Raw genomic sequence first — 54,365 nt, forward strand, 5'->3', positions numbered from 1 at the left:
TCCGGCTGCGGCGCAAGCCACGCGTCCGGCGCCGCAGCCGTTCGGCCGGCCGCGTCCTGCCGGTTTCGGCAAGCGCGGGCTCTGAGCAGGACAGCATTGCGCAAAAGCTGCTGGCGTTTGCCACTTCAAGACCATGATCGTTCAGGATAGAAGCGCCGTTGGCCAAATCATGGGTCAGCTTCTTCCTGTGGTCGGATGACAATGAACGATCGATCAAGCCAGCGCCCGATCTTGATGTTCGATTCCGGCGTCGGCGGACTGACGGTGCTGCGCGAGGCGCGCGTGCTGATGCCGGACCGCCGCTTCGTCTATGTCGCCGACGATGCAGCATTTCCTTACGGCGCATGGGAAGAGCCGGCGCTCAAGCAACACATACTGGCACTGTTCGGCAAATTGCTCGACCGGCTGCAGCCGGCGATTTCCGTCATCGCCTGCAACACCGCCTCGACCCTGGTGATCGATGCGCTGCGCGAAAAATTCCCTGGCCATCCCTTTGTCGGCACCGTGCCGGCGATCAAGCCGGCGGCGGAGCGCACGCGTTCCGGCCTGGTGTCGGTGCTGGCGACGCCGGGCACGGTGAAGCGCCAATACACGCGCGACCTGATCAGCAAATGGGCGCAGAAATGCCATGTCCGCCTGGTCGGCAGCGACAGGCTTGCCGGACTTGCCGAGATCTATATGCGCGAGGGCTTTGTCGACGAGGAGGCCGTGCGCGCCGAGATCACGCCGTGCTTCATCGAGCGCGACGGCCAGCGCACCGACATCGTCGTGCTCGCCTGCACGCATTATCCGTTCCTGGCCAACCGCATGCGCAAGACGGCGCCCTGGCCTGTCGACTGGATCGATCCGGCGGAAGCGATCGCCAGGCGCGCCATGTCGCTGCTCGAACCGGTCGGCGAACCGTCCGGCGATAGCGAGCCGGATATCGCCGTCTTCACCTCCGGCAAGGTGGATTTCGCCACGAAACGGCTCATCCAGGGCTTTGGCTTGACCGCGCGCTAGCGCTGGAACTGCGGCCGCGGGCCAGCGTTTCTCCTTACAGCAAAGGAGGAGCTAATCATGCCCGCCACATCACAAGCTCAGCAGAAGGCCGCCGGCGCCGCGCTCGCGGCCAAGCGCGGCGAGATCAAGAAGAGCGAGCTCAAAGGCGCTTCGCGTGACATGTATGAATCGATGAGCGAGAAGCAGCTCGAGGAATTCGCCGAAACCAAGCGCAAAGGCCTGCCCAACAAGAAGTCATGAATTCCTGTCGGGCTGCCAGGGTCGGACACCCCGATAGAAAAAGCCCGCGGGATGAACCGCGGGCTTCGTCTGGATTGGATCGAGGCCGGCAATTACCGGCGCCACCAGCAGTGCCGCACCTTGTAGCGAACGACGTGACGGTGGCCGTGCCGCCAGACGACTCGTTTCTTCACCACGACGCGGCAGACCTGCTTATGGCCATGCCAGTGCCTTGCCATGGCAGGCTCCGGCGCCATGACCGCCATCGATCCCGCCAACACCGCGGCTCCGGTCAACGTAAGGAAGAACGTCTTCATGGGAATTCGGACTCCTCTGCTCCAGTCCCTTCATCAAAGTGTCAGGGCAAGCTTACGTCCAAAATAGTTGTACCCCGCCCCGATGCCGTCGGCGTCCGCCACATCTGGCACCGCATGCAACGCAGGATGGTATAGAGTCGCCCGCTGCGTCGCCAGTCACAAGCTTGACACCGGTTAAATCTCTGTTTAACAGGCCTTCCAACACCGGGTGGCGACGCCCGGTGGTTTCTTTTGCATGGGCGAGACCTCACCGGAAGCCAGTCTGTCGGCGGTCTTGTTCGAACTGACGTGTCCCGTGGGTTTTCCGTCGCGTTGCGTGGAAAACCCTGTCAGGTCTCGAAAACGGAGGCCAGAGGAGGGCGCGTTTCCTTCACCCGGAGCCATGGGGTTCCGGGTATATCGTTTTGAAAGGGAATGCGATGAGCAAGCGCGAATCCGCGAAATACAAGATCGACCGCCGTCTCGGCGAAAACATCTGGGGCCGCCCGAAGTCCCCGGTCAACAAGCGTGAATACGGCCCCGGCCAGCACGGCCAGCGCCGCAAGGGCAAGCTTTCCGACTTCGGCCTGCAGCTGCGCGCCAAGCAGAAGCTGAAGGGCCACTATGGCGACGTTTCGGAAAAGCAGTTCCGCAAGGTCTATGAAGAGGCCAACCGCCGCAAGGGCGACACTTCCGAGAACCTGATCGGCCTGCTGGAGTCGCGTCTCGACGCGATCGTCTATCGCGCCAAGTTCGCGCCGACCATCTTCGCCGCCCGTCAGTTCGTCAACCACGGCCACGTCAACGTCAACGGCAAGCGCACCAATATCGGTTCGTACCGCTGCAAGCCGGGCGACGTCATCGAGGTGCGCGAGAAGTCGAAGCAACTCGTCATCGTCTTGGAATCGGTCGGTCTTGCCGAGCGCGACGTGCCGGACTACATCGAGGCCGACCACAACAAGATGACCGCGACCTACAGCCGCGTTCCCGGCCTGGCGGACGTGCCGTTCGCTGTCCAGATGGAACCGAACCTGGTCGTCGAATTCTATTCGCGCTGATCTAAGTCAATCAGCGAGATCATCGAAGGCCGCCCTCGAGGCGGCCTTTTCTTTGTCGGTCATGTCCGTTAAGTCCAGCGGCAGCAAAGATCGCGGGGCCTACGCGCCATGAACATGCTGCCAGACGTCAAATCGCTTGAGCCGATCGCCGACGAGGGAGAGGGCGGGTTTCATCCGCTGTTTCGCGACGTGCCGTCCTCGGTCGAGTTCAACAAGCTGCGCAAGCGGCTCTTGAGGCTCACCCGCCAGGCGATCGAGGACTTCGCCATGTTGAAGCCCGGCCAGCGCTGGCTGGTGGCGCTCTCCGGCGGCAAGGATTCCTATGGCCTGCTCGCCTTGCTGCTCGACCTCAAATGGCGTGGCCTGCTGCCGGTCGAGCTGCTCGCCTGCAATCTCGACCAGGGCCAGCCGAATTTTCCGAAACACATCCTGCCGGACTATCTCACAGCCAACGGCATCCCGCATCGCATCGAGTACCAGGACACCTATTCGGTGGTCACCGACAAGCTGCCCGAGGGCAGCACCTATTGCTCGCTCTGCTCGCGGCTGAGGCGCGGCCATCTCTACCGCATCGCGCGCGAAGAGGGGTGCTCGGCGCTGGTGCTTGGCCACCACCGCGAGGACATCCTCGAAACCTTCTTCATGAACCTCTTTCATGGCGGGCGTCTCGCCGCCATGCCGCCCAAGCTTATCAACGACGAGGGCGACGTCATGGTTCTTCGCCCGCTCGCCTATTGCGCCGAGGTGGATCTAGAGAAGTTCGCCGGCGCCATGAAGTTCCCGATCATCCCGTGCGACCTCTGCGGCAGCCAGGAAGGGCTGCAGCGCAACGCCATGAAGGCGATGCTCGACGACATCGAGAAACGCATGCCTGGCCGCAAGGACACGATGATCCGTGCCATGACCAATGTGCGGCCCTCACACCTGCTTGACCGAAAACTGTTCGACTTCGCCGCGCTCGATGCGCGCCTCACCACAGGGCAAGACATTTCCGATGACATTTGACGACCGCGCGATCGACTGGCTGGCCGACCTTCTCGCCGATGCAGCCAGGGCTGAAATCATGCCGCGCTTCCGCCGGCTGGGCGAGGGCGACGTCCGCCAGAAGACCTCGGCGGCCGATCTGGTGACCGAGGCGGACGTCAATGCCGAAAGGCTGATCGCCGCCAGGCTGCGCGAGCGTTATCCCTCGGCGATGATCGTCGGCGAGGAGGCCTGCTCCGACAATCCAGCTTTGCTTAAGGGCCTTGGCGATGCCGAACTCGCCTTCGTCATAGATCCGGTCGACGGCACCTTCAACTTCGCCTCCGGCGTGCCGCTCTTCGGCGTCATGCTGGGCGTCGTCGTCAAAGGCGAGACGGTTGCCGGCATCATCCACGATCCGGTGGGCAAAGACTGGCTGATCGGCGCCAAAGGGGCCGGCAGCCATATCCGCCACGCGCATGGCGCGCTGGAGAAGGTCAAGGTTGCCGAGCCTGTGCCGATCTCTCAGATGACCGGCGCGGTCTCGTGGCAGTATCTGAAGGAACCGGAGCGCTCGCGGCTCGCGCGCAACCAGACCAAGGCGCTGTCGCAGTTCGGCTATCGTTGCGCGGCGCACGAATACCGGCTGCTGGCCAGCGGGCACGCACATTTCGTCGTCTACAACAAGCTGATGCCGTGGGATCACCTTGCGGGTGTGCTGATCCATCAGGAAGCGGGCGGCCACGCCGCGCGGATCGACGGCGATCCTTATCTGCCGTCGCATGTCGATGGCGGCCTGCTGGTGGCCCCCGACAAACAAAGCTGGGATCAACTGCGCCGCGAGCTCTGGGCGGAGTAGGGTGCGCCGACATTCAGGTGATGCCGGTCTGCAAATGGCGGCTTCCTGCGCTTCCGGTACTCACGGACCTAAATGTCCGCTCCGTTCCGGTTCTCGGAATCCACGATTTTCGACTCGGCCTGACCTGAATCTCGGCACACCCTAGATTGGCTCAAACCGGCGGATTGTGGGGCTGGAACAGCCGCCCGCGCTCGGCAATCAAGATCATCAGCAAGGCTGCGACGGACACGCTGCAGAAGCCGGCGGCCAATGGCGTGACCGTGCCGTTATAGGCCTGGCCTATCAACGTGCCGAGGAGGCCGCCGAGAAAGGTCTGCATGAAGCCGAGGATGGAGGACGCCGTGCCGGCAAGCTCGCCGAGCGGCTCCATCGCAAGCGCGTTGAAATTCGCGCCGAGGCAACCGAACGGCACCATAGCACCGGCAAAGAAGGTGATGAACAGCCAGAGCGGCATCTGCATTTCGAGTGAGACGACGAGCCAGATCAGGCTGATGGCGAGGAACAAGAGCAACGCGCTTTGCGACAGGCGGCGCATGCCGACCTTGCCTACGAGCCGCGCGTTGAGGAAGTTCGAGAAGGCGAGCACGCCGGCAACGCCGGCGAAAATCAAGGGGAACAGCTCGCCGACATGGAAGACATCTAGATAGATCTGCTGCGCCGAATTGATGAAGCCGAACATCGCGCCGAAGATAAAGGTGCTGGCAAAGGCGTAGGAAAGCGCAATGCGGTTGGTGAGCACGATGCGGAAGCCGCCGACGACCGCGTTGACCGTCAGCGGGCGGCGGTATTCCGGATGCAGCGTTTCCGGCAGTCGCAGCAGCGACCATGCCGACACGATCAGCGCGCCGACGGCCATGGTGACGAAGATCCAGTGCCAGGTGGCGAACAGCATGATGAACTGGCCGATGCCGGGCGCGACGACCGGGATCGCCATGAACACCATGAAGATCAATGACATCACCTCGGCCATGCGACGGCCCTCGAAGGTGTCGCGCACGATCGAAACGGCGATGACGCGCGTCGCCGCCGCGCCGATGCCTTGCACGATACGGCAGGCGAGCAGGACGCCGAAGGTTGGAGCCACAGCAGCGGCAGCCACCGCCGCGACATAGATGATCAGGCCGGCGACCAGCGGCGCACGGCGGCCGAAACGATCGGAGATCGGCCCGAAGAAGAGCTGTCCGGTGCCGAAGCCGAGGATGTAGGCGGTGATGACGTACTGGCGATGGTTCTCATTCTCGACGCCGAGCGAGGCGCCGATCTGCTGCAGCGCCGGCAGCATGATATCGATGGCGAGCGAATTGAGCGCCATCAGCGCCGCGCAGAGCGCAATGAATTCCCAGCGCGGAATGGGCAAGCTGCTTGCCCGTTGCGTCGCTTCAACCTGCTTGTCCACGGCAAAGTCCGATCTTTCAAACGAACATGCGCCGGTGGACCGGCGCATAGATTCGTCTCGTTCCCCAATCGGGGAACCACAATGCCGAGGTGGGGTGGCCCCGGAGTCTTGGCGTGCCGGCCGAGCCGCCAGCCTACGCGCTCAAATCAGGCAGCGCCTTTGACGCTGACGCCCTTCTCGACGAGGAATGTCTGCAACTCGCCGGCCTGGAACATCTCGCGTACGATGTCGCAACCGCCGACGAACTCGCCCTTGACGTAGAGCTGCGGGATGGTCGGCCAATTGGAATAATCCTTGATGCCCTGGCGCAGTTCCGCCGAGTCGAGCACGTTAACGCCTTTGTAGTCGGCCCCGATATAGTCGAGGATTTGCACCACCTGGCCGGAGAAGCCGCACTGCGGGAAGCCAGGCGTGCCCTTCATGAAAAGCACCACGTCGTTGCTCTTCACTTCGCTGTCGATGTAGTCGTTGATGCCACTCATGGACGATCCTTTCATGCCTGTGGGAGTCAGGCTCGAAGCATGTCCATCAAATAAACCCATAGGTTGGCTGAAACAAGACGTTAGCCACGACGCCATCGTGATGGCGCAAGGGATGGTGCGTTTTGGGCTAAGCCTGAGTGGACAGGGTTCAGTCCGGAACGCTGGTCTGCAGGGCAAGTGCATGCAGCAAGCCGCCCATATTGCCCTTCAGCGCATCATAGACCATCTGGTGCTGCTGCACTCGGCTTTTGCCGCGGAAGCTTTCGGCCACCACTTCGGCTGCGTAGTGGTCGCCGTCGCCGGCAAGGTCGCGAATCGTGACCTTGGCGTCCGGAATGCCTTCCTTGATCAGCCGTTCGATGTCGTGCGCGTCCATTGCCATGACAAAAATCCTGTTTTCGAGCGGGGAGCGGTGCAGCCCGTACGAGGAGAGTCGGGGCTAAGCGTAGAACCTTTCCGGTCCGGATTGAAGCCGTTCCGTCCATGACCGGGAGTTCACGGGACATTCCGGTCCGGCTGAGCCGCATCGCCGGCGGACACGTCCTCAGGCGTCGAGTAGGTGCGACCGAGACTGAAGGTCAGCACATAGATCGGAACGTTGATCACTATACCGACCAAGGGCAAGTAACTCGTCCACTGCCAGAGCGGCGAGAAAAACGGCCGGCCGTAGCCATCGCACATAAGCGAGGAGCCATACGCCCAAAGCGCCCCGATAACGACCGTAGCGGCAAAGAGCTTGACGCAAGTGACGATATGCCTTGCCCGCGCCGGCTCCGGCAAAAGGCGTTCCCACAGAACCAGGCAAAGAATCGGAACCGCGTAGACGAGGTTCTGAACGGCAATCATCGGGATTGTGCCGTTGGCCGCGGCGAGGAACTCCGCCCGCGTTTCGAGCCGCGGACAGATCTCGCTCGAGGTTGTCGACAGCAGGAGAAAGACGAACGGGCCGAGAAACCAGAAGAAGAACAGGGACGGCCAGAAGACGACTGCAAGCAGTGCCCGGACCGCCAGCCTGGTCAAATGGCCAGATCCATGAAACGCGGGAACCAGCCCTCATGGGCTGCCGTCAATTCACTGACCGCTATGGCCCTCGTCTCGCCGAGTTTCAATTCACGACCGCCGGTCGTGCCGATCCACGGCGCGAAGATGCCGAGCTTGCCCTGCTCCTCGCGGATCTTGTCCCATTCGCCGCTTTGCGGGTCGACCGACAGCGTCACGAGATAACGGCCCTGGTCCTCGCCGAACCAGACCGGGATCGGATCTGTGCCGGTAAGACCCGGAATGGTGGCGCCGATGCCGGAGGCCATCGCCATTTCGGCCAGCGCCACGGCAAGGCCGCCGTCCGAGACGTCATGCGCGGCAGTCACGATGCCGGAAGCGATCAGCGCGCGCACATGGTCGCCGACGCGCTTTTCATGTTCGAGGTCGACAGGCGGCGGCGGGCCGTCGGCGCGGCCGTGGATATCGCGCATATAGACGGACTGGCCGAGATGGCTGCCCCAGCTTGGCGGTGCGCCGACCAGCACGATCATCTGGCCCTCGGCGGCAAAGCCGATACGGGCCATCTTCGACCAGTCGGCGATCAGCCCGACGCCGCCGATGGTCGGCGTCGGCAGGATGCCGCGGCCGTTGGTTTCGTTGTAGAGCGAGACGTTGCCGGAGACGATCGGGAAGCCGAGCGCGCGGCAGGCATCGCCGATGCCCTTAATCGCCCCGACAAACTGGCCCATGATCTCCGCCCGTTCCGGATTGCCGAAATTGAGGTTGTCCGTGGCCGCAAGCGGCAAGGCACCGGTCGCGGTGAGATTGCGCCAGCATTCGGCCACCGCCTGCTTGCCGCCCTCATAAGGATCGGCCTCGCAATAGCGCGGCGTGACGTCGGAGGAGAAAGCGAGCGCCTTGGTCGGATGGCCGTCGACCCGTACCACGCCGGCGTCGCCGCCAGGAAGCTGCAGCGAATTACCCTGGATCAGCGTGTCGTACTGTTCCCAGACCCAGCGGCGCGAGGAGAGGTCCGGCCCGCCAAGCATCTTGAGCAGCGCGTCGGCGACATCGGCCTTAGGCGCGTCATTTGCGGCCAGCGGCGCCGGCTTCTTCGCTTCGACCCACGGGCGGTCATATTCCGGCGCCTGGTCTCCCAGTTCCTTGATCGGCAGGTTGGCGACCTCGTCGCCCTGGTGCAGCACGCGGAAGCGCAGGTCGTCAGTGGTCTTGCCGACGATGGCGAAGTCGAGGCCCCATTTGCGGAAGATCGCCTCGGCTTCCTCCTCCTTTTCGGGGCGCAGCACCATCAGCATGCGTTCCTGGCTCTCCGACAGCATCATCTCGTAGGCGCTCATGCGCTCCTCGCGCACCGGTACCTTGTCGAGATCAAGCTCGATGCCGAGATCGCCCTTTGCGCCCATCTCGACCGCCGAGCAGGTGAGGCCGGCGGCACCCATGTCCTGGATGGCGATGACCGCGCCCGAGGCCATCAGCTCGAGGCAGGCCTCCAGCAGGCATTTTTCGGTGAAGGGGTCGCCGACCTGGACGGTCGGACGCTTCTCCTCGATCTTGTCGTCGAATTCGGCCGAGGCCATGGTGGCGCCGCCGACGCCGTCGCGTCCGGTCTTGGCGCCGAGATAGACGACCGGCAGGCCGACGCCCTTGGCCTCTGACAGGAAGATAGCGTTGGTCTTGGCGAGACCGGCCGCGAACGCGTTGACAAGGATGTTGCCGTTGTAACGCGGGTCGAAATTGACCTCGCCGCCAACGGTCGGCACGCCGAAGGAATTGCCGTAGCCGCCGATGCCTGAAACCACGCCGGCGACCAGATGCCGGGTCTTGGGATGGTCCGGCGCGCCGAAGCGCAGCGCGTTCATCGCCGCGACCGGCCGCGCGCCCATGGTGAAGACGTCGCGCAGGATGCCGCCGACGCCGGTCGCGGCTCCCTGATAGGGTTCGATGTAGGACGGGTGGTTGTGGCTCTCCATCTTAAAGACGACGCAGTCGCCGTCGCCGATGTCGACCACGCCGGCATTCTCGCCCGGTCCCTGGATGACCTGCGGGCCGCTGGTGGGCAGCGTGCGCAGCCATTTTTTTGAAGACTTGTAGGAGCAGTGCTCGTTCCACATCGCCGAGAAGATGCCGAGTTCGGTGAAGCTCGGCTCGCGGCCGACCAGGTCGAGGATGCGCTGGTATTCGTCGGGCTTCAGCCCATGCGCGGCGACGAGTTCGGGGGTGATCGGCACGGAATTGGAAATGGTCATGAGCGGCGATTTGTATCCGTGGGAGAGGGTGATTTTCGAGTCTCCTCTTATCGCAAGCTTTCGCGCGATACACCCCACCGGATGACGAAAAACGCCGGAAAACTGCCGTGCCGGCGCCTGCTCAGCCGGCAGCGCGCCGGGCGGTCAGGAAAAACTGTCGTAGCCGGCGCGGCCTTCGTCGAGCAGGCGGCGGATGACCGCGACGCCACCGGCGACATCCTTGCTCTGCCGGGGTTGCGAGACACCGAAGCGGACGCTGTGGAAGACCTGCTCGGAACGACCGGCCTTGAACTCGTCCTCGTCGTCGATGAGCACGCCTTGCGCCAGGCAGGCATTCTTGAACGTGCCCGACAGCCAGGGATCCGGCAAGGTGAGCCAGACGAAGGGCACATTGTCACATGCCTTGAAGTCGAAGCCCGCCAACGTCTCGCGCACGGCATGGAGACGCGTCTGGATCTCGGCAATGCAGCGCTTGCGGATCTCGCCGGCCTGGCCCGACATCACCAGCCTCGTTCCGACCTCCGCCAGCAGGAAGGGCAGGCCGCCTGTCATCATCTTGTGCGCGACGCGGATGCGGTGGCGGTAGGCAGGCGGGCAGGACAGCCAGCCGCCGCGCACACCGGCCGCGACCGATTTCGACAGGCCGCCGGCGACGATCGTGCGTTCGGGGGCATATTCGGCAAGCAGCGGCGTCGGATCGTCGGTCAACTCGCCATAGAGGTCGTCCTCGATCAGCGTGACATTGTATTCACGCGCGATGCGCGCGATCGCCTGGCGCCGCTCCGCCGAGAGCGTCACCAAGGTCGGGTTTTTCGCTGTCGGCATCACGAACATCATCTTCGGGTGTTTCTGCGCGCAGACGCGCTCGAAATCGTCGGGGTCGAGACCTTCATCGTCCGCCGAGACGAGCGCCGTGCGGCGTCCGATCAGGCCGGCGCTGCGCGAGATCTGCGAATAGGTGAGATGCTCGAAGACGATCGTGTCGCCTGGCGTGGTGAGCGCGGCGATCGCCGCCATCACGGCGGCATGGGTGCCAAGCGTCGGCACGATTGAATCGGGCGAGGGCCGGAAGGAATTGCGCGACAGCCAGCGGCTGCCGGCCTCGTACCAGCGTTCGGGAAAATCGCGCGTGTAACTTGAAATGTCGTGCGGATGCTCCTGCGCCGTCCGCGCCAGCAGCTCGGCGATGGTTGCGCCCTGGCCGACATCGGGCGCGGCGGTGCTGTCGAAGCGCAGCTTGCCCGCCGGGGCATCGATGAGGCGGGTGCCTAGCGCGGCGGGCTCCAGCTCGGGCTTTGGGTTCTCGGCATGCTGCGCGAGCACATAGGTGCCGCGCCCGACCTCGCCGCTCACCAACCCGCGCTCGCGCAGCAGCTGATACGCCCTACCGACCGTGCCGACAGTCGTGCCGATGTCATAGGCGAGGTCGCGCTGCGGCGGCAGTTTTGCACCGGCATCGATGACGCCCTTGTCGATATCTGACTCAATGCTGTCAGCAAGACGCTGATACAGGGGGCCAGAGCCAGAGGAGAGATCGGGGAGCCAATTTGTCATGGTGACAATTTTCTATATTGCACCGCGCGATGAGTCAATCGATATGAGATCACGGGTGGCACGGGTACAATTCATCAGTCTGGCAGAACGAGATATGAATACAATTGATGCATTCCATCGCAATGGCGCTGAATTGTATGGCCATTCATCGGTTTGGCGCGGCTTCGTCGGCCGGCTGGCGCTTGTGCTTCGTTCCATCGCAAGGCAGATCGGGCGGATGCTGGAGCGCCGTCGCGGGCGCCTTGCTCTGCTGGAGATGACCGACGAGCAACTCAAGGATATCGGCATCTCGCGCTGCGACGCCCATCGCGAAGGCATCAGGCCGTTCTGGGACTAATCGCTCCCGGACGCGGGCTGCGGATCAATTCCGCAGACGGGCGACGCCGTGATCGGCAAACACGGCGAGCACGCATAGGCCGAGAAACAGCGCAGTCGTGGCCAGCGCCGAAATGGCGACGCTGGCCGCGCCGTTCTTCCCCACGTCGAGGAACGGGTAGGGCACCTCGCCGGCGAATGGGGAGCGTATCAGCGCACAGGCGAGATAGGCGATCGGATAGATCATCCACCAGGAGATGTCGCGCCAGCGCGTTTTCCCATCGGTGCCTGCGATCAGCCACCACAGCACGAAGATCAGCGGCGTCACATAGTGGAGCAGGATATCGCACAGCAGGAACAGGCCTTCTGGCGCCCAAAGGCGCGCCAGCACGGTCGAATAGACGATGAAGACCAGAGTTATGGCGACCGCGACGCCGGCGCGCATGCGCCGCCCGGCGAAGGCCGGGAACCAGGCATAGCCGGTTGGTGACAGCAGCGAAGCATGCACCAGCACTGCCGCGATGTTGGTCAGGATGGTGAAGAAGCTAAAATAGAAGACGATCGAGCCGAGCAGGCTACGGCCTGCCGCCATCGACGCCGGAACGGTGATCGCAAACTGCAGGACGAGCGCGATGAGCCCGATAACCAGTCCTGCGATCTGCAGGAACCGGCTCATGGCAGGCTCACGCGGCAGCGGCGCAGGACGGGTTGCCGGCCTGCCAGCGGGCGATGTCGGAGCCGATGCGCGCGCCGAGCGGCTCGGCCATCAGCGGCCCGAACACGTCCACCTTGCTGGAATTGCCCTGCGCCTGCACGACAAGCAGCGGCTTGCCGCCATAGTGCTTGGCCGGAACCAGCAGGAAACGCGGCGTGCCGCTGTAGGAGTTGAGCTCGTTGGCCATCTGGTAGGCCTTGAAGGCCGGGTCCTTGCTGGCGATCCAGCATTTATGCGCCGCGATCGCGACCTGCTCCATGGCGAGCAGCGAGGCGCTCTTGCCCGACGGCGCCGGTGTGGTCTTCGAGCCGGACTGGCAGGATGTTAGAGCAACCCCGGCGGCAGCCACGAGAGCAAGGCGAGTAATCGTCATTCTCATACAGTCCGCCCCGCGCTTTGAAAGGAAATGTCTAAAAAGGGATCAAGCGGCGATGCCAAGCGCGCCTTCGAACAGCGCCCGGCCGTCGCTGCCGCCGTGTGCTGCCTCGATCAGGTTCTCCGGATGCGGCATCAGGCCGAGCACATTGCCCTTCTCGCTGACGATGCCAGCGATGTCGTTGATCGAGCCGTTGGGATTGGTGCCTTCGGCATAGCGGAACACCACCTGGCCTTCGCCTTCGAGGCGGGCAAGGGTTTCGGCGTCGGCGAAATAATTGCCGTCATGGTGCGCGACCGGCGAGCGGATGATCTGTCCAGGCTGGTAGCGGCGGGTGAACATGGTGTTGGCGTTGGCGATCTCGAGCTTCACCTGCCGGCAGACGAACTTCAGCGAGGCGTTGCGCATCAGGGCACCCGGCAGCAGCCCCGCCTCGACCAGGATCTGGAAGCCGTTGCAGACGCCGATGACCATGACGCCCTTGGCGGCCTTTTCCGCCACCGCCCGCATCACCGGCATGCGTGCGGCGATCGCGCCGCAGCGCAGATAGTCGCCGAAGGAGAAGCCACCGGGAATGGCGATCAGGTCGACGTCGGGGATTTCAGTGTCCGTCTGCCAGACGGTCGCCGGCGCCTGACCGGAGATCTTGGTCAGCGCCGCGATCATGTCACGGTCGCGGTTGAGGCCAGGCAGGAGGACGACGGCTGATTTCATTTCGGTTCGAAAGGCCTCTGGTTTTCGGCGAGCTCTCGCAGGTCTGGCCGGCGCTCGATACGTTCGAGGCGATCGTCTTGACGGGCGAGAATTCCGTAGATGTTGTGAATATCACTTTGAGTTGCCGCCATGTGGCCCCGAAGCACGTTCATCTCTCGCTTCTGCTCAGAAAAGTCCTGGCGAAGTTCCGCAGGCTCGTGGTGTACACGCTTCAGACGCTCGTACATCAAGTCGCTTGTGGCTTCAGGCACAATGCCTCCGGCGCAACCTCAGGTTATGGCCACACTATAGTTCTCAATCACCGTGTTCGCCAGAAGCTTGTCGCACATGGCCTTGAGGTCGGCTTCAGCCCTGGCCTTGTCGGTGCCGGTGAGCTCGATGTCAAACACCTTGCCCTGGCGCACCTGGCCGACGCCGTCGAAGCCCAGCCCCGAGAGCGCATGCTCGATCGCCTTGCCCTGCGGGTCGAGAACGCCGTTCTTGAGGGTCACGGTGATGCGGGCTTTCATCGGTACTCCTGAATGATCGGTCTTGCGGCGGACCTGCCGTTGAAGGCAAGCCGCTGGCAGTCAGTGCTTCATGCCCTTGGGCGGCTCGGAAGAGGCGACGAGCACCGGGCCTGTCGGGCGCGGCGGCTCGTTCTCGTTCATGATGCCGAGACGGCGGGCGACTTCCTGATAAGCCTCGACCAGCCCGCCCATGTCGCGGCGGAAGCGGTCCTTGTCGAGCTTGTCCTGGGTCGCCACGTCCCACAGGCGGCAGGAATCCGGCGAGATCTCGTCGGCGACGACAATGCGCATCATATCGCCCTCGAACAGGCGGCCGCATTCGATCTTGAAGTCGACGAGCTGGATGCCGACGCCGAGGAACAGACCGGAGAGGAAGTCGTTGACGCGAATGGCCAGAGCCATGATGTCGTCGATTTCCTGCGGGCTTGCCCAGCCGAAGGCGGTGATGTGCTCTTCCGACACCATCGGATCGTCCAGCGCATCGGCCTTGTAGTAGAATTCGATGATCGAGCGCGGCAGCACCGTGCCTTCCTCGATGCCGAGGCGCTTTGCCAGCGAGCCGGCGGCGACGTTGCGCACGACCACTTCGAGCGGGATGATCTCGACTTCCTTGATCAGCTGCTCGCGCATGTTGAGCCGGCGGATGAAATGGGTCGGGATGCCCATGCGATTGAGGTGGTTGAAGATGTGCTCGGAAATGCGGTTGTTGAGCACGCCTTTGCCGTCGACCACCTCGTGTTTCTTCTTGTTGAAGGCGGTGGCGTCATCCTTGAAGAACTGGATCAGCGTTCCCGGCTCAGGTCCTTCATAGAGGATCTTGGCCTTGCCTTCGTAAATGCGGCGGCGATTTTTCATCTGATTTTTTCTCTGGATTGGCGGGCAGGCGGCAAGCGACCAGTTCCTGTCCGTCTGCCTAAATTAGTTGCGGCGACGGTAGCGTTCAATGCCGGTGTCTATAGCAATCGTAATGTTTGCTCAATCGGCAAATCCTGCCGATCAACCGGTTTCGAGACCGAAATGCCGCAGCGCAGCATGCGACGTAGCATATTGACCGGCCCGCGGCCTTTTGGTTTGTGCTGGGTAAGCACACATATTCATCGCCAAGCGAATCGATTTGACCGGAGGGACGTCATGAGCAGCATGAAAGACCGCGAAGAGGGCTTCGAGCGCAAATTCGTTTTCGACGAGGAGCTCCGCTTCAAGGCCTCGGCGCGCCGCAACAGGGCGCTCGGCCTCTGGGCCGCCGAAAAGCTCGGCAAAACCGGCGCCGACGCGGAGGTCTATGCCAAGGAGGTGGTAGTCTCCGACATCGAGGAAGCCGGCGATCACGACGTCTTCCGCAAGATCCGCAAGGATTTCGACGCCGCAGGCGTCAACCAGTCGGACCATCAGATCCGCCGCACCATGGAAGAGTTGATGGCGCAGGCGATCGAGCAGATCAAGAACACGTAATCGTCACTGGACCAATCGACCGCCCGGCTGAGCCGGGCGGTTTTTCTTTGCCTTGCCGCCGTTTCCGGCCGAAACTGCGGATCGTTAACAAGGAAAGTTCCGATGTCGCTCAAGTCCCGCCTGGCTGCCGATGAAACGCTGTTCACCGCATGGTCCGGGGTGCCGGACGCGCTGACGGTCGAAATCATCGCCAAGCAGGGTTTTGATGCCGTCACCCTCGACATGCAGCATGGTGGCCACCATGAGGACAGCGTGCTGCGCGGCCTGGTGCCGGTGCTTGCCGCCAACAAGCCGGCCCTGGTGCGCATCCCGGTCGGCCGCTTCGACATGGCGAGCCGGGCGCTCGATTTCGGCGCCGAGGCGGTGATTGCGCCGATGGTGAATTCGGTGGCGGATGCACGGCAGTTTGCCGCCGCGATGAAATATCCGCCGATGGGCGAGCGTTCCTGGGGCCCGACTTATGCCTTTCCGCGCCATGGCAAGGGCGACCATGCCGAGTGGCTGCGCGACTCGAACCAGCGCACCATGGCCTTTGCCATGGTCGAGACGCGGGCGGCGTTCGAGGCGCTCGACGGGATCCTCGAGACGCCCGGCATCGACGGCATCTTTGTCGGCCCGTCGGATTTCTCGATCGCCTGGTCGAACGGCAGCACCGTCAATTCGACGCTGGAAAGCATGATGGAGACGGTGGCCTCGATCGCCGAGCGGACGCGCAAGGCAGGCAAGCATGCCGCGATCTATGTCATCGAGCCGGCCGTTGCGGGGCGCGTGGTGTCGATGGGCTACCGGCTGCTCGCCATGGGCTCGGACCACACGCTGATCTCGCTCGGCGCCAAGACGCTTCTGAAGAGCATGCGGGATTCGATCGGCTCTTAGTCAGCCGCGCCGTATCACCCTGATTTTGCTCGTGATCTTTCTGGAAATCGCTCCCGATTTCCAGAGCCGGCAAGCAGTTCAGGGTTCCTTCAGTTCCGTCAGGAACTTGGCAAAGGTCATCGAGCCTTCCGGCCACGGGCCGAACCCGGCATCGGCATTGAGATGGCCGGCCTCGCCGGCATCGATGAAAAGCGATCCCCAGGCGGCGGCAATGTCCTCGGCGACCTCGAAGGCGCAGAAAGGATCGTTGCGGCTGGCGATCACGATCGACGGGAAGGGCAGGGGCTCGCGCGAATAGGGCCCGAAGGTCATCAAATGCCTCGGCCTGATTTCCGGATTGGCGACATCCGGCGGCGCCACGAAAAAGGCGCCCGCGACCGGCTTCTGGAATTGCGGAATGGCCTGCACCGCCGCTGCCACACCCAGCGAATGGGCGACGATCACTACCGGCCGCTCGGCCTCGTTGACGGCTTTCGCCACGCTTGCCGTCCAATCCTCGCGCACGGGCTTTGACCATTCGGTCTGCTCGACCCGGCGCGCCGTCGACAGCTTCGACTGCCAGCGGGTCTGCCAGTGCTCGGGGCCGGAATTGGTATAGCCCGGTATGATGAGGATATCTGCGTCCTTGACTTTCATGGCGCCGATGTAGCGAGCGGCCTTGTCTCATGCAACCATGCCGGTGGACGCTGCACATCACAATTGTGAACAACCTGTTCGATTCTTTCCGTCTTGTGTGAACGATCGCAATCGACGATTTGAGGAAGGAAAAGGAACGACTAATAAAAGCCGGCGCGACTGCCCTTGGTGAGATCGGCGCCCGAACGGAGAGTTTGATGAGCGAACTGCCTTTTGCCGCGACCACCCCGGTCAGCGTCTCGCGCGTCGGCCTGAAGGCGCGTGATGCTGAAAACCTTGCCGCCTACTACCGCGCCGTCGTCGGCCTGCAGGAGCTGAGCCGCGCCGATGGCGCGATCACGCTTGGCGCCGCCAACCGTCCGCTGCTGGTGCTGGAGCCAGCCGCGTCGGCCAAGCCTGACGATCCGCGCAGCGCCGGCCTGTTCCACACGGCCTTCCTGCTGCCGTCGCGCGCCGATCTCGGCCGCTGGGTCAACCACGCCGCCGCCACCGATCAGGTCGCCGATTTTTCAAAAATCGTCGGCTGACGACCCGAAAAATCGCACGTTCGAAGCCGCCTGCATCCGCTAGGATGCGGGCGCGTTTCAACAATTTGGCATCCGAAATTTAACGCGCCGGAGCCGGCGGGATCGCCATGGCGACCGAGCGGCTGAACCTGCCCGCGGTCGTCGCCAGCGTGCCGGCCGGCGACGCCGGCTGGCAGGGCGCGCCGGAGAACACCATCGTTGGCCATGTGCATCTGCGCGTCGGCCGCCCAGAGGACGCCGAGGCCTGGTGGCATGACGAGTTCGGCTTCGACACGGTTGCCAAATATGGCGGCCAGGCGGTGTTCCTGTCTTCCGGCCACTACCATCACCATATCGGCGCCAATGCCTGGCACAGCGCCGGCGCCGGCCGACGCGACCCGGCGCGGTCGGGTCTCGCCTGGGTCGAGATGCGCTCGGACAATGTGAAGGCCGAGACTGCGCGGGAGGATCCTTGGGGCACGGTGATCAAGACAGTGCCCGGCAAGGCTTGATCGAGGGCTGCGCCAAGCTAACGGACGCCTTTACTCGACCTCAACCTTTCCGAACACCCGCTTGAAGATGGTGTCGACATGCTTGGTGTGATAGCCGAGGTCGAATTTCTCGCGGATCTCGGCCTCGGGGAGCGCGGCTGTCACTTCCTTGTCGGCCAGAAGTTCCTCAAGGAAATCAGCCCCTTGTTCCCACACTTTCATGGCGTTGCGCTGCACCAGCCGGTAGGCATCCTCGCGCGAGACGCCGGCTTGCGTCAGCGCCAGGAGCACGCGCTGCGAATGCACCAGGCCGCGGAACTTGTTCAGGTTCTTCAGCATGTTGTCGGGATAGACGAGCAGCTTGTCGACGACACCGGTCAGCCGCGACAGCGCGAAATCGAGCGTCACGGTCGCATCCGGCCCGATCATGCGCTCGACCGAGGAATGCGAGATGTCGCGCTCGTGCCACAGCGCCACATCCTCCATCGCCGGCATGGCGTAGGAGCGAACCATGCGGGCGAGGCCGGTGAGGTTTTCGGTCAGCACCGGGTTGCGCTTGTGCGGCATCGCCGACGACCCCTTTTGCCCCGGCGTGAAGTATTCTTCGGCTTCCAGCACCTCGGTGCGCTGCAGATGGCGGATTTCGACGGCCAGCCGTTCGACCGACGAGGCGATCACGCCGAGCGTGGCGAAGAACATCGCATGGCGGTCGCGCGGGATGACCTGCGTCGACACAGGCTCCGGCTTCAGTCCGAGCTTCCTTGCCACATGCTCTTCGACATAGGGATCGATGTTGGCGAAGGTGCCCACCGCGCCCGAGATGGCGCAGGTGGCGATGTCTTCGCGCGCGTGTAGCAGCCGCTCGCGGCAACGCGAGAATTCGGCATAGGCCAGCGCCAGCTTGACCCCAAAAGTCGTCGGCTCGGCATGGATGCCGTGGCTGCGGCCGATCGTGATGGTGTCCTTGTGCTCGAAGGCGCGGCGCTTCAGGGCCGCGAGCAGGGCGTCGATGTCTGCAAGCAGGATGTCGCTGGCGCGCGTCAATTGCACCGCAAGGCAAGTGTCGAGAACGTCCGACGAGGTCATGCCCTGGTGAATGAAGCGGGCGTCCGGCCCGACGAATTCGGCGAGATGGGTCAGGAAAGCAATCACGTCGTGCTTCGTGACGCGCTCGATCTCGTCGATTTTGTCGACGTCGAATTTGGCGGCGCCGCCCTTTTCCCAAATTGTTTTCGCGGCCTCTTTCGGAATGACGCCGAGCTCGGCCAACGCATCGCAGGCATGCGCCTCGATCTCGAACCAGATGCGGAACCGGGTTTCGGGCGACCAGATGGCGACCATTTCCGGCCGGGAATAACGAGGGATCATCTGTTTCCAAGTCCTGCAGGGAGAAGCTTTGGCCGCGTCCTAACAGAGGCCGGGCCAATGCTCAACGCCGCTGGCGCGCAATCCAGATGCTGGCGGCAACAAGTGCCGCAAAGCCGAGCGGAAAATAGAGCCGCACTCCCAGGACGACGAACTGGTAGAGCGCTGTCAGCGCCGTGAACACAAGTTCGAATGCCCAGGTCAGCGTGAAGGCCGGCGCGTGCCACTCGGCGTAGTAGGAACGGTATTGCAGCGCGAACAGGCCGCCGGTGACAGCGAGCGTCGCGCTAAGCAGACATACGAAAGCGGCAGCGAGCGTGGTTTCCCAGTGTCGGCCGCGCGATACCAGCCTGGCGAGCGTCAGCCCGACGGGAAAGGCAAGCGCCCCGCCGAGCGCATAGAGCAGCACGACGAAGCGGAGCCTGCCCGGCGTCTCCCAATAATAGAGATTGAGGAAAGCGCTGGCCGCCATCGTAAGACCCCACAGCGAGGCGCCGACAACGACCTTGCCTGCCGAGCGCAGCGCATCGCGCACCAGGTGCAGACGCAAGGAGGTTGATTGCAGCGGCGTCACGGTCACAAGGCCACGTTCCGCGGCGGTGACTGGCGGTTCAGGTCGGGTGTCGCTGGTCATGCGCTCTGTCTCATTGGCGTCATGCCTATCACACCATGGTGAACGAGACGTGCTGCTCGATGCATCCAATCCGGCGCTCGTTTGTTATTGTGGACCGTCCCGATAAGGATGCGGCCACCCAACGGAGGACCAGCATGACCACCGACCTCAGCAAGATACGCGAGCATATGGAAGTGATCGGCGCCGATGGCGTCCATATCGGCACCGTCGACAAGGTCGACGGTCAGCGGATCAAGCTGACCAAGGCCGACAGCGGCATGGGTAGGCACCACAAGGGTCATCATCATTACATTCCGCTCAGCCTCGTCGCGGAGATCGACGAAAAAAAAGTCTGGCTGTCGGCGAATTCGGATGTCGCGGTGACCTTCGAGGAAGAGAAGTCCGACCCGACCTGAACCGGCAACTTTAGATTTTCTCTTGCGCAATTCCGGACAGAAAGCCGCTGCACACTTTTCCTGGAATTGCCCTAGCGCGATGACCAGACCGGAAACAGGTCACCGTCGACGGGGGTCGCGGCATAGACGCCGCGGCTGATGGCGCGTGCCATGGTGGCGCCGGCTGTTGCGAAAAGGTCGATCGCGGCGTCGGCGCTGAGCTCGATGCCGCTTTTGCCAGTGGCGAGGGCAAAGACCAGATCACCGTCGGCCGGCGTATGCGTTGGCCAAATGGCGCGTGCGAACCCGTCATGCGCCGAAATCGCCAGCCGCTTGGCCGCAGCCTTGGTCAGAACCGCGTCGGTGGCGATAATGGCAATCGTCGTGCTGCCGCCCTCCGGCAGTTCCCCGACGTGCTGGTCACGGTACTTCAAGAGTATTTTTCTGGCGTCTTCCGGCAGCGAGTCCGGATAGCCTAGGCCGCCGAACTCATCGCCGATCTCGAAGGGCGCTGCCCAGAAATGCCGGCTGCGACCGACCGTCACCGAGCCGGTCGGGTTGACGGCGGCGAGCGCGCCGATGGTGACGCCGCTATCGAGCACCGTCGAGGCCGAGCCCAGCCCGCCTTTCAGACCGGAAGTCAGTGCCCCGGTGCCGGCGCCGACAGTACCAATCGGGAAGTCGGCCGTTGCCGCCTGCAGCGCCTCGTAGCCCAACTCGCGATAGGGCGGATAGCGGCCCCAATCCTTGTCGCCGCCATTGCACAGGTCAAACAGTATTGCGGCGGGCACGATCGGCACGCGGAAGCCGCCCACCTCGACGCCGATGTTTCTTTCGCGCAGCGCCGCCTGGACGCCGGAAGCGGCATCGAGACCGAAGGCCGAGCCGCCGGACAACACGACGGCGTGAATGGCCTCGATCGAGTTTTGCGGCTCGAGCAGGTCGGTCTCACGCGTGCCCGGCGCACCGCCCAGGACCTGGACGCCAGCCACCGCCGGTTCCTCGCACAGCACCACTGTGACGCCGGATTTCAGCCTGGCGTCGGCGGCATTGCCGACTCTCAGTCCGGCGAGGTCGGTGATCAGGTTGCGTGGCCCGGTGCGGAACATCACTTTTCCTCCAGCGGCACGAAATGCGTGCCGTCGAAGCGGAAGGCGCGGAAGGGATTCCGGCTGAGATCGCCTTTTTCGTTGAAACGGATCGGGCCGATCGCGGTTGCGAACTCATGTCCGATCAGAGCCTCCGCGAGCGGCTTGCCGGAGCTTTCGGCGTCCGCCGTTGCCGCCTTGGCGATCTCGACCGCCGCATAGGCCGGCAGGGTGTAGCCGTCGGTCACGATGTTCCTTTCGCTGAACGCCTGCATGACCTTGGGATCGGCGACTTCCGCCCACTCCGGCATCGCGATCATCAGCGTGCCGACCGCATAGGGCACATCGCCGGGCGGCGTGCGCAACGTCTCGCCGCCGGCGAAGGTGATGCCGACGCTGAGCTGAGCGGCATCGCGCCCCATGACGGCGATGTCGTCGCCGTCGCCGCCGGCAAACACTTTTGTCGCGCCGGCCTTCTTCAACCTTCCGATCAATCCGATCTGGTTGTCGAGCTGCGGCCGGAAGGTGTCGACGAAGGCCGGTTTCAGCGCCGCCTGCTCCGCGGCCGCGCGAAAAGTTTCGGCGATCTCGCGGCCATAGATCGTGCCGTCATCGATAATGGCGAACAATTCGTTCTGCCAGAGCCGGGTGAGGATCGTGGCCACCGCATTGCGCTCGTCGTCGCCGCGCGGCCCGAGCCGGTAGATCGGCCAGCCGGTCTTGGCGCGACGATCGGTCAGGCTCTCGGTGCGCACGCCGATCGTGATGACCGGAATGTTGGCGTCCTTCAGGACCGGCAGCGCTGTCTCGATCGCCTCGGTGCAAAGGAAGCCGACGACGATATTGACCTTGGCGTCCACGAATTGCCTAGCGGCCGCCGCGCCGCCGTCGGCCGTGCAGGCATCGTCAACGGTTTTGAGGGCGACGCCTTGGGCCTCCGCCGCCAGCCCGGTTCCGGCCTCGATCTGCTTGCCGAGGATCGCCGACGGCCCGGACAGCGGTGCGGCGACGCCAACCAGCGTCTCGGCATGGACGCTCGCGGCCAGCGAAAGCAGCGCGGCTAAAGTCGTCATGAGAAGGCGCATTCGAGTGAAGAGGTCCTCCGTGCCAGAGTTACAGTCCGGCACTATTCCAGCAAAGACCTAAAGGCTGGCTAATCCTGGCGCAACACGCGAATTTCAGGATTGCGGTCAAGCACTTCGCTTGTGGCATGCAATATGTAGCCATATATAACGGGCTGGTTTTCTGACAGGTGGATGAGCAGGTGCTGAAGATCAACGACATCGGGCCGCAACACTATCGCGATGCGATGGCGCATTTTGCCGGCCATGTGCATGTGGTGACCACCGACGGCCCAGCGGGCAAAAGGGGCGCCACGGTGATCGCCGCTTGCTCGGTGTCGGACACGCCGCCGACCGTGCTTGTCTGCCTCAACCGCGAAAATCAGAAGAACGAAGCCTTCATCAGGAACGGTAACTTTGCACTGAACACGCTCGCCTCGGACCAGGAGGCGCTCTCGGCCGGCTTTTCCGGCATGACCGGCCTGCCGTTGGAAGAGCGCTTCGCGCTCGGCGAATGGGACGTGATCTCGACCGGCGCGCCGACGCTGAAAGGCGCGCTCGCCGTCTTCGATTGCCAGATCATCGATACCAAGGATTTGGCCACCCACCGTGTGCTTTTTGGCAAGGTGACAGGCCTGCGCATCGGCGATAATTTGCGGCCGCTGATCTATCACAACCGCGGCTACCACGTTCTGTGAAACGGGTGCGCGGCATCCACGGAGACAAGATGACCGCGCCGCGGCCCGCGCCGAAGTCGATCGACGAGACGCTCGATCTCCTGACCGGCGCGGACTATGTCGCGGATCGCTCGCTGGCGACGGTGCTGTTCCTGTCGCTGCGCATGAAACGACCGCTGTTCCTCGAAGGCGAGGCGGGCGTCGGCAAGACCGAGATCGCCAAGGTGCTGGCCGATGCGCTCGGCCGCCGGCTGATCCGCCTGCAATGCTACGAAGGGCTCGACGTCTCCTCCGCCGTCTACGAGTGGAACTACGCGGCTCAGATGATCGAGATCCGCATGGAGGAGGCGGCCGGCAAGGTCGTGCGCTCCGACATGGAGCGCAATGTCTTTTCCGAAAAATACCTGATCCGCCGCCCCGTGCTCGATGCGCTGACCGGAAAGGCAGGGGCGGCGCCGGTCTTCCTCATCGACGAGCTCGACCGCACCGACGAGGCGTTTGAGGCCTTCCTGCTCGAGATCCTGTCGGACTTCCAGGTGACGGTTCCGGAACTCGGCACGATCAAGGCTGAAGAGCCGCCGATCGTCATTATCACCACCAACCGCACGCGCGAGATCCACGACGCACTGAAGCGGCGCTGCCTCTACCACTGGGTCGATTATCCGAACGCCGAGCGCGAGCTGGAGATCGTGCGCCGCAAGGTGCCGCAGGCGAATAGCCGGCTGTCCGCCGAGGTGGTCTCCTTCATCCAGAAGCTGCGCCAGGTCGAGCTGTTCAAGGCGCCCGGCGTTGCCGAAACCATCGACTGGGCCGGCGCGCTCACCGAACTCGACAAGGTGGCGCTCGACCCGGAGACTGTGTCCGACACGATCGGCGTGCTTCTGAAATACCAGGACGACATTGCCCGCATCGGTGAGGGCGAAGGCCGGCGTATCCTCAACGAGGTGAAGGCCGAGCTTTCGGTCGCGGAGTAGGCGCCATGCCATCGCCACGCGCGGAACCCAAAGAGGCGACAGCGGAAGGGCGCATCGCCGACAACATTGTCTATTTCGCGCGGACGCTGCGCAAGGCCGGCATGCGTGTCGGACCGGCCTCGGTCAAGGACGCTATCGAGGCGGTGCTCGCCGCCGGCATCGGCTCGCGCGACGATTTCTACTGGACGCTGCATGCGGTGCTGGTCTCGCGGCACGAGGATCATCCCGTCTTCGACGAAGCCTTCCGCCTGTTCTGGAAGTCGCGCGAGCTGATCGAGAAACTGCTGGCGATGTTTTCGCCGGTTGCGCCCGACGATCGCGAAAAGCAGAAGCCGCGGGCGGCCGAGAACCGCATCAGCCAGGCGATGTTCGAAGGGCACCACAAGAACCAGCCGGTACGGGAAGTGCCCGAGATCGAGGTCGATGCGCGGTTCACCTTCTCCGGCAACGAGGTGCTGCGCGGCAGGGATTTCGCGCAGATGGATGCAGCCGAGATGGCCGAGGCCAAGAAGGCGATCGCGGCCTTGCGGTTGCCCTTCGATCTGGTGCATACGCGCCGCTTCAAGCCGGATGCGCAAGGGCGGCGCATCGATCCGCGCGCCATGATGCGGTCCGCCGCGCGCACCGGCGGCGCGCTGATCCTGCCGAAATTCCGCTCTGCCCGCGAAGTGCATCCGCCACTGGTCGTGCTTGCCGACATTTCCGGCTCGATGAGCCAGTATACGCGCATCTTCCTCCACTTCCTGCACGCGCTGACGGAAAAGCGCCGGCGCGTGCATGCCTTCGTCTTCGGCACGCGACTTACGAACCTGACCCGCCAGATGCGCCACCGCGATCCCGATGAGGCGCTGGCCGAATGCTCGACAGCCGTGAAGGACTGGTCCGGCGGCACCCGCATCGGCGATGCGCTCGCCGAATTCAACCGGCTGTGGTCGCGCCGCGTGCTCGGGCAGGGCGCCGTGGTGCTGCTGATCACCGACGGGCTGGAGCGCGACGACGTCACCGGCCTGTCGGAGGAGATGGAGCGGCTGCATAAATCCTGCCGGCGGCTGATCTGGCTCAATCCGCTTTTGCGCTTCGACGGGTTCGAGGCGCGCGCCCGCGGCGTGAAGGCGATGCTGCCGCATGTCGACGAGTTCCGCGCCGTGCATAATCTCGATGCGCTGGCCGATCTTTGCGCTTCGCTCGACCGGCGGCCGGCGGCTGCGGTCGACCCGCGCCACTGGCTGCAAGCTGGCGGGAGACGCGCCGCGTAGCCATATGTTTCGCAGCCGTATATTTCTCGGGGGTGTTCCTCGGGGAAAACAGACTTTGTGAGAAGCGACGATGGACGAGAGCATTTATCTCGATGAAGCCCGCGATCCTCTGATCATCGCGGAAGGCTGGATGAAGGACGGCAAGGATGTCGCCATCGCAACCGTGGTCGAGACCTGGGGTTCGGCGCCGCGGCCGGCCGGCAGCCATCTGGTCATCGACGCCGAAGGGAATTTCCACGGCTCGGTCTCCGGCGGCTGTGTCGAGGGCGCGGTGGTGACAGAGGCGATCGATGTTATCGGCTCAGGCAAGGCCAGGATGCTGGAATTCGGCGTCGCCGACGAAACCGCCTGGCAGGTGGGGCTATCCTGCGGCGGCCGCATCAAGGTCTATGTCGAGCGATTAGGTTGACTACGGATGGATCCGTACGTTCTCAAAACATTGAATGAGCACCGCCGCGCCCGGCGCGCGGCGGTGCTGGTCACCGATCTCGGCGACGGCCGAGACCGCATCGTGCGTGAGGGCGACCATGTTGCGGGCGTTCTCGGCGAAGCGATCGCCAGCGCGTTCCGCACCGGTAACTCTGGATCGGTGGAGGCGGAGGGGCGGACCTTCTTCCTCAACGCGCATCTGCCGCGCCCGCGCCTGGTGGTAATCGGCGCGGTCCACATCAGCCAGGCGCTGGCGCCTATGGCGAGGATCGCCGGTTATCCGGTCGAGATCATCGACCCGCGCACTGCCTTCGCCACGCCGGAACGCTTTCCGGATGTGGCGCTGCATGCCGAATGGCCGGAAGATGTGTTGGAGCGCGAGCCGCTCGACAGTTATACGGCACTTGCCGCCGTCACTCACGATCCGAAGATCGACGATTTCGCGCTGAAGGCAGCGCTCGATGCCAGGTGCTTCTATATCGGGGCGCTCGGCAGCAGGAAGACCCATGCCAAGCGGGTCGAGCGCCTGCTGGCACTGGGCGTGAGCGCCGACCAGATTGCCCGCATCCACGCGCCGATCGGGCTGGACATTGGCGCCGCCAGCCCGGCCGAGATCGCCGTCGCGGTGCTGGCACAGACCATCCATGCCTTTCGTTCTCGTGGCTTGGAAAGCAAGGGCGCTGTGGCGTGAAGTTCGGTCCGGTTCCGATCGAGCAGGCTGAAGGGGCGGTGCTGGCGCATGCAACGGCGGCCGGCGAGCGGCGGTTCCGCAAGGCGCATCGGCTGAGCTGCGACGACGTCGCGGCGCTGAAGGCTGCTGGTATCAGCCAAGTCGTCGTGGCCGTCCTGGCTCCCGACGACCTCGGCGAGGATGCCGCGGCCGAAAAGATCGCGTTGAGCATGATCCATCGCAACGTCGAGACGAAGCCCGCCGCGACCGGACGCGTAAACCTGCACGCCGAAACCGCGGGCGTCTTCACCGTCGACGCAAAAATGGTCAACGCCATCAACGCCGTCGATCCGGCCATCACCATCGCCACGCTGGCGCAGCACGCGCCGGTCGAGAAGGGCCAGATGGTGGCGACGGTCAAGATCATCCCGTTTGCCGTCGCAGCAAGCCTGGTCGATGCAGTGACCAAAATCTGCGCCGGCGGTGAGATCTTTGCCGTCAATGCCTATCGTCCGGTAAATGTCGGCGTCATCCAGACGACGCTGCCCGGCGTGAAGCAGAGCGTGCTTGACAAGACGTTGCGCGTCACTGAGGCGCGGCTGGCGCGCTCCGGCGGCCGGCTGACCGCGGAGCGGCGCACGCCGCATGACGTCGCACCGGTCGCGGAGGCCGCGGCCGCGCTGGCGCGCGGTAACGATATGGTGGTGATCTTCGGCGCCTCGGCGTTGGCCGACTTCGGCGATGTCATCCCCGCGGCGATCGAGAAGGCGGGCGGCAAAGTCATCCGCGCCGGCATGCCGGTCGATCCCGGCAATCTCCTGGTGCTTGGAACGCTCCACGGCAAGCGCGTGATCGGCGCGCCCGGCTGTGCCCGCAGCCCGAAGGAGAATGGTTTCGACTGGGTGCTGGACCGGCTGATCGCCGGGCTCGACGTGACGGCAGGCGACATTGCCCGCATGGGCGTCGGGGGCCTCCTGATGGAAATCCCGTCCAGGCCGCAGCCACGCGAGCCGCTGCCGGAACCGCAGTCGGCAAGATCGGAACCTCGGGTCGACGTCGTGCTTCTCGCCGCCGGCCGCTCCAGCCGGATGGGTGGACCGAACAAGCTCCTGGCGTTGTTCGACGGTGAACCACTGGTGCGCCGAACCGCCGAGCGGGCGCTCGGGTCGAAAGCCGCCAGCACCATCGTCGTCACCGGACATCAGCGCGAGCGCGTCCACTCCGCGCTCTCCGGCCTCGATGTGAGGCTTGCCGACAATCCGGACTTCGCCGACGGGTTGGCCTCGTCTCTGAAGGCGGGTATCGCGCGGGTCGCGCCCGACGCGGCCGGCGCCATGATTGTGCTCGGTGACATGCCGGGCGTTTCCTCGAAGGATCTCGACAGCCTGATCGATGCGTTCCGAAGGTCGGGCGGCCGCGCCGTGGTGCGTGCCGCGCATCTCGGAAAACGCGGCAACCCGGTGCTGCTGCCGCGTTCCTTGTTTGCCGCTGTCGCGCATCTCGAGGGCGATACCGGTGCGCGGCATCTGGTCGAGGCCGAGGGGCTCGACGTCATCGATGTCGAGATCGGACAGGGCGCCTCGATCGACGTCGACACGCGCGAGGCGCTGGAAGGGGCGGGCGGCGTGCTGCAGGATTGACAAACCGAAGTCGAATTTCGCATGGCTTCGGAATGTCTTTGCGCTTCCGATTTTTCCTCGCCCTGCTCACAGCAACAGCGATCTCGCTATCAGCCGCCAAGGGGCAGACGCTATCGCTGAAACCCTTCAAGGATGATCTCTTCGCCTATCCCGCGGCACTGTCGACCGGCGACAATGGCGCCTACACGGTCCTCGACTATCGCGAGATGCGCGATATCAACCAGCGCGACGAGGTGCCGGAAAAGCGCGTGCATGCGCAGTATACCGATCCCGGCGTGCGCAGGGTGCAGCAGGATCTGATGCTGAAGACCGATGCCGGCGATGTCAGGCATGTCGCTGTCGGCAAGACGGAAGGTGCCGCCATCATCGTGATCTACCTGCACGGGCAGGGCGGCAGCCGCAAGCAGGGCGTCGACGACTTCACCTTCGGCGGCAATTTCAACCGCCTCAAGAATCTGATGGCCGAAAATGACGGCCTCTATCTTTCGCCGGACTTTCCCGACTTCGGCGACAAAGGCGCCGCGCAAGTGGCGGCGCTGATCGTCCATTATGCCGAGAAATCGCCCGGCGCCAAAATCTTCGTTGCCTGCGGCTCGATGGGCGGCATCCTCTGCTGGAAACTGGCCGACCGCAAGGACACGGGCGGCCGCATCGATGGACTGCTGCTGCTCGGCTCGCTCTGGGACGAAAGCTTTTTGACCAGCCCGGCCTTCAAGCGCCGCGTGCCGGTGTTTTTCGGCCAGGGCAGCCATGACGTGGTGTTTGCCGTGGCGAAGCAGGAGGCATTCTTCCGCTCGATCCTCGCCAAATCGAAAGCCTATCCGACCCGCTTCGCGCGTTTCGAGACCGGCACGCACGGCACGCCGATCCGCATGGTCGACTGGCGCGGGACGCTCAACTGGATGCTCAGCAAAGCGCCGTGATCAAGGCGGCGTGTTGTAGTCCAGGACGGTTTCGGGGTTGATCTCGCCGTCATAGGATGCGTCGACGTCGTATTGCACCAGCGAGAAGTTGCCGTTGCGGAACAGATAGGTGCCGGTCGACGAGGCGTCGCCGACGCCACGCCATTTGTTCATCGAGGTGATCGTCTTGGTCTTGTCGTCATAGTCGGAATTGACCAACTGGTCGTCGGTCTGGAAGCCGATGATGTGAATGCCCTCGACCTTGCCTTCGCTGTTGTTGTTCTCGTAGCCGATGTCGAGCTCCGGCGAGGCGAACTGCAATTGGCGGACACCTGAAACATCGTCATAGATGTAATAGACCGCGCTTTCATTGTAGGCGGCCATCGAGCAGAAGAATCGGAAAAGCCGCGTCTCGCGCTCCGGCTCGTCGGCTGCGGCCTCCTTGTCCTTGTAGTGAATAGAGTAGGCGTCCGGCTCGCCGACCGGTTTGCCTTCCGGATTCTCCTTGTCGCACTGTTCGCCATAGGTGGCGAGGAAGGCCTTCCTGGCCTGTTCCAGCGCTTCGTCCTTCTTCGGCGGCGGTGGGCCGTCGCCGCAGCTGGCCGGCAGGGCGTCCTCGAAATCCGAGGTGGACGGTTTCAGCGCGCCCTTGTCGATGAAGATCGGCTGGAACGGCGGTTCCTGGATCTGCGCGTTGACCTGCCGCAGCGTGTAACAGCCGGCAAAGACCTTGGCCTCGCCCTTCTTGTCGGTCGCCTGGATGGCGACCGGAACGCTGTAATAGATGCTGCCGGCAGCACCCTCGTCGGATACGCCGCCGGTTTTCACATCCACTGTGTCGGTGCCGTCATAGCCTTTGACGAATGTGGCAAAATCCTTTGCCGGCTTTGTATCTCCGTAGTAACCCCAGGCGCGTGCGAATTCATGCCGGTTGATGGCGCTGTAGAGCGAGCGGACGACCGCCTCGGCGCTGGATCGGTCGTCGATATAGGGCGCTTCGGCCGCAAGCGCCGGTTGGCCGATACCGGCAAGGGAGAACAAGGCAGTCGCTGCGAGAAGGGCGCGTCTCATCGGGAATCTCCGCTCGATAACGAAAATACTACCACGGCGATTGCGGCGTCGCGGTGACGCGGGGGCAGGACTGCTTGAAGAATCGAAGGCAGAGGCGCTAGCTCACGGCTCGCGGCGCTTAGGCCGCCTGGGGAGATTACTCACGTGACCATATCCATGTACGACATTTCCGTGGCCGTCTTTTCAGCCCGGCTGAAGGCGCTGGCCAGCGTGCTGTCGCTGGCCGAACAGAACGCGGCCGACCGCAAGATCGACCCGCAGGTGTTCCTGACCGCCAGGCTCGCGCCCGACATGTTCGCCTTAACCCGGCAGGTGCAGATCGCCACCGACCATGCCAAGGGCGCGCCGTCGCGGCTCGCCGGCCGCGAGGTGCCCAAATATGAGGACAATGAGTCAAGCTTCGAAGAGCTTCACGCCCGAATCGCCAAGACGCTCGATCATCTGGCGACGTTCTCGGCCGCCGATCTGAACGGGTCGGAGGCGCGGACGATTGAACTCAGGCTTGCCGGGCGCGAAGTGTCGATGGGCGGGCTGCAATATCTGCTCAACGCCGCCATGCCGAACTTCTACTTCCACATCACCACGGCCTACGACATCCTGCGGCACAATGGCGTTCCGTTGGGTAAGTCGATTTTCCTGGGACGCTGAAGACCAAGAGGTTTCCCCGCGCCGCGGAGAAACCTCTTTTCATCGTTGAATCAGCGTATCGACATTTCCCGGGCGATGCGCGGAAAATCCGCCGGCTTGATGCCGATATCGGCGCGGTCGGCGTTGCTCATCGCATTCAAAAGCGCGAGCGCCGAGCGATAACGCTGCTGTTCCTGCGGGCGTGGCCGCGCAAACATTTCAGTGAAGAACCCCATATCCCAGGCCCCTAATTTGTCCTCCACACGCCCAGAATATAAGTGATTTGTTACAATTGTGCAGTGCAGCAATCGCATAGCTGCCATGTGTCTCGCGAATTTTTTTCCGCCATAATCGATTTTTTCTGAAACTTTTGCGGAAGCGCGACCGTACGCCCCATGCTGGCATATGGCCGGCTTTTTCCTCGCCACTCCTGGCGACCTTGCCGGGTTGCACGAAAATGCAGCCCGGCTTTTTGTTTCCGGCCGACGTTTGGAGCTGAATGCCCGCAATTGTTAACGTCGCCGGCATTCATTTTTAACGAGAGCGATCTATGGTCGACGGCGACAATGAATGCTGTCGCGACAGAGGGAGGCTGAGATCGGCACCGGGAACAAGCTCGATTTCGCTTCGTTGCTCGACGACCTGATCATCGCCTCGGAGAAGGGCGAGGACGGGGGCGCTCGGCCCTCTATTCCGTTCGACTATCTTTCGGTGGCAGACGAGCTTCACTCCGGCCGCATCAAGGTTGCCGGCGAGAGCGTTGCCGCCGAATACCGTGAGGCGGGCGCCGACCTTGCCGCTGAGTTCGCCGCGCTTCTCGACCAGGCCAAGCTCGCGCTCGCCGGCGAGGAGCATCGGCCGGAGGAAAAGCTGCCGCCGATCGATCCCGAATCGATTGCCGGCGAGCTCGGCCTCGACCACCCCGGCAAGAATGCCGATTTCGGCCGCATGCGGCGCAACTTCGCCTTCGCCAACCATCCGGACCGTGTCGCGCCGCATCTGCGCCAACGCGCGATGATCCGAATGCAAGTGGCCAACATGCTGATCGACGAGGCCAAGCGGCGGGCCCTGGCCGGCGCCCGACGCTAAGGTCTGCTGATATTTCAGCTGAGGCCGGCCTGCAGATGGCGGCTTCCTGCGCTTCCGGCCTTCGCCGGCCGAAGCATCCATGACATGGACATGGGAGTGGCGTGGCAGTTAAGGCTACAGCCGGCGTAGGCCGGTGCTCACGTACTTAAAGTACGCTCCGCTCCGGTTCTCGGAACCCATCATTTTCGGCTCGGCCTGAGCTGTATCTCAACAGACCTTGATGGCCGAGAAATTCGCGAGAAGTCGGCGGCGACAGGGCTTGGAGAACCTCCGGCCTATGCTTTATGCTTGAATTTCCTCCCCGCGCAGCCCGCGCAAAACCTCCCGCCGGAGACATTCCATGCAAAAACGCCGCCTTGGTCGGACCGATCTCCTTGTTTCGCAAATCTGCCTGGGCTCGATGACCTGGGGTCAGCAGAACACCGAGGCCGAGGGCCATGCCCAGATGGACCTGGCGTTCTCGCGCGGCGTCAATTTCATCGACACCGCCGAGCTTTACCCGATTCCGCCCAAGGCCGAGACGCAAGGGTGGACAGAGAGGATCATCGGCAGTTGGATGAAGGCGAAGGGCAACCGCGACAAGGTCATCATCGCCTCGAAAGTGGTCGGTCGTACGGCCAACACCTGGTTTCGCGGCGACCGGCCGTCGAAGCTCGTGCGCGCCGACATCTTCGATGCGATCGAGAAGTCGCTGGCGAAGCTCGGCACGGACTACATCGATCTCTACCAGATCCATTGGCCGGATCGGGACATTCCGTGGGGCTCGAACCCGACACGCGTCGGTGCGGTGGCACGGCGGGTTGACGCTGCCGGCGCGCCGGCGGGCGAGACGCCGATTGCCGAGACGCTGGCCGTCTTCGAGGAACTGGTGAAGGCGGGAAAAATCCGCCATTTCGGCCTGTCGAACGAGAGCTCGTGGGGCGTCATGCGTTTCCTCGCCGAATCCGACAAGGGCATCGGCCCGCGCGTCGCCTCGCTGCAGAACGCCTACAACCTCGTCAACCGCACCTTCGAGGTGAATCTCGCCGAGGTTTGCCAGCGCGAACAGGTATCGCTGCTTGCCTATTCGCCGCTGGCTCAGGGCTACCTCACCGGCAAATACGATCACGGCGCACGGCCGCAAGGCTCGCGCTCGCAGCTCTTCAATCGCGGCCAGCGCTACGAGACGCCGAATGCCGCGGAAGTGCTGCTCGAATACAATGAGCTGGCGCGCTCCTTCGGCATGGAGCCGGCGCTTTTTGCCAACGCTTATGTGTCGAGCCGGCCGTTCGTGACCGCAAACATCGTCGGCGCCACCAGCGTCGCGCAGCTCGATATGGCGCTGTCGTCAGTCGATGTCACCTGGGCGGAAGAGATGCAGAAGGCCGTCGACGCCATCCACCAGCGCGCCGGCAACCCGTGTCCGTGACCGGCAAATCATAGACCAACGACAAAGGGATGGAGACGATGGCGAACTTTCCGATCGAGGCTGTCCGCGGCAAGTTCCCGGCGCTTTCGCTGACGGACAAAGGCCGCCGCCGCATCTACCTCGACAATCCGGCCGGCACGCAGGTGCCGCAAGCGGTGGCCGATGCGGTGTCGCGCTGCCTGCTCGCGACCAATGCCAATCTTGGCGGCTTCTTCGAAACGACGGTCGCGGCGCAGCAGGTGGTCGACGATGCGCATGCCGCGATGGCCGATTTTCTCGGCGCCGCAAGCGTCGAGGAAATTGTCATCGGCGCCAATATGACGACGCTGACCTACCACATGTCGCGCACGCTCGGCCGGACGATGAAGGCCGGCGACGAGATCATTGTCACCCGCATGGATCACGAGGGCAATGTCTCGCCCTGGCTGCAGCTTGCCGAGGACCTCGGTCTCGTCGTCCGCTTCCTGCCGTTCGACGAGCGGAGCTGGCAGGTCGAGGAAGCGGCCCTGCAGGCGCTGCTTTCGGAAAGGACGCGGCTCGTGGCGCTGAACTATGCCTCGAACCTGACCGGCTCGATCAACCGGGTGAAGGCGCTGACGGCGATCGCCAAGCGGGCCGGCGCATTGGTCTATGTCGATGCCGTGCAATTCGCGCCGCACGGGCTGATCGACGTGCAGGACCTGGGCTGCGATTTCCTGGTCTGCTCGGCCTACAAGTTCTTCGGGCCGCATATGGGCATATTGTGGGGCCGCCGCGGGGTCATTGACGAGCTAAAACCTTACAAATGCCGCTGCTCGTCCACCAGCTTGCCGGAACGGTTCGAGCTCGGCACGCCGCAGATCGAGCTAATGGCCGGGTTGACCGCTGCCGTCGATTATTTCGCCGGTCTCGGCGCCGCGGCCGGCGAGGGCGGTTCGCGACGGCAGCAGGTCGCAAGAGCCTTCGAAGTGTCGATCGCGTACGAAAACGCGCTGGCCCGGCAGTTGATCGAAGGCCTGTCGGACATCAAGGGCCTGACCATTCGCGGCATCACCGATCCGGAGCGCCTCGGCGAGCGCGTGCCGACAGTGTCTTTCACGGTCGAGGGTATCGCGCCGGAGACGATCGTGCGGCAGATGAATGCCAAAAACATCTTTCTGTGGTCCGGCCACAATTACGCGTGGGAGATCGTCCGCCAGCTCGGCATCCCGCCGGAGCAGGGCGTCGTGCGCATCGGCATTGCGCACTACAACACGAGGGCCGAGATCGACGAGACGCTGGACAGCGTGCATCGCGTTATCGCGATGCTGAGGCAGCAGCGTTCCTAGCCCTTCTTGCCACCGAAGCCGGTCAGGAAAGCGGTAAGATTGTCGCCGAGCGCATCGCAGAGATAGCCGCCTTCCTGGACGATGACCGTCGGCAGGCCGAGCCCGGCGATCGCCTCGCCGATGCGGGCGAAGCCGGGTGTCGTCACCGAAAGGCCGCCGAACGGGTCGCCTTCGAAGGCGTCGAGCCCGAGCGCCACGACCAATGCCTCGGGCGCGAAGGCGCGGATGCGCTGGAAGGCCACCGCCAGCGCTTCGAGGAACGCAGCATCCCCGGACTTTCGCGGCAGCGGCAGGTTAAGATTGTAGCCGAGGCCGCAGCCTTCGCCGCGCTCATCGGCATGGCCCCAGAAGAAGGGGTAGAAGCGCACCGGATCGGCATGCAGCGAGACGGTGAGCACGTCCGGCCGGGCGTAGAAGATGCCTTGCGTGCCGTTGCCGTGATGCAGGTCGACATCGAGGATGGCGACGCGGGCAGCGTTCCTGCGCAGCACCTGCGCGGCGACCGCCGAATTGTTGATGAAGCAGAAGCCGCCGGCGACGTCGGCGAAGGCATGGTGGCCCGGCGGGCGGCAGAGTGCATAGGCCGAAGGCGCACCGGCCATCACTGCTTCGGCAGCCTCGACCGCGCTCCAGGCGCTCCACAGCGCGCTGTTCCAGGTCTCGGCCGAAATCGGGCAGGCGGTATCGGCCATGTGATAGCCGGCTTGGCCGCCCGCCGACGCCGGATAGGAGCCGTTGCGGGCAATCGGATGGATGTTCGGGATGACCTCCGGCGAGGCGCCTTCGATGCGCTGCCAGCGCGCGAAGATGTGCTCGAGGAAGTCGAGATATTCGGGTGTGTGCACCGCCGCGATTGGGCCGAGGCCATAGTCCTTCGGCCGTTCAACCGTCAACCCTGCCGATCTTGCTCCGGCTAACAGTCTCTCGACGCGTTCCGGCTTTTCCGGGTTGGGCTGGGGGGCGCCGCTGGAGAGGAAAGCCTTTGGGTCGTGGCGCTTCTGTTCCTCGGCATAGAAGGCTTTCATCGTTCTTCCTCCGGCGCGTCGGCAAAGGCGAAGAAGGCGTCGCCGACGACCTTCTGCACCTGCTCGTAGCTCGACCAGCCGATACCCAGTCTCTCATAGAAGGCCTTGGCGGTCTCGTTGTCGGTATCGACGGAAAGCCTCAAATAGACGCCGCCTGCCGCGCGGCACTCCCTGGCCACGCGCCGCAGCAGTTTTTCACCGATGCGGCGGCCGCGAAAGCGGTCCTCGACATAGAGGTCCTGTACGTAGACGCCGGGCCTGCCCATCCAAGTCGAGAAGATCGGGAAATGCAGGCAGAGCCCGGCGAACTCGCCGCCGACCTCGGCAATCAAGGTCGAGAAGGCCGGATTTTCACCGAAGCCGTAGCGGCGCAGGTCATCGGGCGTCGATGTGATTTCCTGGTGCGCACTGATGTGGGTGCCGAGGCGCAGGAGGGTGGCGTGTATGGTTTCGACGTCGTCGATGGTGCCGGGGCGGAGAATAACTGCACTCACGACAGGCATGGCGCCCAGGCACCCCCCTCTGGCCTGCCGGCTATCTCCCCCGCAAGGGGGGAGATCAGCTGTGTTTTTCGCTTTCGCCAATTTTCAACGTTGCAGAATTGGCGCCATGGCCAAAACTGCCAATCTCCCCCCTTGCGGGGGAGATAGCCGGCAGGCCAGAGGGGGGTGCGAAGGATCGCAAACATCTCAGGACGTCTCAAAACACCATGGCCTCAGCCTTCTACCGGCAGGTCGAGTTCCGCGGCCAGCGCTTCCAGCGAGTCGCCGATGATGGCGACCATCTCGCCGATCTGCTCGCGCGTGATGATCATCGGCGGCGCCACCATGAAATTGTCGCCGTCGACGCCGCCTTTGACCTTGCGGCCATAGATGATCAGGCCGCGCGCATAGGCAAGGTCGAGCAGGCGCTGGGTCGCCTTGCGGGCCGGGTCGATCGGCTTCAACGTTTCCGGGTCGGCGACCATTTCGGCGCCGAGCAGCAGGCCCTTGCCTCGCACGTCGGCGATGAAGGGAAAGCGCTTTTGCAACGCCTTCAACTCGCCGATCAGCACATCGCCCATGGCGGCGGCGTTGGCGATGAGGTCAAGCCGGTCCATCTCGCTAAGCACAGCAAGGCCGGCGGCGCAGGCAAGCGGATTGCCGGCATAGGTGTGGCCGTGCTGAAAACCTCCGGAGGCGAGCAGCGGCTCGACCAGCCGCATTGGTGCCGCCAGCGCGCCGAGCGGCGCATAGCCCGAGCCCAGCCCTTTCGACAGTGCGACAATATCCGGGCTGCAGTTCCAATGGTCGCCGCCGAGGAACTTGCCGGTGCGGCCGGCGCCGCTCATCACCTCGTCATGGATGAGCAGAATCCCGTAGCGGTCGCAAATCTCGCGAATGCGCGGATAGTAGCTGTCGGGCGCGACAAGCGCTGCCGTCGCGGCGCCCCCAATCGGCTCCATGATGAAGGCGAGAACGCTCTCCGGTCCTTCGGCCTGGATCTTTTCCTCGAGCATGTCGGCATAACGGATGCCGCGCTGCTCCATCGACAGGTTGTCGCGGTCGCGCCAGGCGGTCGGCGCCGGCACCGTCGGCATCACCCGCATCAGCGGCGTGAAGGTCTCGGCGAGCGCATCGTCGCCGGTTACGGCAAGCGAGCCGAGCGTGCCGCCATGATAGGAGGGGAAGCGGGTGATCACCTTCCAGCGTTTCGGCTGGCCGGTGGCGACCGCCCATTGCCGGGCGAGCTTGATGCAGGACTCCGTCGCTTCCGAACCGCCCGAGACGAAGAAGATGCGGTCCATGCCGGCGGGCAGTTTGTTCGCGAGTTCCTGAGCCAGTTCCTCGGCCGGTTCGTTCTCGAAATGCAGCCGGTAGGCAAAGGTGGTCTTGTCCATCTGCCGCTTCATGGCGTCGAGCACGTTGCGGTTGGAATGGCCAATATTGGCGACCATCGGTCCGCTCGATCCGTCGATGAAGCGGCGGCCGTCCTTGGTCCAGAAATAGATGCCCTCGGCGCGATCGACGAGCGGCCGACGCAGGCTGGAAAGGTAGAACAGGTGCGACGGCGGCCGCTCTTCAGTCTGAGATGAGGGCTGCGCTTCCAGTTTCGGCATGTCAGGACTTTCCAAGATAGCGGTCGAGAACATTTTTGGTCACGCGCTCGACCATCGCGTCCTGCCTTAGCAGGCCGGCGACCCATTCGCAGCTTCCGGCATGGAAGACCTCGCCCTTGCCGCGCGGGAAATTGACGATCATGCCGTTGCCGCGCTTGACCTTGTCGAGGTTGGCGTCGCTCGCCTCGCCGTACAGCGTCTCGGCGGTGAAGCGACCGTCCTCGTCGGTGAGGAACTGGTCCTCGATCGGGATGTCGGCGCTTTCCTCGACCTGGCTTGCCATACCGACGGCCAGCACCTGCAAGCCGTCCGGCGCGCCGCTGGTTGCTGTCGGGTAGGGCAGGCCGCCGCGGATCTCGAAGTCGAGCCCGTCGACCTCATAGCCATAGACATGGCTATCGGCGCCGAGCAGGTCGCCATAATAGATGCCGGTGCCGGCGAAGGCCCAGTGCTCGGGCCTGTAGACCGGGAAACCGCGCACGCCGCGCGGCGCGCAGCCGCCCCAGCCGGCATAGACGCCACGCGTCGCGTTGAGGCCGAAGGTGGCGCTGCCCGGACGGCCGATTTCGGGCGCTTCCCAGGAATTGGTGGCGCGAGTGACGTCGCCGCCGCGATAGGCCGGGTCCTCGGCGCGGGCGCGGTATTTGTAGCAGACCTGGCGGCGTCCTTCGTTCTCGAGCCTTGTCTGCCACATGAAATTGCCGGCGAAACGCGCCGCATGGCCGCCGCGGGTCACATAGGCGTCGACCGCGTCGCGCATCTCCCAGGTCCAGTATTCGTCATGGCCGACGAAGACGACGCAGTCGTAGCCGTCGAGGATCTCGGGCGAGAAATGCAGATCGTGCTGGCTGGCGAGATCGACAGCATAACCGGCGCGTTCGGCGAAGCGGAAGAAATGGCTGTCGTAGCTTGCCCATCCGGAAGAGGCGTATTTCTTCGAATGGCCGGTGGCAAAGGCCCATTCCATATGCGGGTAGCGCGGTACGGTCTTTGGCGGCACCGCGACTTCCAGCGGCACGCGCGGCGCGTCCCTTGGCAGTACGACGAAGCCACGGCACCACGGGCGCTGCGTCGAGACCATCGTGGCGTACTGGTCGCGGTTGGGACCGGTGATGCCCTGATAATGGTTGGAGCCGCCCCAGGTGCTATAGGCGAGCCAGGTGCCGGTGGCGGCGACCTGCAGCAGGCGGCCAGGCTTGCGGCCGGGCAGGGGCGCGACGATGAACAGGTGGTGGCTCTCAATCGGCCTGCCGCCTCGGCCATCAGCGGTAACCGTGACGCGGTAGGCGCCTGACGGCCAGTCGTCGCCGATGCGGAAGTCGAACGAGGCCGCCCAGCCGCAGCCTTCGACCGAGCATTGGTCGGGTGTATCCTGCCAGCGCGCCGACAAGCCGGTCTTCTCGAAGACTTTGGTTTCGACCGCTCCGTCACGGACAATGGCAATGCTGAATTGCGGCGCCGTGGTGCTCACATGCAGCGTCAGAGTCTCGCCCGGCCGATAGGAAAAGCGGTCGCTGTAGCACCAGATCTCGCCGCGCTCGCCATCCATTCCCGGCCATTCGTAATAGTGGCCGCGCACCGCCTCGCGGCGCTGCTCGGGCGTCAGTCCGAAATCGGGAAATTCGGTGGGCAACTGCGTCAATGAACACCTGAAACCAAGAGGCCGCCATTGAGACCATTGGCCGGCCAAGCGTCAATTGGAAACGATCGGGCCAGCAAGCGCTTGGCCATATCCGGCAAACGGACTATGTCATGCCGAGGCGATGTTTCAGGACCGGGAGCCAAGATGCTGCGCGTGCAAAGGGTCAAGGTCGACGACATCTATGTGCCGACGGCGCGGCGCAAGACGCTGCATCCGGAGACCGTGCGCCATCTCGCCGAGGACATCCTTGAGAACGGCATGAAGACGCCAATCCAGGTGCGGCACGACGGTAAGCGCCATGTCCTGGTCGAAGGGCTGCATCGGCTCGAGGCCGCCAAATGGCTCGGCGAGACCGAGATCGACGCCTATCTGGTGCAGGCGCGGCGGCACTGACTCCAGCCTACTTTTATTGCCGTGTCGGCGCCTGCATCACGGCAAGCGATCGCATCCCATCAAAGCTTTTTGATTGACGATAGGATGCCGGCCGCTACCGTGCCGGCATTTTCACAAACCGAGTGCTTGCGATGACTAAATACCAGGGCGGATGCCTGTGCGGCGCGGTGCGTTATCGCGCCGAGGCCGAGCCGATCAACGAACGCGTCTGCCATTGCCGGATCTGCCAGAAGGCGATCGGCGCTGCCTTCAACGCGCGGCTCCTGTTCCGCGTTGACGACGTGACCGTCGAGGGGCCTGTCGCGACGATCAATTCATCGCCGGACCTCAAGCGCGGCTTCTGCCCGGCCTGCGGCACGACGATGTTTTCGCGCCGTGACTCCAGGAACATTCTCGGCATCACCTCCGGCTCGCTCGACGATCCGTCCGTGTTCAAGCCCGACATGCATTTCTGGACCGCTTCCATGCAGCCGTGGGTGCATCTCGATGACGGTCTGCCGCAATATGAAGGCGCGCCTCCGGCCTGACTCATTTCGGGCCAAGCCTGCACAAAAATTTCATCTTCGATTCACGAGATAGCCGGCAAAGCGTCATTGGCGGGCCATCATTGGCTGCCTATCTAAGCGCCATGCGGGAAGGCATCGAGGAGGCGACGGATGAGCGAGAGCATCAACACCCTGGACGAGCTTTTGAACGACCCGATGATCCAACTCGTGATGGAGCGCGACCGCGTGCGCCCGGCCGAGCTTCGCCTGCTGCTGGAAAAGGCTCGCCACAGGGCTGCCGACGATTCCCGCATCGATCAGCCGATGCTGCCGCCAGCGCATGTGGTGGCCAGAAGCTGCCTGAAACAATGGCTATACCGCTAGAGCCGTGCTCTCATTCCCATCAGCTCGAATGGGCCGGCAAATAGCTGTAATGGCTGCGGAAATAGGCAATCCTGAAACCGATCCGCGCGTAGTTGCGATAGGCCGGACCGTCGCGTTCGGGGCGCGGCGCCTCGATATCGGCGACGAACAGTTTCGCGCCGGCGGCGATGCCGTCACGGACCAATCTTTCGCCAAGCATGGCGTCGAGATCGAAGCTCGGCGCCATGATGCCCGGCACCGGCGCGTCGATGCCGCTCCAGGCGGTGCCATCTGAGATGAACAGTGAACGCACCGCAGCCAACGCGCCATCGCGTTTCAGCATGTAGTGACGCCAGCCTTTGCGGCCGACCAGCGCCATGAGCCAAGGTGTCGTCGGCAGCCTGTACTTGGCGTCGATGAAGGAAGCCCATTCCGTGGCTGTTTCAGGCGTGACCTCCTCGACCGATACACCGTCGGTCGGGAAGACCGGCTCGGCGGCCAATGGCGTCGCATCGCGAAAGATGCGTTCCCAGCCGCTTTGATGCTGCAGCCCGCGCGCTTCCAGCCAACATCTCAGCCGCGACGGTTCTGTGTGCGGGCTGGTGTAGAACCACGGCCGCAAGATGCCGGCCGCGCGATAGTGCGCCAGCAGCGCGTCGACCTCGACCTCTGTGGCGGGGCTGTCGACGCCGATGTTTTTCACGCAGTTGAAATGGATGAACGGGATCGTCGTGCAGGTGGTCCAGACGAGGTCGCCGTCGCGGGCGATCGACAGGCCATGCCGCGCGGCGAAATCCGCGGGCGCGGCATCATAGAGATCGAGCCAGGCATTGACCTCGGCGCGCTCGATGGCGCGGCTCAGATCGCGAGAGACCTCCTCGATCGCGATTTCGGGAACGTGCGGTTCCGGGGGCACGACTGGCTGCAGTTCCGAGAGGGCGGCGATCGACATGCTGATCCTCCTCCGATTTACCTTACAGCGTAAGATTAGTGGATGATAATATGGAGATGTCCGTTGTCAAGCAGGATTAGCGGCACCTTACAAATCCGTCAGTTGGATTCACGGTATCGTGAGGCTAAGCCTGTCCTCGAGGGGCTTTCCGGAATGACGATTCACTTCGCCCTGAAAAGGACTCTGGGGAAAGGACTGGGATGACCGACGTCTGCACACAGGGACTGGACACCGGCTTTGTCGGCCTGGGTTATGCCAAGGTGGCGTTTCTCGGCATCGTGCAAGGCATCACCGAATTGCTGCCGATCTCTTCGACGGCGCATATGCGCGTCGTGCCCGCCGTGCTCGGCTGGCAGGATCCCGGTTCCGCCTTTTCGGCCGCCATGCAGCTTGCGGCGTTGGCTGCGGTGATAAGCTATTTCTGGAGCGATGTCAGAGAGGTCGCGGTGGGTTCGCTGGCGGCGCTCGCGCGGCGCGATTATGCCAACCGCCATTTTCGCCTGGCGGTCGGCATCGTGCTTGCAACCGTTCCGATCGTCATAGTCGGCCTCGCGCTTTCCGGCGTGCTCAATGCCTGCAATTCGCCATTGCGCGGCATCGCCGTGATCGGCTGGGCCTGCATCGTCATGGCCGTGCTGCTTGCGCTCTCCGAGATCTATGCCAGCCACAGGCTGACGCTCGACAAGGTCTCCGTGCTCGACGCCTTGCTCGTCGGCGTTGCCCAGGTGGGCGCCCTCATTCCCGGCGTGTCGCGCTCGGGATCGACGCTGACGGCAGCGCTGGGTCTTGGCTATGCCCGGCCGGAGGCGGCGCGGCTCTCCTTCCTGCTCGGACTGCCGGCGATCGCGCTTGCTGGGCTCAAGGAGCTTTGGGAACTGCACAAGATCCACCTCGGGGCCTATGGCTGGTCGGTCCTGGCCGTCGGCCTCGTCGTCGCGTCGATCTCGGCCTTCTTCGCCATATGGGGGCTGATGCGGGTGCTCGAGCGCTTTTCCGCCTGGCCCTTCGTCATCTATCGCGGCCTGCTCGGCGTCGTGCTTCTCATCGGCGTCGCCACTGGCTGGCTTACTTAGAGGCTTTCACCGAATCCGCTATACCGGGCACCTGAACCTTCGCTTCGGGTGTGCTGATGGATCTTGCGACGCTGCTGCAATCGGTGCCCTTGCTGGCGACGCTGGTGAAATCGGCGCTGCCGGCCGCTGTCGGCGCGGGCTTAGGCGCCGGCCAATGGCTGGCGGCGCTGCCGCCCTGCCGCGACCACACCTTCGAGAGCGCGACCTATCTCGTCTGCGAGGCCGATCCGAAACACTATTCGATCGAGCTGTTCTGGAAGGATCCCGACGGCAAGCTCTACCAGTCGCTGCACAATCTTCGAAATGCGCAGCAGGCTGCCGGGCGCACCATGCTCTTCGGCATAAATGCCGGCATGTACCATCCCAATCTCGCGCCGGTCGGGCTCTATGTCGAGCGAGGGCAGCAGATCGCGTCGGCGAAGACCGGGACCGGCACCGGCAATTTCTCCATGCAGCCGAACGGCATCTTCTTTCTCGGCGGCGGCAAGGCCGGCGTTCGCGCGACGAAGGATTTTCTGAAGCGTCCCCCAAAAGTGGATTATGCCACCCAGTCGGGACCGATGCTGGTCATCGACGGTAAGCTGCATCCGAAATTCCAGGCAGGCAGCCCTTCGCGAAAAATCCGCGACGGCGTCGGCGTGCGTGCCGACGGCGTCGCCGTTTTCGCGATCTCGAACGACGTCGTGACCTTCCACGAGTTCGCCCGCCTGTTCCGCGACGAGCTCGGCTGTCCCAACGCGCTCTTCCTCGACGGCTCGATCTCCAGCCTCTATGCGCCGGCCATCGGCCGCAACGACGATTTCTGGAATCTCGGGCCGATGATCGGCGTGTTCAGACGAGGCGGGTAGGCAACAGCTATCGATCAGCGGCGGAAAGCTGCATCAGCGGATAGGGCCGCAGTGCCCTTGCCTTTAGTTGGACGCGTCCTGGATCGCGGACAGCAGCCACGGCCCGCCGGCCTCGCGGGTGAAGGTCCACACTTCGGTCGCTTCGACCGGATTGTTCGGATCGCCCTTTTCGACGGCGCCGGTCTGGCGGTTGCGCATGACATCGATCGCCGACCAGCGCATTGCCGCCGTGGCGTAGTCGCGCGAGCCTTCCCGCCATGCCTCCGCGATATCGGCCTCCAGCAGCTCAAGATCGGTCACGTCGTTCTTGAGGCCATGGGTTGCGTTGTCCGCGAGCTCCTCCGAAAGGTAGGAAACCATTTCGGGGGTCGTCAGCCTTCGCAATCCCTGATGGTCCTCATGGCTGAACGCGGCCTGCACTTCGCCGAGGATACGTTCGAACGCGTCCCGATCGGCAGCCGTGATGCCGATTTCGTCGGCGCCGGATGCGCCGGCCGCGCCCAAACCCGTCGTGCGGGATGGGAAGCTGGGTTGGGAGCCTCCCCAGCTTTGCTGGCCGAAAGGAAAGCCGGAACTCCTCATATTGGCCGGCGCGGCATTGTCGCGGCTGAAAAACCGCATCGCCAACATGATGAGGCCGCCGATCAGCAGCAGCTGGAAGATGAAGCTGAAGCCGCCGCCGATACCGCCGAATCCATGGCCGAGCATCATGCCGAACAGGCCGTTGAAGAGCAGCCCTCCGACCAGACCGCCGACCAAGCCTCCACCGAAGCCGTTCCAGAATCCCGGGCGCGCCTGGCCGGGAAACGACTGCGACGGCGGTATCGACTGGGTGGTGTTCGGCGTCATCGAGCGCCTCACAGGTGCCGTATAGGGCGCGGTGTTCGTTGGGGCGGGGGCCTGGAAAGTCCTGCTGCCGCGGCTGCCGAAACTGCCGCCCATGCGCGCCTCGGCGGTGCCGATAGACGCGCTTCCAAGCGCCATGAGCAGGATCAGGAAGATCGACGCAACTTTGATCGTCCGTGATTTTGACATCGGTGACAAATCCTTGGGGTGACAATCCTTGGGGTCGGAGCGTTTCGAACGCATCTAGAGAGCCCCCTATATGGGTACGAATTGGGGCAGGGTTAGACCCTGTCTTTCAAGACGTCGGTTGTAACGGGGGGCCTGCGGCTATCCAACCAGGGCCTTTTGGCTTCCGGCTTCACGGCGGCACGGGCCGATCGCGAATCGCCCGGCCGGACCAAAAGTAAATTTTGATTCAAACTTTATTGGTAATTTCTCATTAGGAAAGGCGCTTCCGGCGGCGTCGTTCCTGCCCTCGGTCTGTTTTGTTTTGCGTACAGGTCAAGATGCGGATTTTTGGCGTCGTCAGTTTCGTGCTCGCAGCGCTTTGCCTTGCCGGCTGCTCGTCCACCTCGGGCGTCGATGCCTTGCAGGTGCCGTCCAGCGAGACGACGAGCTCCGTCGTGCGGCCGAGCGCGCCGGTGGCGAAGGCCGTGGGGGCGGCCGATACCGAGACAACCGTACAGACCGCGTCGATGACGGGCTCGGCGCGCATCAGGCCCCCGGCGCCGCTGCCTGGCGACGAGAATGCGCGTCTTGACGACGAGAACGCACGCCCCGACGACGGGAATTCGCGTCCTTTCGGCCTGGCCGAGGAAGAGACGGCGGCGTTCCCGGCGACCGACCTGCCGGACGCGGTCGAGCCGCCGGTTCAGGAGGCAGCGCTCGTATCGCCGCCGAAGCGGCTGTCGCGCGCAGCACCGGCGATGCTCGCCAGCCCGGTCACCCGCTATGCTTTCCGCGATGCCAAGCCGATCAATTTCGGCCGCTCATCGCCCCGGCATCTTGCGGTGCACGGCGTCGACGTCTCGCGCTGGCAGGGCAACATCAACTGGCAGAAGCTGCGCGCCCAGGGCGCCAACTTCGCCTATATCAAGGCGACCGATGGCGGCGACCATCTCGATCCGATGTTCATGAGGAACTGGCGCGGCGCCGACGCCGCCGGGCTGAAGCGCGGCGCCTATCATTTCTTCTATTGGTGCCGCACCGCCGGCGAGCAGGCCGACTGGTTCATCCGCAACGTGCCGCGGGTCCAAGGCGGGCTGCCGCCGGTGATCGACGTCGAGTGGAACGGCGATTCCTCCTGCCAGCGCCGGCCTTCGCGCGAAAAAGTGCTGGAGAAGATGCAGGTGTTCATGGACAAGCTGGAGCGCTACTACGGCCAGCGGCCCATCATCTACACGTCGCCGGACTTCTATCGCGACAATCTGCGCGGCGCCTTCCAGGACTATCCGTTCTGGCTGCGCGCGGTCGCCGCGCACCCGTCAAAGGTCTATCCGGGCCGCAGGTGGCTGTTCTGGCAGTATTCCGGCTCCGGCCTGTCGCACGGCGTGAGCGGCCGCGTCGACCTCAACGTGTTCCATGGCGACGAGCGGCAATGGCGCGCCTGGCTCGGCGGCGGGCCGATGGTGGCCGACGCGGATTGATCCGCTTACGGATTTCCTCGGCTGCTTGGCCGACCGGGGACGTGATTCCGTGAATGCCGCATAGGCGAGCACGCCCATGAAGATCGCAAAATAGGCCAGAACGACGGCGATGACGATCAAGGTCTCGGTGGGCATGGGTATCTCCTCGCAAGAACAGCCGAGGAGACAACAGGACGCCCTGCAGCGCCTTGACCTGGATCAGGCAATTTGCCGTTTGGCGGTTGAACGACATCCACGGCCTTGGCGGCAATTTTCAGCATTTCGCTAATCATCCGCTCACTTTGTCCCTTAGCGGTGCGGCAACGCCCTTCCGGTAACGTGTTCGTGATCGCGTCTTGGAGGGGTCTATGCGCAATCCAGTTGTGGCAATCGTTTTCGCAGCCGCTCTTGGCTACGGGTTCTTCAACGCGCTCGGCCACATGGCGAGCAACAAGCCGGCCGCCATTCCGGAGGCAGCGCCCGGCGCCTCGCCGACCGCGCCGCGCCCAATGAAGGAAAACGTGGTCGCCTATTACACTGGCGACAAGGCGATGCAGGGCGCCAAGGCCAAGGGCCATTCGACGCTGCCGCGCTTCCATGAGCTGATGGACGCACGTACGCCCGGCACCTACACGGTGAAGTTCCCGCTTACTCAGAACGGCGCCACCGAGCACATCTGGCTGCAGCTTACCGGCTACAGCGACGGCCACTTCGTCGGCCTTCTCGCCGACAAGCCGGTCAACGGCAACCAGTACAAGATGGGCGACCGCATGACGGTGGCCGAGGCGGATGTCGAGGACTGGATGATCCGCAACGGCGGCGACGTCTATGGCGGCTACACGGTGCGCCAGGCGCTGGCCGATATGCCGAAGGAGCAGGCGGCGAAGTACGGGATTGCGTTCAAGGATTGATGCGCATCTTCTACGCAGAGGTGGACGCTCGTCCTCGCGCTTCGTCATCCTCGGGCTTGGCCCGAGGATCCATGTGACCATTGCCGTAGGGCGCAACGGTGCAGAATTCTGAACCGCTGCAACGCCTTGATGTAACGGCGTAGATTCTAGGGTCTGCGCCGCGTCGCTTCGCTCCTTGCTCCGCCCTAGAATGACGACGCGGAAGGCTCGTTGATCATCGCCTCGATGTTGTAGCCATCGGGATCGAGCACGAAGCAGGCGTAGTAATTCTGAGCATAATCCGGGAGCGGACCGGGTGCGCCATTGTCCCCGACGCGTGCCTCGAGCGCTGCCCGATAGAACGCATCGACCTTCGCCTTGCTCTTTACCCGGAAGGCCACATGCAGATGGGTGAGCGGCGGTTTCTCGCCGGTGCGCTGGATCTCGAACAGGCAGCCATTGCCGACATCGAAGGCCCAGAACACGCCTTCCTTGCCGAAAGAGAGGCTGTATCCCAACGGCGCGAACGCCTTTTCGTAGAAGAGCTTGCTCTTCTCGAGGTCGCTCACTTCGATGGTGATGTGGTCGATCATTCGATACCGTCGCAGTATAGGGCAGCATTGCCAACTGATCGTACTGCAATCCCGACGGTTCTATGCCTCTACATATTCCGCCAAGCTGACGGCTTCAGGAATTTCCAAACCGTCGGCGCGCAAACCCTCGATATGGAAACGTATTGCGCCGCGAATTTCGTTTTCCACCTCAGGCACGGTCGCGCCGGTCGCGATGCAGCCCGGCAAGTCCGGCACATAAGCGGAAAAATTGTCTCCGGCTTTTTCGATCACCACCGCGTAACGCATGTCATCGCTCCTTCAGACCGGACTGCTTGAGGATGCTGTTCAGCGTTCCTGGGGCAACCTCTTCAGACGGCTTGCCGGCCACGGTGACGCGGCCGGCTTTGGTCTTGTGCTTATATTGGCGATGGCTGCCCTTGGTTGCAACCAGATACCAGCCGTCGGCCTCCAGTAGGCGAATGACTTCGCGAACCGTCAGCCGAGGCGGCATCCAGATCTCAGCTGCACCCGCTCGTCGAACCGCAGGTGTCGCACTTCTCGCAGGTGCCGTTCCGCACCATGGTGAAGTTGTGGCACTCGGAGCATTCGTTGCCGGTGTAGCCCTGCAGCAGCGACTGCTGGCGCCTGGTCGCGGCGAGCTTCTTCGCCTCGGCCGCTTCGTTCGCAGCGGCGTCGGTGAACAGAGCTTCGGCGCCGCCGGCGGCCTCGGCTTCCTGTTCCACCATCTCCTCGGCCAGTTCCCTGGCGCGGTCCTCATAGTCGCGCTTGTAGGCTAGGGCCTCGTCGCTCGCCGGCTTCAGCGCCAGCACGTTGGAACCGGCGAAGGCGGTCGGTGCTGCGCGGGCAGGGGTGGTCGTCGGTGCCGAGCCGCCAAAACCCTTGGGCTCGGTGCCGACGCCCGACACCAGCTTCACCGGCGAGGCGCCGCGATAGAGGCCTTTCGAGAAGGGTGTCGCCTTGCCTTCGGTGATGCCGCGGCCGAGCGCTGTCTTGTCGAAGTCCGACTGGTCGACATGGGCGAGGTCGTGGCGGCCGAGATAGGAGACGGCAAGCTCGCGGAACACATAGTCAAGGATCGAGGTCGCGTTCTTGATCGCGTCGTTGCCCTGCACCATGCCGGCCGGTTCGAACTTGGTGAAGGTGAAGGCCTCGACATATTCATCGAGCGGCACGCCATATTGCAGGCCGAGCGAGATTGCGATGGCGAAGTTGTTCATCATCGCGCGGAAGGCCGCGCCTTCCTTGTGCATGTCGATGAATATCTCGCCGAGGCGGCCGTCGTCGAATTCGCCGGTCCTGAGATACACCTTGTGGCCGCCGACGACCGCCTTCTGCGTGTAGCCCTTGCGGCGGTTCGGCAGTTTCTCGCGGTCGCGGTAAAGCCGCTCGATGACGCGCTCGACGATCTTTTCCGTCACCTGCACGGCGCGCTGGGCGGCCGGTGCGGCGATCAGTTGCTCGACCGCCTCGTCCTCGTCCTCGTCGTCATCGGCGAGCAGCGAGGCGTTGAGCGGCTGCGACAGCTTCGAGCCGTCGCGGTAGAGCGCGTTGGCCTTCAGCGCCAGCTTCCAGGACAGCATGTAGGCGTTCTTGGCGTCCTCGACCGTCGCCTCGTTCGGCATGTTGATGGTCTTGGAGATGGCGCCCGAGATGAAGGGCTGCGCCGCGGCCATCATCAGGATGTGGCTCTGGATCGACAGTGAGCGCTTGCCGATCTTGCCGCAAGGGCTGGCGCAGTCGAACACCGGCAGGTGCTGGTCTTTCAGAAATGGTGCTCCCTCAAGGGTCATCGCGCCGCAGACATGGATGTTGGCGGCGTCGATCTCCTTCTTGGTGAAGCCCAGCGCCGGCAGCATCTCGAAGGAGAAGTCGGAGAGCTGCTCGTCGGTGAAGCCGAGCGTCTCCTTCACCCAGTCGGCGCCGAGCGTCCACTGGTTGAACACGAACTTGATGTCGAAGGCCGACTTCAGCGCCGCGTTCAGCGCCGCGATCTTCTCGTCGGTGAAGCCCTTGGCCTTCAGCGTCGACGGATTGATGCCCGGCGCCTGGTTGAGGTTGCCGTGGCCGACCGCATAGGCCTCGATCTCGGCGATCTGGCTTTCGGAGTAGCCCAGCGTCCTCAGCGCTTCCGGCACGGCGCGGTTGATGATCTTGAAGTAGCCGCCGCCGGCGAGCTTCTTGAATTTCACCAGCGCGAAGTCGGGCTCGATGCCGGTGGTGTCGCAGTCCATGACTAGACCAATCGTGCCGGTCGGCGCGATCACGGTCGCCTGCGCGTTGCGGTAGCCATGCTCCTCGCCGAGCTCGATGGCGCGGTCCCAGGCAGCGCGGGCATGCTCGGCCAGCGCCTGCTGCTTGAGGTCGGACGCGACCAGCGGCACCGGATTGACGGCGAGCTTCTCGTAGCCGTCCTTGTCGCCGTAAGCGGCGCGGCGGTGGTTGCGCATGACGCGCAGCATGTTCTGGGCGTTGCGGTCATAGTCCGGGAAGGCGCCGAGCTCGGAAGCCATCTCGGCCGAGGTCGAGTAGGCGACGCCGGTCATGATCGCGGTGAGCGCGGCGCAGATGGCGCGGCCCTCGTCGGAGTCGTAGGGGATGCCCGAGGTCATCAGCAGGCCGCCGATATTGGCGTAGCCGAGGCCGAGCGTGCGGTAGTCGTAGGAGAGCTTGGCGATCTCCTTCGACGGGAACTGCGCCATCATCACCGAGATTTCGAGCACGACGGTCCACAGACGAACGGTGTGTTCGTAAGCCGCGATGTCGATCGTGCCGTCTTCCTTGCGGTAGGGCAAAAGGTTGATCGAGGCTAGATTGCAGGCCGTGTCGTCGAGGAACATGTATTCCGAGCACGGGTTGGAGGCCCGGATCGCACCGGCCGAAGCGCAGGTGTGCCAGTCGTTCATCGTCGTGTTGAAGTGCAGGCCGGGGTCGGCCGAGGCCCAGGCGGCGTAGCCGATCTTTTCCCAGAGGTGGCGTGCCTTCAGCGTCTTCAGCACCTTGCCGTCCTTGCGGGCGGTGAGCTGCCAGTCGCCATCGGCCTCGACGGCGCGCAGGAAATTGTCCTTCAGCGACACCGAATTGTTGGAGTTTTGGCCGGAAACGGTTAGATAGGCGTCAGAATCCCAGTCGGTGTCGTAGGTCTTGAACGACATCGAGGTGTAGCCCTGGCGGGCGAACTGGATGACGCGGTAAATATAGTTCTCCGGCACCGAGTTCCGCTTGGCCAACTTGATCTCGCGCTTCAACGCGGTGTTCAGCGCCGGATCGAAGCAGTCGTCGCCATTGCCTTCGCAATTGACGCAGGCCTTCATGATCGCTTCGAGGTGCTTCTTGACGATTTTCGAGCCGGTCACCAGCGAGGCGACCTTCTGCTCCTCATTGACCTTCCAGTCGATGAAGTCCTCGATATCGGGATGGTCGGCATCGACGATGACCATCTTGGCGGCGCGGCGCGTCGTGCCGCCCGACTTGATGGCGCCGGCCGCGCGGTCGCCGATCTTGAGGAAGCTCATTAGGCCGGACGAGCGGCCGCCGCCGGAAAGCTTCTCGCCTTCGCCGCGCAGCATCGAGAAGTTCGAGCCGGTGCCGGAACCGTATTTGAACAGGCGCGCCTCACGCACCCACAGGTCCATGATGCCGCCCTCGTTGACGAGGTCATCCTGCACGCTTTGGATGAAGCAGGCATGCGGCTGGGGGTGCTCGTAGGCGGACTTCGACTTGGTCAGCTTGCCGGTGAAGGGGTCGACATAGAAATGACCCTGGCTCGGACCGTCGATGCCATAGGCCCAGTGCAGGCCGGTGTTGAACCATTGCGGCGAGTTCGGCGCGACGCGCTGGGTGGCCAGCATATAGGCGAGCTCGTCACGGAAGGCGCGCGCGTCTTCTTCCGATTTGAAGTAGCCGCCCTTCCAGCCCCAATAGGTCCAGGTGCCGGACAGCCGGTCGAAGACCTGGCGGGCGTCGGTTTCCGAACCATAGCGCTCCGCTTCCGGGAGCTTGGCAAGTTCGGTCTCGTCCGCAACCGAGCGCCACAGGAAGGACGGGACGTCGTTCTCCTCGACCTTCTTCAGGCGCGCGGGCACGCCGGCCTTGCGAAAATACTTTTGGGCCAGGATGTCGGCCGCGACCTGGCTGAACTGGGCCGGCACATCGATGTTGTCCAGGCGGAACACCACCGAGCCATCGGGATTCTTGATCTCCGACAGGGCCTTGCGGAATTCGATCTCCGCATAGGCAGCCCTTTCTTGACCTGCTTGGTCTGGCTTGGTGAAGCGACGCTCGATGCGCATTGGTCCGGTCCCTTTTATCTATATATAGCGCTTTTCCCCAGGGATTGCTGCCCCAATGGCTAAAAGCGCGGTCCGCCGTTTGCCGGCATCGCGAGCAATGCCGGCATTCTCCTCGTCGCGGGTGCCGCCGTGCAGACAGCAAAACGCTTTGCCCAAGCATTTGCCCGGGCTGCAGGCCGACCCCCGCGGGTCCCTAACTGAAACTTTGGTCGATTCCCTCGTTCGAGGGAGGTTCACACTATCTAGGGTCGAGCCTGCCTGCAAACACTAAATATAGTGTTAACAGATCATTTTTTCCAGGCCGACAATTCTCCCTTTCGCCCACCCAAGCCCCAACATCCCAACGCTCCCGCCGGCCTCGTGAACAGGCGGAAATGCGGGCAAAAACGCACAAAATCCGGGAAAAAGACCGGCCTCTGAACTCTCCGGTCACGCCCGCAACAGGAGCGCATGGCCTATAAAAAGCGACTCGTTCTGACCCGTCAAGGATTCGTTTTTGTAGCTTTCGTGACCCCAATATGTTGTGTGTCACATATGTGGATAACGGGGACAGAAAGGGGCCTCCAAAAGCCTGGATTCGACGATCGTTGCGGACGAGTTCGCCGGGTGGCCCGGAGCCGAGCCCGACGAGCGGCTTTTCATTTTGGCTGGCTTGCACTATCTCTTGCGCTTGCGCGGGGGCGTGTCTTGTCAAGCCTAAAAGCATTCGTTACGCCCCGCTCATGACCATTACCGTTCGTTTCGCCCCATCGCCGACCGGCCGCATTCATATCGGCAACGCGCGCACCGCGCTGTTCAACTGGCTGTTCGCCATGAACAATAAGGGCCGCTACATCCAGCGCTTCGATGACACCGACGTTGCCCGCTCGACCCAGGAATTCGCCGATTCCATCCTGTACGACCTGCATTGGCTGGGCATTTTTCCGGATGTCACCGAATACCAGTCGCGCCGCGTCGAGATCTACGACGCGGCGGTCGAGCGGCTGAAGGCGGCGCGGGTGCTCTATGCCTGCTACGAAACGCCGGAGGAACTCGATCTGCGCCGCAAGGTGCGCCGCACGCGCGGCCTGCCGCCGGTCTATGGCCGCGAGGCGCTGACGCTGACGCCGGAGCAGGTGGCCGAATACGAATCCGACGGGCGCCGCCCGCACTGGCGCTTTCTTCTGCCGAACTTCACCGGCGACCCGCTGCAGCCCGAACGCACCGAGGTGCACTGGAACGACCTGGTGCGCGGCGAGGAGACCGTCGATCTCGCCTCGCTGTCGGACCCGGTCCTAGTGCGCGAGGACGGCACCTATCTCTACACGCTGCCTTCGGTGGTCGACGACATCGATATGAGCGTCACCCATGTCATCCGCGGCGATGATCACGTCACCAATACCGGCGTGCAGATCGCCTTGTTCCAGGCGCTGGGCGCCGAGCCGCCGGTGTTCGGCCACCACAATCTCTTGACCACCGTCTCGGGCGAGGGGCTGTCGAAGCGCACTGGCGCGCTGTCCATCGAAAGCCTGCGCGAGGACGGCATCGAGCCGATGGCGGTCGCCTCGCTCGCCGTGCTCGTCGGCACATCGGAGAACGTTACGGCCGCGCACGATCTCAACGAGCTCGCCGGGCATTTCGACCCGGCGGCGACGTCCAAGTCCGCCGCCAAGTTCGATCCCGACGAGTTGTTCGTGCTCAACCGGACGCTCATGCATCAAATGCCGTTCGAGGAGGCGCGCGACCGGCTGATCGTGCTCGGCATTTCCGGCGACAAGGCCGAGCCCTTCTGGCTGGCGGTACGCGGCAATATCGACCGCTTGTCGGACGCTGTCGCCTGGTGGAGAATCCTGAGTGACGGGCCGCAGGAGTCGGCGGAGTTCTCCGGCGAGGATCGCAACTTCCTCGACCAGGCGTTCGACCTGTTGCCGGAAGAGCCATGGAATGGCGCCGTCTGGAAGGACTGGACCGGCAAGATCAAGGAAGCGACCGGCCGCAAGGGCAAGCCGCTGTTTATGCCGCTGCGGCTGGCGCTCACCGGGCGGACTTCGGGGCCCGAGCTTTCAGATCTATTGCCGCTGATGGGTCGGGAAGGAACGCTGGCCCGACGACCCTGACCTTGCGCTGTTCCGGCGGCAGCGCCGATACCGGCGACTCCGGCACCTTGGTGGTCAGGCGCTTGATCGCTGCGCGGTCGAGCCCGCCTTCGGCATTGGCGAGCGTTTCGGGGTCGGCGCCAGGATCGGGTTTGGCGGCCGGTACCGGGACGAAGGGCGTGGCCTCGCTGTCCGGCTGCGACTGTTCCGGATTGGGCGGATTACCGGCGATGATCGAGAAGTTTTCAGCCTGGGCGTTGCAGCCGCATTGCGGCGACCGCGAGAAGTTCGCGCTCTTGTAGAGGTAGGCCGTCGGCAGCTCGCTGTAAGGGCGGCCGGTCACCGACGAGGTCATCGCCCCGGCATCGTCGTCCATGCCGCGCGTGTAGAAGACTTGCATCTCGGTGCCGGGGCAGCTCGATTCGCAATTCTTCTGGTCGCGCTCGAAATCGCCGTAGGAGGCGGCGTTCGACATCGGGAAGAAATAGCCGTCGCAAGTGCGTACGCACACCGTATGGAATTCGCCGTTGGGCTGCGGCAGGTCCAGGCCGTCCGGCTGGTTGATGATGCGGCGGATGTTGCGCACGCTGGGATCGTCGGACGGCACCTCCGATGCATCGGGCAACTCGAGAGGCTCGGTTTCCTGACCGCGGCCGAAAAGCTGTTCGAAGAGATTGCCGTTGCCATTGTCGCGCGCGGCCTCCTGAATAGGAGCGCGGCGCGGAGCGATCTCGTCGTCGCGGCAGCCATTGGCGTCGAGCGCCGCAAGGATGCGGCTGCGGTCGCGCCGGGTGCCGCCGCCGGCCAGCCGCTCGCGCTTGGCCTGCAAGGTGTCGAGATTGGCGTTCATGCGCTCGATCGAGGCATTGATCGCCGCGCATTGGCCGACATTGCGCGAAAACAGCGTGAAGCCGCAATTGGCATCGCTTGCCCGGCTGCGCGCCTTC

At 63.7% G+C, this 54,365-nt stretch carries 59 protein-coding genes and 3 pseudogenes; 30 read left to right on the forward strand and 32 right to left on the reverse strand.

Annotation, left to right across the window (positions count from 1 at the left end; all coding sequences use genetic code 11):
• Window positions 1-217, reverse strand: a 217-nt coding sequence (locus DH10_RS36280) for a hypothetical protein (protein ID WP_210327776.1), incomplete at its 3' end; no start/stop codon positions are given.
• Here DH10_RS36280 and murI point away from each other — a divergent pair.
• Both murI and DH10_RS10750 read left to right on the forward strand, forming a co-directional pair.
• Window positions 202-1,002, forward strand: coding sequence for a glutamate racemase (gene murI / locus DH10_RS10745; RefSeq protein WP_192253901.1), 801 nt, complete (start codon window positions 202-204; stop codon window positions 1,000-1,002). The two genes, DH10_RS36280 and murI, sit on opposite strands and share 16 nt — an antisense overlap.
• 57 nt (window positions 1,003-1,059) lie before the next feature.
• Window positions 1,060-1,242 (forward strand): DUF3008 family protein, encoded by a 183-nt coding sequence (locus tag DH10_RS10750; protein ID WP_192253902.1) that lies wholly within the window; start codon window positions 1,060-1,062, stop codon window positions 1,240-1,242.
• A gap of 92 nt (window positions 1,243-1,334) precedes the next feature.
• Here the strand turns inward: DH10_RS10750 and DH10_RS10755 are convergent, their stop codons facing one another.
• A complete protein-coding gene (locus DH10_RS10755; protein WP_192253903.1) occupies window positions 1,335-1,538 on the reverse strand; it encodes a hypothetical protein in 204 nt (67 codons plus the stop codon).
• Between the two features lie 419 nt (window positions 1,539-1,957).
• Between DH10_RS10755 and rpsD the strand changes: the two genes are divergently transcribed.
• From rpsD to DH10_RS10770, 3 genes are all read left to right on the forward strand, one after another.
• Window positions 1,958-2,575 (forward strand): 30S ribosomal protein S4, encoded by a 618-nt coding sequence (gene rpsD / locus DH10_RS10760; protein WP_192253904.1) that lies wholly within the window; start codon window positions 1,958-1,960, stop codon window positions 2,573-2,575.
• Window positions 2,576-2,683: 108 nt separating this feature from the next.
• Entirely contained in the window at window positions 2,684-3,580 is an 897-nt protein-coding gene (gene ttcA, locus DH10_RS10765; protein WP_192253905.1) for a tRNA 2-thiocytidine(32) synthetase TtcA, read from the forward strand.
• Window positions 3,570-4,397 (forward strand): inositol monophosphatase family protein, encoded by an 828-nt coding sequence (locus DH10_RS10770; RefSeq protein WP_192253907.1) that lies wholly within the window; start codon window positions 3,570-3,572, stop codon window positions 4,395-4,397. Before ttcA ends, DH10_RS10770 begins: the two co-directional genes overlap by 11 nt.
• Before the next feature lie 151 nt (window positions 4,398-4,548).
• On the opposite strand, the gene DH10_RS10775 is transcribed toward DH10_RS10770, so the two are convergent.
• The 6 genes from DH10_RS10775 to DH10_RS10800 form a co-directional block, all read right to left on the reverse strand.
• Window positions 4,549-5,793: a multidrug effflux MFS transporter gene (locus tag DH10_RS10775; protein ID WP_312891306.1), complete on the reverse strand. Its 1,245-nt coding sequence runs from the start codon at window positions 5,791-5,793 to the stop codon at window positions 4,549-4,551.
• A gap of 146 nt (window positions 5,794-5,939) precedes the next feature.
• Window positions 5,940-6,275: a Grx4 family monothiol glutaredoxin gene (gene grxD / locus DH10_RS10780; RefSeq protein ID WP_120015458.1), complete on the reverse strand. Its 336-nt coding sequence runs from the start codon at window positions 6,273-6,275 to the stop codon at window positions 5,940-5,942.
• Window positions 6,276-6,423: 148 nt separating this feature from the next.
• A complete protein-coding gene (locus DH10_RS10785) occupies window positions 6,424-6,657 on the reverse strand; it encodes a BolA/IbaG family iron-sulfur metabolism protein (RefSeq protein ID WP_192253911.1) in 234 nt (77 codons plus the stop codon).
• A 113-nt stretch (window positions 6,658-6,770) separates the two neighbouring features.
• On the reverse strand, window positions 6,771-7,295 hold the full coding sequence (locus tag DH10_RS10790) for a hypothetical protein (RefSeq protein ID WP_192253913.1): 525 nt from the start codon (window positions 7,293-7,295) through the stop codon (window positions 6,771-6,773).
• Entirely contained in the window at window positions 7,292-9,523 is a 2,232-nt protein-coding gene (gene purL / locus DH10_RS10795; RefSeq protein ID WP_192253914.1) for a phosphoribosylformylglycinamidine synthase subunit PurL, read from the reverse strand. Before purL ends, DH10_RS10790 begins: the two co-directional genes overlap by 4 nt.
• Before the next feature lie 144 nt (window positions 9,524-9,667).
• Window positions 9,668-11,077 carry an aminotransferase-like domain-containing protein gene (locus DH10_RS10800; RefSeq protein WP_192253916.1) on the reverse strand — a complete coding sequence of 470 codons (1,410 nt, stop codon included), beginning with the start codon at window positions 11,075-11,077 and terminating at the stop codon, window positions 9,668-9,670.
• A 94-nt stretch (window positions 11,078-11,171) separates the two neighbouring features.
• Between DH10_RS10800 and DH10_RS10805 the strand changes: the two genes are divergently transcribed.
• Window positions 11,172-11,414 carry a DUF1127 domain-containing protein gene (locus DH10_RS10805; RefSeq protein ID WP_192254047.1) on the forward strand — a complete coding sequence of 81 codons (243 nt, stop codon included), beginning with the start codon at window positions 11,172-11,174 and terminating at the stop codon, window positions 11,412-11,414.
• Between the two features lie 24 nt (window positions 11,415-11,438).
• Here the strand turns inward: DH10_RS10805 and DH10_RS10810 are convergent, their stop codons facing one another.
• The 6 genes from DH10_RS10810 to purC are packed head-to-tail and all read right to left on the reverse strand — an operon-like array spanning window position 11,439 to window position 14,561.
• Window positions 11,439-12,068 carry a Pr6Pr family membrane protein gene (locus DH10_RS10810; protein ID WP_192253918.1) on the reverse strand — a complete coding sequence of 210 codons (630 nt, stop codon included), beginning with the start codon at window positions 12,066-12,068 and terminating at the stop codon, window positions 11,439-11,441.
• Between the two features lie 7 nt (window positions 12,069-12,075).
• The gene (locus DH10_RS10815; protein WP_192253920.1) at window positions 12,076-12,486 is read right to left on the reverse strand and encodes a hypothetical protein; all 411 of its coding nucleotides are present in this window, start codon (window positions 12,484-12,486) and stop codon (window positions 12,076-12,078) included.
• Window positions 12,487-12,528: 42 nt separating this feature from the next.
• Window positions 12,529-13,197: a phosphoribosylformylglycinamidine synthase subunit PurQ gene (purQ, locus tag DH10_RS10820; RefSeq protein WP_192253922.1), complete on the reverse strand. Its 669-nt coding sequence runs from the start codon at window positions 13,195-13,197 to the stop codon at window positions 12,529-12,531.
• On the reverse strand, window positions 13,194-13,448 hold the full coding sequence (locus DH10_RS10825) for a hypothetical protein (RefSeq protein WP_192253924.1): 255 nt from the start codon (window positions 13,446-13,448) through the stop codon (window positions 13,194-13,196). Before DH10_RS10825 ends, purQ begins: the two co-directional genes overlap by 4 nt.
• An 18-nt stretch (window positions 13,449-13,466) precedes the next feature.
• On the reverse strand, window positions 13,467-13,706 hold the full coding sequence (gene purS / locus DH10_RS10830; protein ID WP_192253926.1) for a phosphoribosylformylglycinamidine synthase subunit PurS: 240 nt from the start codon (window positions 13,704-13,706) through the stop codon (window positions 13,467-13,469).
• A 60-nt stretch (window positions 13,707-13,766) separates the two neighbouring features.
• A complete protein-coding gene (gene purC, locus DH10_RS10835) occupies window positions 13,767-14,561 on the reverse strand; it encodes a phosphoribosylaminoimidazolesuccinocarboxamide synthase (protein ID WP_124997632.1) in 795 nt (264 codons plus the stop codon).
• Window positions 14,562-14,837: 276 nt separating this feature from the next.
• Here purC and DH10_RS10840 point away from each other — a divergent pair, with 276 nt between their 5' ends.
• Window positions 14,838-15,158, forward strand: a complete 321-nt coding sequence (locus tag DH10_RS10840; protein WP_192253929.1) for a DUF1476 domain-containing protein — start codon at window positions 14,838-14,840, stop codon at window positions 15,156-15,158.
• Between the two features lie 102 nt (window positions 15,159-15,260).
• A complete protein-coding gene (locus DH10_RS10845; RefSeq protein WP_192253931.1) occupies window positions 15,261-16,034 on the forward strand; it encodes an HpcH/HpaI aldolase family protein in 774 nt (257 codons plus the stop codon).
• Window positions 16,035-16,112: 78 nt separating this feature from the next.
• Here DH10_RS10845 and DH10_RS10850 read toward each other — a convergent pair whose 3' ends face one another.
• On the reverse strand, window positions 16,113-16,670 hold the full coding sequence (locus DH10_RS10850; protein ID WP_192253933.1) for an RBBP9/YdeN family alpha/beta hydrolase: 558 nt from the start codon (window positions 16,668-16,670) through the stop codon (window positions 16,113-16,115).
• A gap of 197 nt (window positions 16,671-16,867) precedes the next feature.
• Here DH10_RS10850 and DH10_RS38165 point away from each other — a divergent pair.
• A pseudogene (locus DH10_RS38165) lies at window positions 16,868-17,688 on the forward strand (VOC family protein).
• Window positions 17,689-17,718: 30 nt separating this feature from the next.
• Here the strand turns inward: DH10_RS38165 and purB are convergent.
• Both purB and DH10_RS10870 read right to left on the reverse strand, forming a co-directional pair.
• Window positions 17,719-19,035, reverse strand: a complete 1,317-nt coding sequence (gene purB, locus DH10_RS10865; protein ID WP_192384713.1) for an adenylosuccinate lyase — start codon at window positions 19,033-19,035, stop codon at window positions 17,719-17,721.
• 61 nt (window positions 19,036-19,096) lie between these two features.
• Entirely contained in the window at window positions 19,097-19,666 is a 570-nt protein-coding gene (locus tag DH10_RS10870) for a hypothetical protein (protein WP_246506352.1), read from the reverse strand.
• 134 nt (window positions 19,667-19,800) lie between these two features.
• Here DH10_RS10870 and DH10_RS10875 point away from each other — a divergent pair, with 134 nt between their 5' ends.
• Entirely contained in the window at window positions 19,801-20,061 is a 261-nt protein-coding gene (locus DH10_RS10875; RefSeq protein ID WP_192253936.1) for a DUF2171 domain-containing protein, read from the forward strand.
• 71 nt (window positions 20,062-20,132) lie between these two features.
• Here the strand turns inward: DH10_RS10875 and DH10_RS10880 are convergent, their stop codons facing one another.
• Window positions 20,133-21,149, reverse strand: a complete 1,017-nt coding sequence (locus DH10_RS10880; protein WP_192253938.1) for a P1 family peptidase — start codon at window positions 21,147-21,149, stop codon at window positions 20,133-20,135.
• Window positions 21,149-22,213 carry a branched-chain amino acid ABC transporter substrate-binding protein gene (locus DH10_RS10885; protein ID WP_192253940.1) on the reverse strand — a complete coding sequence of 355 codons (1,065 nt, stop codon included), beginning with the start codon at window positions 22,211-22,213 and terminating at the stop codon, window positions 21,149-21,151. Before DH10_RS10885 ends, DH10_RS10880 begins: the two co-directional genes overlap by 1 nt.
• A gap of 179 nt (window positions 22,214-22,392) precedes the next feature.
• Between DH10_RS10885 and DH10_RS10890 the strand changes: the two genes are divergently transcribed.
• The 7 genes from DH10_RS10890 (at window position 22,393) to DH10_RS10920 (ending at window position 28,758) form a co-directional block, all read left to right on the forward strand.
• Window positions 22,393-22,887 carry a flavin reductase gene (locus tag DH10_RS10890; RefSeq protein ID WP_192253947.1) on the forward strand — a complete coding sequence of 165 codons (495 nt, stop codon included), beginning with the start codon at window positions 22,393-22,395 and terminating at the stop codon, window positions 22,885-22,887.
• Window positions 22,888-22,916: 29 nt separating this feature from the next.
• On the forward strand, window positions 22,917-23,840 hold the full coding sequence (locus DH10_RS10895) for an AAA family ATPase (RefSeq protein ID WP_192253949.1): 924 nt from the start codon (window positions 22,917-22,919) through the stop codon (window positions 23,838-23,840).
• A gap of 5 nt (window positions 23,841-23,845) precedes the next feature.
• On the forward strand, window positions 23,846-25,096 hold the full coding sequence (locus tag DH10_RS10900; protein ID WP_192253951.1) for a vWA domain-containing protein: 1,251 nt from the start codon (window positions 23,846-23,848) through the stop codon (window positions 25,094-25,096).
• Window positions 25,097-25,166: 70 nt separating this feature from the next.
• Entirely contained in the window at window positions 25,167-25,505 is a 339-nt protein-coding gene (locus DH10_RS10905) for an XdhC family protein (protein ID WP_192253953.1), read from the forward strand.
• A gap of 6 nt (window positions 25,506-25,511) precedes the next feature.
• Window positions 25,512-26,216, forward strand: coding sequence for an XdhC family protein (locus tag DH10_RS10910; protein ID WP_192253955.1), 705 nt, complete (start codon window positions 25,512-25,514; stop codon window positions 26,214-26,216).
• On the forward strand, window positions 26,213-27,835 hold the full coding sequence (locus tag DH10_RS10915) for an NTP transferase domain-containing protein (protein WP_192384714.1): 1,623 nt from the start codon (window positions 26,213-26,215) through the stop codon (window positions 27,833-27,835). The genes DH10_RS10910 and DH10_RS10915 overlap by 4 nt, the downstream gene beginning before the upstream one ends.
• Before the next feature lie 32 nt (window positions 27,836-27,867).
• Window positions 27,868-28,758 (forward strand): alpha/beta hydrolase, encoded by an 891-nt coding sequence (locus DH10_RS10920; protein ID WP_246506354.1) that lies wholly within the window; start codon window positions 27,868-27,870, stop codon window positions 28,756-28,758.
• On the opposite strand, the gene DH10_RS10925 is transcribed toward DH10_RS10920, so the two are convergent.
• Window positions 28,759-29,808 carry a DUF1176 domain-containing protein gene (locus DH10_RS10925; protein ID WP_192253959.1) on the reverse strand — a complete coding sequence of 350 codons (1,050 nt, stop codon included), beginning with the start codon at window positions 29,806-29,808 and terminating at the stop codon, window positions 28,759-28,761.
• Window positions 29,809-29,952: 144 nt separating this feature from the next.
• Here DH10_RS10925 and DH10_RS10930 point away from each other — a divergent pair, with 144 nt between their 5' ends.
• A complete protein-coding gene (locus DH10_RS10930) occupies window positions 29,953-30,456 on the forward strand; it encodes a DUF1993 domain-containing protein (RefSeq protein WP_192253961.1) in 504 nt (167 codons plus the stop codon).
• A gap of 50 nt (window positions 30,457-30,506) precedes the next feature.
• Here the strand turns inward: DH10_RS10930 and DH10_RS37860 are convergent, their stop codons facing one another.
• The gene (locus DH10_RS37860; RefSeq protein ID WP_082954041.1) at window positions 30,507-30,671 is read right to left on the reverse strand and encodes a DUF1127 domain-containing protein; all 165 of its coding nucleotides are present in this window, start codon (window positions 30,669-30,671) and stop codon (window positions 30,507-30,509) included.
• 334 nt (window positions 30,672-31,005) lie between these two features.
• Here DH10_RS37860 and DH10_RS10940 point away from each other — a divergent pair, with 334 nt between their 5' ends.
• The 3 genes from DH10_RS10940 (at window position 31,006) to DH10_RS10950 (ending at window position 34,239) form a co-directional block, all read left to right on the forward strand.
• Entirely contained in the window at window positions 31,006-31,524 is a 519-nt protein-coding gene (locus DH10_RS10940; RefSeq protein WP_192253963.1) for a hypothetical protein, read from the forward strand.
• A 340-nt stretch (window positions 31,525-31,864) separates the two neighbouring features.
• The gene (locus tag DH10_RS10945) at window positions 31,865-32,932 is read left to right on the forward strand and encodes an aldo/keto reductase (protein ID WP_192253965.1); all 1,068 of its coding nucleotides are present in this window, start codon (window positions 31,865-31,867) and stop codon (window positions 32,930-32,932) included.
• A gap of 38 nt (window positions 32,933-32,970) precedes the next feature.
• The gene (locus DH10_RS10950; RefSeq protein WP_192384715.1) at window positions 32,971-34,239 is read left to right on the forward strand and encodes a cysteine desulfurase-like protein; all 1,269 of its coding nucleotides are present in this window, start codon (window positions 32,971-32,973) and stop codon (window positions 34,237-34,239) included.
• Here the strand turns inward: DH10_RS10950 and DH10_RS10955 are convergent.
• The 4 genes from DH10_RS10955 to DH10_RS10970 form a co-directional block, all read right to left on the reverse strand.
• Window positions 34,236-35,264 (reverse strand): histone deacetylase family protein, encoded by a 1,029-nt coding sequence (locus DH10_RS10955; RefSeq protein WP_192253969.1) that lies wholly within the window; start codon window positions 35,262-35,264, stop codon window positions 34,236-34,238. The two genes, DH10_RS10950 and DH10_RS10955, sit on opposite strands and share 4 nt — an antisense overlap.
• Complete coding sequence (locus tag DH10_RS10960; protein ID WP_192253971.1) at window positions 35,261-35,767, reverse strand: GNAT family N-acetyltransferase; 507 nt, start codon at window positions 35,765-35,767, stop codon at window positions 35,261-35,263. Before DH10_RS10960 ends, DH10_RS10955 begins: the two co-directional genes overlap by 4 nt.
• A gap of 212 nt (window positions 35,768-35,979) precedes the next feature.
• The gene (locus DH10_RS10965; protein ID WP_192253973.1) at window positions 35,980-37,362 is read right to left on the reverse strand and encodes an aminotransferase family protein; all 1,383 of its coding nucleotides are present in this window, start codon (window positions 37,360-37,362) and stop codon (window positions 35,980-35,982) included.
• 1 nt (window position 37,363) lies between these two features.
• Window positions 37,364-39,004: a N,N-dimethylformamidase beta subunit family domain-containing protein gene (locus tag DH10_RS10970; RefSeq protein ID WP_192253975.1), complete on the reverse strand. Its 1,641-nt coding sequence runs from the start codon at window positions 39,002-39,004 to the stop codon at window positions 37,364-37,366.
• Window positions 39,005-39,148: 144 nt separating this feature from the next.
• Between DH10_RS10970 and DH10_RS10975 the strand changes: the two genes are divergently transcribed.
• From DH10_RS10975 to DH10_RS10985, 3 genes are all read left to right on the forward strand, one after another.
• Window positions 39,149-39,397, forward strand: a complete 249-nt coding sequence (locus DH10_RS10975) for a ParB N-terminal domain-containing protein (protein WP_192253977.1) — start codon at window positions 39,149-39,151, stop codon at window positions 39,395-39,397.
• A gap of 131 nt (window positions 39,398-39,528) precedes the next feature.
• The gene (locus DH10_RS10980) at window positions 39,529-39,924 is read left to right on the forward strand and encodes a GFA family protein (RefSeq protein WP_192253979.1); all 396 of its coding nucleotides are present in this window, start codon (window positions 39,529-39,531) and stop codon (window positions 39,922-39,924) included.
• Between the two features lie 129 nt (window positions 39,925-40,053).
• The gene (locus DH10_RS10985) at window positions 40,054-40,266 is read left to right on the forward strand and encodes a hypothetical protein (RefSeq protein ID WP_192253981.1); all 213 of its coding nucleotides are present in this window, start codon (window positions 40,054-40,056) and stop codon (window positions 40,264-40,266) included.
• Between the two features lie 19 nt (window positions 40,267-40,285).
• Here DH10_RS10985 and DH10_RS10990 read toward each other — a convergent pair whose 3' ends face one another.
• Window positions 40,286-41,197: a hypothetical protein gene (locus DH10_RS10990; protein ID WP_192253982.1), complete on the reverse strand. Its 912-nt coding sequence runs from the start codon at window positions 41,195-41,197 to the stop codon at window positions 40,286-40,288.
• A gap of 200 nt (window positions 41,198-41,397) precedes the next feature.
• On the opposite strand from DH10_RS10990, the gene DH10_RS10995 reads away from it, so the two are divergent.
• Window positions 41,398-42,270 (forward strand): undecaprenyl-diphosphate phosphatase, encoded by an 873-nt coding sequence (locus DH10_RS10995; RefSeq protein ID WP_192253984.1) that lies wholly within the window; start codon window positions 41,398-41,400, stop codon window positions 42,268-42,270.
• A gap of 56 nt (window positions 42,271-42,326) precedes the next feature.
• A complete protein-coding gene (locus DH10_RS11000; RefSeq protein WP_192253986.1) occupies window positions 42,327-43,118 on the forward strand; it encodes a phosphodiester glycosidase family protein in 792 nt (263 codons plus the stop codon).
• Between the two features lie 63 nt (window positions 43,119-43,181).
• On the opposite strand, the gene DH10_RS11005 is transcribed toward DH10_RS11000, so the two are convergent.
• On the reverse strand, window positions 43,182-44,153 hold the full coding sequence (locus DH10_RS11005) for a Tim44 domain-containing protein (RefSeq protein ID WP_192253994.1): 972 nt from the start codon (window positions 44,151-44,153) through the stop codon (window positions 43,182-43,184).
• Between the two features lie 317 nt (window positions 44,154-44,470).
• Here DH10_RS11005 and DH10_RS38170 point away from each other — a divergent pair.
• The 3 genes and pseudogenes from DH10_RS38170 to DH10_RS11015 form a co-directional block, all read left to right on the forward strand.
• Window positions 44,471-44,612 (forward strand): annotated as a pseudogene (locus DH10_RS38170) (glycoside hydrolase family 25 protein); the annotation flags it as partial.
• 140 nt (window positions 44,613-44,752) lie between these two features.
• Window positions 44,753-45,610, forward strand: a pseudogene (locus tag DH10_RS11010) (glycoside hydrolase family 25 protein); the annotation flags it as partial.
• 347 nt (window positions 45,611-45,957) lie between these two features.
• Window positions 45,958-46,500, forward strand: coding sequence for a DUF2314 domain-containing protein (locus DH10_RS11015; protein ID WP_192253998.1), 543 nt, complete (start codon window positions 45,958-45,960; stop codon window positions 46,498-46,500).
• A 185-nt stretch (window positions 46,501-46,685) separates the two neighbouring features.
• On the opposite strand, the gene DH10_RS11020 is transcribed toward DH10_RS11015, so the two are convergent.
• From DH10_RS11020 to DH10_RS11035, 4 genes are read right to left on the reverse strand one after another with little or no spacing between them, the layout of a single operon-like run.
• A complete protein-coding gene (locus DH10_RS11020; RefSeq protein WP_192254000.1) occupies window positions 46,686-47,072 on the reverse strand; it encodes a VOC family protein in 387 nt (128 codons plus the stop codon).
• A gap of 60 nt (window positions 47,073-47,132) precedes the next feature.
• A complete protein-coding gene (locus DH10_RS11025; RefSeq protein ID WP_192254002.1) occupies window positions 47,133-47,339 on the reverse strand; it encodes a type II toxin-antitoxin system HicB family antitoxin in 207 nt (68 codons plus the stop codon).
• Between the two features lies 1 nt (window position 47,340).
• Window positions 47,341-47,544: a type II toxin-antitoxin system HicA family toxin gene (locus tag DH10_RS11030; protein WP_376774893.1), complete on the reverse strand. Its 204-nt coding sequence runs from the start codon at window positions 47,542-47,544 to the stop codon at window positions 47,341-47,343.
• Window positions 47,545-47,551: 7 nt separating this feature from the next.
• Entirely contained in the window at window positions 47,552-51,343 is a 3,792-nt protein-coding gene (locus DH10_RS11035; protein WP_192254004.1) for a vitamin B12-dependent ribonucleotide reductase, read from the reverse strand.
• 722 nt (window positions 51,344-52,065) lie between these two features.
• Between DH10_RS11035 and gltX the strand changes: the two genes are divergently transcribed.
• Window positions 52,066-53,439, forward strand: a complete 1,374-nt coding sequence (gene gltX, locus DH10_RS11040; protein WP_192254006.1) for a glutamate--tRNA ligase — start codon at window positions 52,066-52,068, stop codon at window positions 53,437-53,439.
• Here the strand turns inward: gltX and DH10_RS11045 are convergent.
• The coding region (locus DH10_RS11045; RefSeq protein ID WP_192384716.1) for a DUF2865 domain-containing protein at window positions 53,357-54,365 on the reverse strand (1,009 nt) is incomplete at its 5' end. The two genes, gltX and DH10_RS11045, sit on opposite strands and share 83 nt — an antisense overlap.

The sequence above is a fragment of the Mesorhizobium silamurunense genome, from assembly GCF_014843825.1.
Lineage (GTDB): Bacteria > Pseudomonadota > Alphaproteobacteria > Rhizobiales > Rhizobiaceae > Mesorhizobium > Mesorhizobium silamurunense.

What these genes read in the sequence shown, in the direction of transcription:
- DH10_RS10805 (WP_192254047.1), top strand. Translation starts at nt 11,172, where the DNA reads ATGAATACAATTGATGCATTCCATCGCAATGGCGCTGAATTGTATGGC.
- DH10_RS10910 (WP_192253955.1), top strand. Translation starts at nt 25,512, where the DNA reads ATGGATCCGTACGTTCTCAAAACATTGAATGAGCACCGCCGCGCCCGG.
- murI (WP_192253901.1), top strand. Translation starts at nt 202, where the DNA reads ATGAACGATCGATCAAGCCAGCGCCCGATCTTGATGTTCGATTCCGGC.
- rpsD (WP_192253904.1), top strand. Translation starts at nt 1,958, where the DNA reads ATGAGCAAGCGCGAATCCGCGAAATACAAGATCGACCGCCGTCTCGGC.
- ttcA (WP_192253905.1), top strand. Translation starts at nt 2,684, where the DNA reads ATGAACATGCTGCCAGACGTCAAATCGCTTGAGCCGATCGCCGACGAG.
- DH10_RS10985 (WP_192253981.1), top strand. Translation starts at nt 40,054, where the DNA reads ATGAGCGAGAGCATCAACACCCTGGACGAGCTTTTGAACGACCCGATG.
- DH10_RS10870 (WP_246506352.1), bottom strand. Translation starts at nt 19,666, where the DNA reads ATGACCAGCGACACCCGACCTGAACCGCCAGTCACCGCCGCGGAACGT.
- DH10_RS10965 (WP_192253973.1), bottom strand. Translation starts at nt 37,362, where the DNA reads ATGCCGAAACTGGAAGCGCAGCCCTCATCTCAGACTGAAGAGCGGCCG.
- DH10_RS10800 (WP_192253916.1), bottom strand. Translation starts at nt 11,077, where the DNA reads ATGACAAATTGGCTCCCCGATCTCTCCTCTGGCTCTGGCCCCCTGTAT.
- DH10_RS10940 (WP_192253963.1), top strand. Translation starts at nt 31,006, where the DNA reads ATGCTGTCGCGACAGAGGGAGGCTGAGATCGGCACCGGGAACAAGCTC.
- DH10_RS10980 (WP_192253979.1), top strand. Translation starts at nt 39,529, where the DNA reads ATGACTAAATACCAGGGCGGATGCCTGTGCGGCGCGGTGCGTTATCGC.
- DH10_RS11005 (WP_192253994.1), bottom strand. Translation starts at nt 44,153, where the DNA reads ATGTCAAAATCACGGACGATCAAAGTTGCGTCGATCTTCCTGATCCTG.
- DH10_RS11020 (WP_192254000.1), bottom strand. Translation starts at nt 47,072, where the DNA reads ATGATCGACCACATCACCATCGAAGTGAGCGACCTCGAGAAGAGCAAG.
- DH10_RS10815 (WP_192253920.1), bottom strand. Translation starts at nt 12,486, where the DNA reads ATGAGAATGACGATTACTCGCCTTGCTCTCGTGGCTGCCGCCGGGGTT.
- DH10_RS10950 (WP_192384715.1), top strand. Translation starts at nt 32,971, where the DNA reads ATGGCGAACTTTCCGATCGAGGCTGTCCGCGGCAAGTTCCCGGCGCTT.
- purC (WP_124997632.1), bottom strand. Translation starts at nt 14,561, where the DNA reads ATGAAAAATCGCCGCCGCATTTACGAAGGCAAGGCCAAGATCCTCTAT.
- purQ (WP_192253922.1), bottom strand. Translation starts at nt 13,197, where the DNA reads ATGAAATCAGCCGTCGTCCTCCTGCCTGGCCTCAACCGCGACCGTGAC.
- DH10_RS10955 (WP_192253969.1), bottom strand. Translation starts at nt 35,264, where the DNA reads ATGAAAGCCTTCTATGCCGAGGAACAGAAGCGCCACGACCCAAAGGCT.
- DH10_RS10990 (WP_192253982.1), bottom strand. Translation starts at nt 41,197, where the DNA reads ATGTCGATCGCCGCCCTCTCGGAACTGCAGCCAGTCGTGCCCCCGGAA.
- DH10_RS10960 (WP_192253971.1), bottom strand. Translation starts at nt 35,767, where the DNA reads ATGCCTGTCGTGAGTGCAGTTATTCTCCGCCCCGGCACCATCGACGAC.
- DH10_RS10895 (WP_192253949.1), top strand. Translation starts at nt 22,917, where the DNA reads ATGACCGCGCCGCGGCCCGCGCCGAAGTCGATCGACGAGACGCTCGAT.
- DH10_RS10840 (WP_192253929.1), top strand. Translation starts at nt 14,838, where the DNA reads ATGAGCAGCATGAAAGACCGCGAAGAGGGCTTCGAGCGCAAATTCGTT.
- DH10_RS10810 (WP_192253918.1), bottom strand. Translation starts at nt 12,068, where the DNA reads ATGAGCCGGTTCCTGCAGATCGCAGGACTGGTTATCGGGCTCATCGCG.
- DH10_RS10770 (WP_192253907.1), top strand. Translation starts at nt 3,570, where the DNA reads ATGACATTTGACGACCGCGCGATCGACTGGCTGGCCGACCTTCTCGCC.
- DH10_RS11025 (WP_192254002.1), bottom strand. Translation starts at nt 47,339, where the DNA reads ATGCGTTACGCGGTGGTGATCGAAAAAGCCGGAGACAATTTTTCCGCT.
- DH10_RS11035 (WP_192254004.1), bottom strand. Translation starts at nt 51,343, where the DNA reads ATGCGCATCGAGCGTCGCTTCACCAAGCCAGACCAAGCAGGTCAAGAA.
- DH10_RS37860 (WP_082954041.1), bottom strand. Translation starts at nt 30,671, where the DNA reads ATGGGGTTCTTCACTGAAATGTTTGCGCGGCCACGCCCGCAGGAACAG.
- DH10_RS10900 (WP_192253951.1), top strand. Translation starts at nt 23,846, where the DNA reads ATGCCATCGCCACGCGCGGAACCCAAAGAGGCGACAGCGGAAGGGCGC.
- DH10_RS10925 (WP_192253959.1), bottom strand. Translation starts at nt 29,808, where the DNA reads ATGAGACGCGCCCTTCTCGCAGCGACTGCCTTGTTCTCCCTTGCCGGT.
- DH10_RS10995 (WP_192253984.1), top strand. Translation starts at nt 41,398, where the DNA reads ATGACCGACGTCTGCACACAGGGACTGGACACCGGCTTTGTCGGCCTG.
- DH10_RS11030 (WP_376774893.1), bottom strand. Translation starts at nt 47,544, where the DNA reads ATGCCGCCTCGGCTGACGGTTCGCGAAGTCATTCGCCTACTGGAGGCC.
- DH10_RS11015 (WP_192253998.1), top strand. Translation starts at nt 45,958, where the DNA reads ATGCGCAATCCAGTTGTGGCAATCGTTTTCGCAGCCGCTCTTGGCTAC.
- DH10_RS11000 (WP_192253986.1), top strand. Translation starts at nt 42,327, where the DNA reads ATGGATCTTGCGACGCTGCTGCAATCGGTGCCCTTGCTGGCGACGCTG.
- DH10_RS10885 (WP_192253940.1), bottom strand. Translation starts at nt 22,213, where the DNA reads ATGCGCCTTCTCATGACGACTTTAGCCGCGCTGCTTTCGCTGGCCGCG.
- DH10_RS10945 (WP_192253965.1), top strand. Translation starts at nt 31,865, where the DNA reads ATGCAAAAACGCCGCCTTGGTCGGACCGATCTCCTTGTTTCGCAAATC.
- DH10_RS10880 (WP_192253938.1), bottom strand. Translation starts at nt 21,149, where the DNA reads ATGTTCCGCACCGGGCCACGCAACCTGATCACCGACCTCGCCGGACTG.
- DH10_RS10975 (WP_192253977.1), top strand. Translation starts at nt 39,149, where the DNA reads ATGCTGCGCGTGCAAAGGGTCAAGGTCGACGACATCTATGTGCCGACG.
- purS (WP_192253926.1), bottom strand. Translation starts at nt 13,706, where the DNA reads ATGAAAGCCCGCATCACCGTGACCCTCAAGAACGGCGTTCTCGACCCG.
- purB (WP_192384713.1), bottom strand. Translation starts at nt 19,035, where the DNA reads ATGATCCCTCGTTATTCCCGGCCGGAAATGGTCGCCATCTGGTCGCCC.
- DH10_RS10845 (WP_192253931.1), top strand. Translation starts at nt 15,261, where the DNA reads ATGTCGCTCAAGTCCCGCCTGGCTGCCGATGAAACGCTGTTCACCGCA.
- DH10_RS10755 (WP_192253903.1), bottom strand. Translation starts at nt 1,538, where the DNA reads ATGAAGACGTTCTTCCTTACGTTGACCGGAGCCGCGGTGTTGGCGGGA.
- DH10_RS10785 (WP_192253911.1), bottom strand. Translation starts at nt 6,657, where the DNA reads ATGGCAATGGACGCGCACGACATCGAACGGCTGATCAAGGAAGGCATT.
- gltX (WP_192254006.1), top strand. Translation starts at nt 52,066, where the DNA reads ATGACCATTACCGTTCGTTTCGCCCCATCGCCGACCGGCCGCATTCAT.
- DH10_RS10905 (WP_192253953.1), top strand. Translation starts at nt 25,167, where the DNA reads ATGGACGAGAGCATTTATCTCGATGAAGCCCGCGATCCTCTGATCATC.
- purL (WP_192253914.1), bottom strand. Translation starts at nt 9,523, where the DNA reads ATGACCATTTCCAATTCCGTGCCGATCACCCCCGAACTCGTCGCCGCG.
- DH10_RS10750 (WP_192253902.1), top strand. Translation starts at nt 1,060, where the DNA reads ATGCCCGCCACATCACAAGCTCAGCAGAAGGCCGCCGGCGCCGCGCTC.
- grxD (WP_120015458.1), bottom strand. Translation starts at nt 6,275, where the DNA reads ATGAGTGGCATCAACGACTACATCGACAGCGAAGTGAAGAGCAACGAC.
- DH10_RS10850 (WP_192253933.1), bottom strand. Translation starts at nt 16,670, where the DNA reads ATGAAAGTCAAGGACGCAGATATCCTCATCATACCGGGCTATACCAAT.
- DH10_RS10875 (WP_192253936.1), top strand. Translation starts at nt 19,801, where the DNA reads ATGACCACCGACCTCAGCAAGATACGCGAGCATATGGAAGTGATCGGC.
- DH10_RS10920 (WP_246506354.1), top strand. Translation starts at nt 27,868, where the DNA reads ATGTCTTTGCGCTTCCGATTTTTCCTCGCCCTGCTCACAGCAACAGCG.